The organism is Streptomyces sp. NPDC058620, assembly GCF_042717135.1.
In the GTDB taxonomy this organism is placed as follows: domain Bacteria; phylum Actinomycetota; class Actinomycetes; order Streptomycetales; family Streptomycetaceae; genus Streptomyces.
In genome coordinates this window covers 157670-206727 of the sequence record NZ_JBHXQO010000004.1, presented here as the reverse complement: position 1 = coordinate 206727, position 49058 = coordinate 157670, and the positions used below count along the sequence as shown (strand labels likewise).

General features: G+C 70.4%; 34 protein-coding genes, 1 tRNA gene and 1 pseudogene. 25 read left to right on the top strand and 11 right to left on the bottom strand.

Going from position 1 to position 49058, the window contains the following annotated elements; all coding sequences use genetic code 11:
• The first annotated feature begins 304 nt into the window (after positions 1-304).
• The 10 genes from ACFWSK_RS07250 (at position 305) to cimA (ending at position 11174) form a co-directional block, all read left to right on the top strand.
• Positions 305-1363, top strand: a complete 1059-nt coding sequence (locus tag ACFWSK_RS07250; protein ID WP_383782871.1) for a S1 family peptidase — start codon at positions 305-307, stop codon at positions 1361-1363.
• Between the two features lie 63 nt (positions 1364-1426).
• On the top strand, positions 1427-1966 hold the full coding sequence (locus ACFWSK_RS07245) for a GNAT family N-acetyltransferase (RefSeq protein WP_383782870.1): 540 nt from the start codon (positions 1427-1429) through the stop codon (positions 1964-1966).
• A 351-nt stretch (positions 1967-2317) separates the two neighbouring features.
• Positions 2318-2446, top strand: coding sequence for a hypothetical protein (locus ACFWSK_RS07240; protein WP_328906033.1), 129 nt, complete (start codon positions 2318-2320; stop codon positions 2444-2446).
• An 89-nt stretch (positions 2447-2535) separates the two neighbouring features.
• Positions 2536-3573, top strand: a complete 1038-nt coding sequence (locus tag ACFWSK_RS07235) for a 3-isopropylmalate dehydrogenase (protein WP_383782869.1) — start codon at positions 2536-2538, stop codon at positions 3571-3573.
• 254 nt (positions 3574-3827) lie between these two features.
• The gene (locus ACFWSK_RS07230) at positions 3828-4931 is read left to right on the top strand and encodes a branched-chain amino acid aminotransferase (protein ID WP_383782868.1); all 1104 of its coding nucleotides are present in this window, start codon (positions 3828-3830) and stop codon (positions 4929-4931) included.
• Positions 4932-5126: 195 nt separating this feature from the next.
• A complete protein-coding gene (gene ureA / locus ACFWSK_RS07225; RefSeq protein WP_383782867.1) occupies positions 5127-5813 on the top strand; it encodes an urease subunit gamma in 687 nt (228 codons plus the stop codon).
• Positions 5813-7495 carry an urease subunit alpha gene (locus tag ACFWSK_RS07220; protein WP_383782866.1) on the top strand — a complete coding sequence of 561 codons (1683 nt, stop codon included), beginning with the start codon at positions 5813-5815 and terminating at the stop codon, positions 7493-7495. The genes ureA and ACFWSK_RS07220 overlap by 1 nt, the downstream gene beginning before the upstream one ends.
• Positions 7496-7534: 39 nt before the next feature.
• A complete protein-coding gene (locus ACFWSK_RS07215; RefSeq protein ID WP_383782865.1) occupies positions 7535-8560 on the top strand; it encodes an agmatine/peptidylarginine deiminase in 1026 nt (341 codons plus the stop codon).
• 57 nt (positions 8561-8617) lie between these two features.
• Entirely contained in the window at positions 8618-9235 is a 618-nt protein-coding gene (locus ACFWSK_RS07210) for a TetR/AcrR family transcriptional regulator (RefSeq protein WP_383782864.1), read from the top strand.
• A 331-nt stretch (positions 9236-9566) separates the two neighbouring features.
• Positions 9567-11174, top strand: a complete 1608-nt coding sequence (gene cimA, locus ACFWSK_RS07205; RefSeq protein WP_383782863.1) for a citramalate synthase — start codon at positions 9567-9569, stop codon at positions 11172-11174.
• A gap of 10 nt (positions 11175-11184) precedes the next feature.
• On the opposite strand, the pseudogene ACFWSK_RS07200 reads toward cimA, so the two are convergent.
• Positions 11185-13053: pseudogene (locus tag ACFWSK_RS07200) on the bottom strand (ricin-type beta-trefoil lectin domain protein).
• Positions 13054-13342: 289 nt separating this feature from the next.
• Between ACFWSK_RS07200 and ACFWSK_RS07195 the strand changes: the two are divergent.
• The 5 genes from ACFWSK_RS07195 to ACFWSK_RS07175 all read left to right on the top strand — a co-directional run bounded on the left by ACFWSK_RS07195 (position 13343) and on the right by ACFWSK_RS07175 (position 22870).
• Entirely contained in the window at positions 13343-14317 is a 975-nt protein-coding gene (locus ACFWSK_RS07195; RefSeq protein ID WP_383782862.1) for a LacI family DNA-binding transcriptional regulator, read from the top strand.
• Positions 14318-14432: 115 nt separating this feature from the next.
• A complete protein-coding gene (locus ACFWSK_RS07190; RefSeq protein ID WP_383782861.1) occupies positions 14433-17528 on the top strand; it encodes a glycoside hydrolase family 3 N-terminal domain-containing protein in 3096 nt (1031 codons plus the stop codon).
• 69 nt (positions 17529-17597) lie between these two features.
• Entirely contained in the window at positions 17598-18968 is a 1371-nt protein-coding gene (locus tag ACFWSK_RS07185; RefSeq protein WP_383782860.1) for a hypothetical protein, read from the top strand.
• Positions 18969-19208: 240 nt separating this feature from the next.
• Positions 19209-21812, top strand: a complete 2604-nt coding sequence (locus ACFWSK_RS07180; protein WP_383782934.1) for a SpoIIE family protein phosphatase — start codon at positions 19209-19211, stop codon at positions 21810-21812.
• A gap of 77 nt (positions 21813-21889) precedes the next feature.
• Positions 21890-22870 (top strand): NAD(P)/FAD-dependent oxidoreductase, encoded by a 981-nt coding sequence (locus tag ACFWSK_RS07175; protein ID WP_383782859.1) that lies wholly within the window; start codon positions 21890-21892, stop codon positions 22868-22870.
• Between the two features lie 94 nt (positions 22871-22964).
• Here the strand turns inward: ACFWSK_RS07175 and ACFWSK_RS07170 are convergent, their stop codons facing one another.
• The gene (locus tag ACFWSK_RS07170) at positions 22965-23582 is read right to left on the bottom strand and encodes a YceI family protein (protein WP_383782858.1); all 618 of its coding nucleotides are present in this window, start codon (positions 23580-23582) and stop codon (positions 22965-22967) included.
• Positions 23583-23828: 246 nt separating this feature from the next.
• Between ACFWSK_RS07170 and ACFWSK_RS07165 the strand changes: the two genes are divergently transcribed.
• On the top strand, positions 23829-24350 hold the full coding sequence (locus ACFWSK_RS07165) for a hypothetical protein (protein ID WP_383782857.1): 522 nt from the start codon (positions 23829-23831) through the stop codon (positions 24348-24350).
• 59 nt (positions 24351-24409) lie between these two features.
• Here the strand turns inward: ACFWSK_RS07165 and ACFWSK_RS07160 are convergent, their stop codons facing one another.
• Positions 24410-25636, bottom strand: a complete 1227-nt coding sequence (locus ACFWSK_RS07160; RefSeq protein WP_383782856.1) for a glycoside hydrolase family 64 protein — start codon at positions 25634-25636, stop codon at positions 24410-24412.
• A 351-nt stretch (positions 25637-25987) separates the two neighbouring features.
• On the opposite strand from ACFWSK_RS07160, the gene ACFWSK_RS07155 reads away from it, so the two are divergent.
• The 4 genes from ACFWSK_RS07155 (at position 25988) to ACFWSK_RS07140 (ending at position 34428) form a co-directional block, all read left to right on the top strand.
• Positions 25988-29866: an endo-alpha-N-acetylgalactosaminidase family protein gene (locus ACFWSK_RS07155; RefSeq protein ID WP_383782855.1), complete on the top strand. Its 3879-nt coding sequence runs from the start codon at positions 25988-25990 to the stop codon at positions 29864-29866.
• A gap of 189 nt (positions 29867-30055) precedes the next feature.
• Complete coding sequence (locus ACFWSK_RS07150; protein WP_383782854.1) at positions 30056-32398, top strand: polysaccharide lyase 8 family protein; 2343 nt, start codon at positions 30056-30058, stop codon at positions 32396-32398.
• A 178-nt stretch (positions 32399-32576) separates the two neighbouring features.
• A complete protein-coding gene (locus tag ACFWSK_RS07145) occupies positions 32577-34160 on the top strand; it encodes an acyl-CoA carboxylase subunit beta (RefSeq protein ID WP_383782853.1) in 1584 nt (527 codons plus the stop codon).
• Positions 34161-34224: 64 nt separating this feature from the next.
• Positions 34225-34428 (top strand): acyl-CoA carboxylase subunit epsilon, encoded by a 204-nt coding sequence (locus ACFWSK_RS07140; protein WP_383782852.1) that lies wholly within the window; start codon positions 34225-34227, stop codon positions 34426-34428.
• Between the two features lie 86 nt (positions 34429-34514).
• Here the strand turns inward: ACFWSK_RS07140 and ACFWSK_RS07135 are convergent, their stop codons facing one another.
• The 8 genes from ACFWSK_RS07135 to ACFWSK_RS07100 all read right to left on the bottom strand — a co-directional run bounded on the left by ACFWSK_RS07135 (position 34515) and on the right by ACFWSK_RS07100 (position 44914).
• Positions 34515-35096, bottom strand: coding sequence for an ATP/GTP-binding protein (locus ACFWSK_RS07135; RefSeq protein ID WP_014048542.1), 582 nt, complete (start codon positions 35094-35096; stop codon positions 34515-34517).
• A complete protein-coding gene (locus tag ACFWSK_RS07130) occupies positions 35077-35700 on the bottom strand; it encodes a DUF742 domain-containing protein (RefSeq protein WP_383782851.1) in 624 nt (207 codons plus the stop codon). Before ACFWSK_RS07130 ends, ACFWSK_RS07135 begins: the two co-directional genes overlap by 20 nt.
• Before the next feature lie 90 nt (positions 35701-35790).
• Positions 35791-36204 carry a roadblock/LC7 domain-containing protein gene (locus tag ACFWSK_RS07125; protein WP_185302589.1) on the bottom strand — a complete coding sequence of 138 codons (414 nt, stop codon included), beginning with the start codon at positions 36202-36204 and terminating at the stop codon, positions 35791-35793.
• A 10-nt stretch (positions 36205-36214) separates the two neighbouring features.
• Positions 36215-39364: a nitrate- and nitrite sensing domain-containing protein gene (locus ACFWSK_RS07120; protein WP_383782850.1), complete on the bottom strand. Its 3150-nt coding sequence runs from the start codon at positions 39362-39364 to the stop codon at positions 36215-36217.
• Positions 39365-39715: 351 nt separating this feature from the next.
• Positions 39716-40297, bottom strand: a complete 582-nt coding sequence (locus ACFWSK_RS07115) for an ATP/GTP-binding protein (protein WP_328906053.1) — start codon at positions 40295-40297, stop codon at positions 39716-39718.
• Complete coding sequence (locus ACFWSK_RS07110; RefSeq protein WP_003966010.1) at positions 40278-40685, bottom strand: DUF742 domain-containing protein; 408 nt, start codon at positions 40683-40685, stop codon at positions 40278-40280. The genes ACFWSK_RS07115 and ACFWSK_RS07110 overlap by 20 nt, the downstream gene beginning before the upstream one ends.
• A 134-nt stretch (positions 40686-40819) precedes the next feature.
• Positions 40820-41233, bottom strand: a complete 414-nt coding sequence (locus ACFWSK_RS07105; RefSeq protein ID WP_024495006.1) for a roadblock/LC7 domain-containing protein — start codon at positions 41231-41233, stop codon at positions 40820-40822.
• A 9-nt stretch (positions 41234-41242) separates the two neighbouring features.
• On the bottom strand, positions 41243-44914 hold the full coding sequence (locus tag ACFWSK_RS07100; protein WP_383782849.1) for a nitrate- and nitrite sensing domain-containing protein: 3672 nt from the start codon (positions 44912-44914) through the stop codon (positions 41243-41245).
• A gap of 607 nt (positions 44915-45521) precedes the next feature.
• Here ACFWSK_RS07100 and ACFWSK_RS07095 point away from each other — a divergent pair.
• From ACFWSK_RS07095 to ACFWSK_RS07075, 5 genes are all read left to right on the top strand, one after another.
• Entirely contained in the window at positions 45522-45704 is a 183-nt protein-coding gene (locus tag ACFWSK_RS07095) for a hypothetical protein (protein ID WP_383782848.1), read from the top strand.
• A 135-nt stretch (positions 45705-45839) separates the two neighbouring features.
• Positions 45840-46625, top strand: coding sequence for a fumarylacetoacetate hydrolase family protein (locus ACFWSK_RS07090; RefSeq protein WP_383782847.1), 786 nt, complete (start codon positions 45840-45842; stop codon positions 46623-46625).
• Entirely contained in the window at positions 46618-48090 is a 1473-nt protein-coding gene (gltX, locus tag ACFWSK_RS07085) for a glutamate--tRNA ligase (protein ID WP_383782845.1), read from the top strand. Before ACFWSK_RS07090 ends, gltX begins: the two co-directional genes overlap by 8 nt.
• Before the next feature lie 89 nt (positions 48091-48179).
• Complete coding sequence (locus ACFWSK_RS07080; RefSeq protein ID WP_383782843.1) at positions 48180-48899, top strand: HAD family hydrolase; 720 nt, start codon at positions 48180-48182, stop codon at positions 48897-48899.
• Between the two features lie 87 nt (positions 48900-48986).
• Positions 48987-49058, top strand: a tRNA-Gln gene (locus tag ACFWSK_RS07075).

Here is a 49058-nt window from a genome sequence, read left to right as displayed (position 1 = left end):
GGGGGCGCCCCATACCCCCCGGGGGTGCCCGTTCCCCCCCCCAATAACGTACCCGTGGCCCCCCCCCACCCCCACCCCCACCCCCCACCGGGTCTTACCCCCCGGGGGCGCCCGCCGGGCCCCCCGCCACGAGTCCCGCCCCCCGTCCGGCCCCCCAGCCGGCCGGGGGGCGGTTTCCATGTGTGCCCGGGTCTCCGCGGCCGCCGTTTCCGGCCACGCACTCTTGCGGCATAGGTAATGCGCATGTCAAATTCCTTGCTCGGTACGTACGTCCCCACACGTCATCCGAGAAGGAGTTCCCCCCATGAGACGCACCCTTCGTGCGCGCATCGGCGTTTCCCTGCTCGTCGGCGCGACCCTCGGCCTCGGCGCGACCCCCGCCGGGGCCGAGGCCGTTCCCGCCGCGAGCGCCACCCCCGCCCCGGCCGCCTACGCCCTGGACGCCACGCTCGAACGGCAGCTCGGAGCGGACAGTGCGGGCAGCTACCTCGACGCGAAGACCGGCGGCCTCGTCGTCACGGTCACCAGCGACCGCGCCGCCGGACAGGCCCGTGCCGCGGGGGCCACCGTCCGCCGGGTGACGCGCAGCGCGGCGGACCTCGAAGCCGCGATGGACGCCCTGGAGGCCGGTGCGAAGATCACCGGTACGTCCTGGGGCATCGACCCCCGGACCAACCAGGTCGCCGTGGAGGCCGACGAGTCGGTCTCCGTACGGGAGATGGCACGCATCAGGGCCGTCGCCGGCCGGCTCGACGGAGCCGTCCGCATCGCCAGGGTGCCCGGCGTCTTCCACCGCGAGGTCGCGGGCGGCGGTGCCATCTACGGTGGCGGGAGCCGCTGTTCGGCCGCGTTCAACGTCACCAAGAACAGTGCCCGGTACTTCGTGACGGCCGGCCACTGCACCAACATCTCGGCCAACTGGTCCGCCAGTTCGGGCGGAGCGGTGATCGGCGTCCGGGAGGGCACCAGCTTCCCGACCAACGACTACGGCATCGTCCGGTACACCGACGGTTCCGCCCCCGCCGGAAACGTCGACCTCTACAACGGCAGCTTCCAGGACATCGCCTCGGCCGCCGACGCGGTCGTGGGCCAGGCCCTCAAGAAGAGCGGCTCCACCACCAAGGTGACCAGCGGCACGGTCACCGCGGTCAACGTGACCGTCAACTACGGCGACGGCCCCGTCTACAACATGGTCCGCACCACCGCCTGCTCGGCCGGCGGCGACAGCGGCGGCGCCCACTTCGCCGGCTCCGTCGCCCTCGGCATCCACTCGGGCAGCTCCGGCTGCACCGGCACCAGCGGCTCCGCCATCCACCAGCCGGTCAAGGAGGCCCTGGCCGCGTACGGCGTCACCGTGTACTGACCCGTCAGGCGCCCTCTGTCCGGCGGCCTGCCGGACAGAGGGCGCACCTGGCAGGCTGGGTCCATGACCCGTCCGGCCACGCTGCACACCGCGCACACCCACGAGCTGACCCCGCCCCTTCTCGACGGCATCCGGGCGTTCCTGGACACGGCCTTCGACGGGGACTTCGCCGACGAGGACTGGGATCACACCATGGGCGGGGTCCATGTCCTCGTACGCGGGGACGGCGGCGACCTCCTCGCCCACGGTGCCGTCGTCCCGCGGCGGGTGGTGCATGCGGACCGCTCGTACCGGATCGGATACGTCGAAGGGGTGGCCGTCCGCGCCGACCGGCGGCGCGAAGGGCTCGGCGGCCGGGTGACGGCGGCGCTGGAGGGCGTCATCGACGGGGCGTACGCCTTCGGTGCGCTGTCCGCGTCCGAGGCGGGAGCCGGTCTGTACGCGTCCCGCGGCTGGGAGGTCTGGCGAGGGGGTATCGCCGCCCTGGGGCCCCGGGGACTGCTGCCGCTGCCGGACGAGGAGGGCAGCACGTACGTACGCGGCGGTCCGGAACCCCGCGCGGGGGCGCTGATCTTCGACTGGCGCGACGGCGACATTCTCTGACCGCCCGCCCCGTGAACCATTCTGTACTCCCTCGCCGGTGCGCCCCGGGAGCGAGGCGTACGAGCGGCTGAGGCTGCTCCGGGTGGCCGGCATCCAGGACTTCGGACGACGGGTTTCGACGTGCCCGTCTCAGATAGTAGGAAGTCCGAGTAATTGTGGAGACAGAACGGCCCTCCTGTCCTAGCTTTGTAGAAGCCGAACGACTCGCTCGATCAAGCGACTGGCGGTTGTGAGCGCGTGCCCCCGAGCAGGCAACCCCTGCGGCACGCTCCCCGCCCCTTCCGGCGCCTCGAAATCCCGATCTCGAATCTCGATCTCGAAATCCTCGCGATCTCAAGGAGTCGATCCACCATGGCCGAGACCACTGTCCGCCGCGTCCGTCACGCCCACCGCCCCACCGAGTCCGAGCGCAAGAACGCCGCCGCCGCGCTCCAGCGGGCCCTCGACCGCAGGGACAACGGCGGCTCCACCGGCCACTGAGGGCCGGCCGGGCCGCACCCGCCCCATGCCCGCTGTCCGCATGGCGGACAGCGGATGTCATGGGATGGGACGACCAGTAGGGTGCCGATATGTCTCGCAGCATCAATCTCGCAGTGATCCCCGGTGACGGTATCGGCCAGGAGGTCGTGGCCCAGGGCCTCAAGGTCCTCAACGCTGTACTCCCGCAGGATGTGAAGCTGGAGACCAAGGAGTACGACCTTGGTGCCCAGCGCTGGCACCGCACCGGTGAAACCCTCCCGGACGCGGAGCTGGAAGCGCTCAAGAGCCACGACGCCCTCCTGCTCGGCGCGATCGGTGACCCGTCCGTGCCGTCGGGCGTCCTGGAGCGCGGGCTCCTGCTGAAGCTGCGTTTCGCCTTCGACCACTTCATCAACCTGCGCCCGTCGAAGCTCTTCCCGAACACCGCGACGCCGCTCGCCGGCCGCCCCGACATCGACTTCGTCGTCGTGCGCGAGGGCACCGAGGGTCCGTACACGGGCAACGGCGGTTCGCTGCGTACGGGTACGGAGCACGAGGTCGCCACCGAGGTCAGCATCAACACCGCGTTCGGTGTCGAGCGGGTCGTCCGTGACGCCTTCGAGCGGGCGAACGCCCGCCCGCGCAAGAAGCTGACGCTGGTCCACAAGAACAACGTCCTCGTGTACGCGGGCCACATGTGGAAGAACATCTTCGACAGGGTCGGGACCGAGTATCCCGAGGTCACCACCGACTATCTGCACGTCGACGCCGCGACGATCTTCTTCGTCACCCAGCCGGAGCGCTTCGACGTCATCGTCACCGACAACCTCTTCGGTGACATCCTCACGGACCTCGCCGCCGCCGTGACCGGCGGTATCGGCCTGGCCGCCTCCGGCAACATCAACCCGACGGGCACGTTCCCGTCGATGTTCGAGCCGGTCCACGGTTCTGCCCCCGACATCGCGGGCCAGGGCAAGGCCGACCCGACCGCCACGATTCTCTCCGTCGCCCTTCTGCTGCGGCACCTCGGTTACGAGACCGAGGCCGTGCGCATCGAGGACGCCGTCTCCGCCGATCTCGCGGAGCGCGACGGCACTCGTACCACCGACGAGATCGGCGACGCCCTCGCGGTACGAGTAGCGAGCTGACCCGACGACTCCACTTCGAAGCCGCCGGGTCGCGACGCACCCGGCGGCTTCTCCTATGCGGTCTCCGGGTGCCACCATCGACCCTGGACCGCAATCACGTCATTTCGCGCACGGCCGCCCCCGGGAGATAATCGAACGCGGGGCCGTGGCTCGCGGCATTGCTCGGACGTCCTAGGACCTCTCCGACAGCCGTCGGGCGGCAGAGGGCGTGAGCGCGGTCCATCACACACAAGACCGGTGAAGGACACGCACTCATGACGACGCCCACGATCGAGCTCAAGCCCTCCTCGAACCCGCTGTCCGACGCGGAGCGCGAGGCGATCCTGGTCAGCCCCGGCTTCGGCCGCCACTTCACCGACCACATGGTGACGATCAGGTGGACCGAGGGCAGGGGCTGGCACGACGCCCAGCTCGTCCCGTACGGCCCGCTGTCGATGGACCCGGCCAACATGACGCTCCACTACGCGCAGGAGATCTTCGAGGGCCTCAAGGCGTACCGCCAGCCCGACGGCACCGTGGCCAGTTTCCGTCCCCAGGCCAACGCCGAGCGCTTCCAGCGGTCCGCCGCCCGGCTGGCGATGCCCGAGCTTCCGGTCGAGACGTTCATCGCGGCCTGCGACGCCCTGGTCCAGCAGGACAAGGCGTGGGTTCCGGAGCACGGCGGCGAGGAGTCCCTCTACCTGCGCCCGTTCATGATCGCGGCCGAGGTCGGTCTGGGCGTGCGGCCCGCTAACGAGTACCTCTTCATCGTCATCGCCTCGCCTGCCGGCGCGTACTTCCCCGGTGGCGTGAAGCCCGTCTCCATCTGGCTCTCCGAGAACCGCGTCCGCGCCGTCCCCGGCGGCATGGGCGACGCCAAGACCGGTGGCAACTACGCGGCGTCCCTGCTGGCCCAGGCCGAGGCCGCCGCACAGGGCTGCGACCAGGTCGCCTACCTCGACGCCGTGGAGCACAAGTGGGTCGAGGAGCTCGGCGGCATGAACCTGTACTTCGTGTACGGCGGCAAGGACGGCAAGAAGCGCCTCGTCACCCCCGAGCTGACCGGCTCCCTCCTCGCGGGCGTCACCCGCGACTCGCTGCTCAAGGTCGCCCGTGACCTCGGATACGAGCCCGAGGAGGGCCGCGTCTCCATCGACCAGTGGAAGGCCGACACCGAGAACGGCACGCTGACCGAGGTCTTCGCCTGCGGCACCGCCGCCGTCATCACGCCCGTCGGCACCGTCAAGACCGCCGACACCGAGTGGACCCAGGGCGACGGCACGCCCGGCGAGGTCACGATGAAGCTGCGTGACCGCCTGCTGGACATCCAGCGCGGCATCGCCGAGGACACGCACGGCTGGATGCACCCGCTCGGCTAGGGGCCCTCGCTCAGCACTGCTCACCCGCTCAGGCGCCGTACGGGTTCGTACGGCGCCTGAGTCGTACCGTCCGCGGGCTTTCCTTGTGCTGCAATTTGAGTGCTGCTCAAAGTAGTGAAGCAGTTGCATCTCACAGGGCTTCCAGCATCACCTACTCCCCGTTAGAGTGCTGTTCTAACCAGGAGGTGTGGTGACATGAGACTGACCCCGACCGAGCGCGACCGGCTGCTGCTCTTCGGAGCCGCCGAACTGGCGCGGGCGCGCCGGGCGCGTGGGCTGAGGCTCAATGTCCCCGAGGCGACCGCGCTCATCGCGGACACCGTCTGCGAGGCGGCCCGCGACGGGCGGCGGCTCGCGGAGGCCATCGAGGCCGCGCGTGCCGTGCTGGGGCCCGACGACGTCCTGCCCGGAGTGGCGGACGTGGTCACCGAGGTCCATGTGGAGGCCGTCTTCGACGACGGCTCCCGGCTGGCGGTCGTGTCCTCGCCCATCGGGGGCGGGGGCCTCGGCGAGGAGGCACCCGGCGCCGTACTGCCCGCCGCGCCGCACGCCGAGCCCGAGCCGGCGCTGCGGCTGACCGTGCGCAACACCGCGACCGTCCCGGTCAGCGTGACCTCGCACTTCCACTTCTTCGAGGCCAACCCCCGGCTCGACTTCGACCGGGCCGCGGCCTACGGCATGCGGCTGTGCGTGCCCGCCGGCTCATCGGTCCGCTTCGATCCGGGCGGCGGGGCCGAGGTCGGCCTCGTGCCGATCGGCGGCGCGCGGATCGCGATCGGCTTCGCGGGCCTGGTCGACGGCCCGCTGGACACGCCCGGCGCGAAGGAAGAGGCCCTGCGGCGCGCGGCGGCCTGCGGCTATCTCGGAGCGGAGGACGCCTGATGGACCCCTACGAATACGCCTCGGTGCACGGGCCGCGGGCCGGGGACCGGGTCGTTCTCGGCGACTCCGGCCTGGTGGTGCGTGTCGAATCGGACGCGCAGCGGACCGGCGACGAATTCCTCGCCGGATTCGGCAAGACCGCACGCGACGGGCTGCATCTGAAGGCGGCCGCCGTACGCGACACCTGTGACGTCGTCATCAGCAATGTGCTGGTCATCGACGCCGTCCTGGGGATCAGGAAGGTCTCCATCGGCATCCGCGAGGGCCGCATCAGCGCGATCGGCCGGGCCGGGAACCCGGACACCCTCGACGGCGTCGACGTCGTCGTCGGCACCGGGACCACCATCGTCTCCGGCGAGGGCATGATCGCCACGGCCGGCGCCGTGGACACCCATGTCCACCTCCTGTCGCCGCGCATCATGGAGGCGTCGCTCGCCTCCGGTGTCACCACCGTCATCGGTCAGGAATTCGGCCCGGTGTGGGGGGTCGGCGTCAACTCGCCGTGGGCGCTGCGCCACGCCTTCAACGCCTTCGACGCCTGGCCGGTCAACATCGGCTTCCTGGCCCGTGGTTCGTCCTCCGACGGCGCTCCGCTGGTGGAGGCCCTCGCCGAGGGCGGCGCATCCGGTTTCAAGGTCCACGAGGACATGGGCGCCCACACGCGCGCGCTCGACACCGCCCTGCGCGTGGCGGAGGAGCACGACGTGCAGGTCGCCCTGCACAGCGACGGACTGAACGAATGCCTGTCCGTCGAGGACACCCTGAGCGTCCTGGACGGCCGGACCATCCACGCCTTCCACATCGAGGGCTGCGGCGGCGGTCACGTACCGAACGTCCTCAAGATGGCGGGCGTGCCCAACGTCATCGGCTCCTCCACCAACCCGACCCTGCCCTTCGGCCGGGACGCGGTGGCCGAGCACTACGGGATGATCGTCTCCGTACACGACCTCAAGACCGACCTGCCGGGCGACGCCGCGATGGCGAGGGACCGGATCAGGGCGGGCACGATGGGCGCCGAGGACGTGCTCCACGACCTCGGTGCGATCGGCATCACCTCCTCGGACGCGCAGGGGATGGGGCGGGCGGGCGAGACCGTGCGCCGCACCTTCGCGATGGCCGGGAAGATGAAGGCCGAGCTGGGGCCGCTGGAGGGCGACGGTCCGCACGACGACAACGCCCGTGTCCTGCGCTACCTCGCGAAGCTCACGATCAACCCGGCCCTGGCGCACGGTCTCGCGCACGAGATCGGATCGATCGAGGTGGGCAAGCTCGCCGACATCGTGCTGTGGAAGCCGCAGTTCTTCGGGGCGAAGCCCCAGCTCGTACTGAAGTCGGGCTTCCCGGCGTACGGGGTGACGGGTGACCCGAACGCCGCCACCGACACCTGTGAACCGCTGGTCCTGGGACCGCAGTTCGGGGCCTACGGGACCACCCCGGCGGACATCTCGGTGGCCTTCGTGGCGAAGGCCGCCACCGAGCTGGGCTCCGACCTGATGCCCACGCGGCGCCGCAGGGTCGCCGTGCGCGGCACCCGGGGGATCGGTCCGGCGGACCTGCGCCTCAACTCCCGGATCGGTGCGGTGGGTGTGGACGGGGACAGCGGTCTGGTCACGCTGGACGGAGCTCCCGTGCGTTCCGAACCGGCCGAATCGGTCTCCCTGAACCGGCTCTACTTCCTTTAGGCACACGTCCCTTCAAGCACACGTTCCCTGGAGTACGACATGAGCTACCGTATGCCGCCCGAGTGGGCTCCGCACGAGCGGACCTGGATGGCGTGGCCGGGCCCCAACGTCACCTTCTCCGGTGACGACCTCGCCGAGTCCCGCGAGGCATGGGCCTCGGTCGCCCGGGCCGTACGCCGTTTCGAGCCGGTGACCATGATCGCCGGCCCGGGCCAGGCGCAGGAGGCCCGCGGTCTCCTCGGCCCGGACATCGAGGTGGTCGAGCGCGAGCTGGACGACGCCTGGATGCGCGACATAGGCCCCACCTTCGTCACCGACGGCACCCGGCTGGCGGCCGTCGACTGGGTCTTCAACGGCTGGGGCGCACAGGACTGGGCCACCTGGGAGCACGACGCGAAGATCGCCCGCCATGTGGCGGACCTCGCGGGTGTGCCCGTGCACAGCTCGCCCCTGGTCAACGAGGGCGGCGGCATCCACGTCGACGGCGAGGGCACGGTGCTGCTCACCGAGACGGTGCAGCTGGGTCCGGAGCGCAACCCGGGGTGGACGAAGGCCGGGGCCGAGGCCGAGATCCACGCCAGGCTCGGCACCACGAAGGCGATCTGGCTGAAGCGCGGCCTCACCGGCGACTACCCGCCCCACGGCTACGGCACCCTCGGCCATGTCGACATCGTCGCCGCCTTCGCGGGGCCCGGCGTGGTCGTCGCCCACACCCAGCCCGACCCGTCCCACCCCGACCACGCACTCTGCCGGGAGAACGTGGAGATGCTCAGGTCGCAGACGGACGCGAAGGGCCGCCGCCTGGAGGTCGTCGAGGTCCCGGCGCCGACGGTGGTCCAGGACGAGGACGGCCGGTGGGTCGACTACTCCTACATCAACCACTACCTCTGCAACGGCGGTGTGGTGCTGTGCGCCTTCGACGACCCGCGCGACGAGCACGCCGCGGACATCCTCCGCCGTCTGCACCCCGGCCGTACGGTCGAGCTGGTCGACGCCCGGACGATCTTCGCGGGCGGCGGCGGCATCCACTGCATCACCCAGCAGCAGCCGGCCGTGCACGGCTGAGCCGCGGATCCGGTAGAACGTACGGGTGAACGAGATGCTCTGCGCCCCGGCCGCAGCATGACCACGCCACCCGCCCGCCGGCGCAATATCGCCCCGCCCCGGGAGTCCGTGCTCGCGGCGGCCATGGCCACCATCGCCGAGCGCGGGCTCGACGGGCTGACCATGGCCGGGCTCGGGCGCGAGGTCGGGATGAGCAGCGGGCACCTCCTCTACTACTTCCGGACCAAGGACGAACTGCTCCTCCAGACCCTGGAATGGAGCGAGGGCCGTCTCGGCGCCGAGCGCGGTGCCCTGCTCTCCCGGCAGGCGTCCGTCGCCGAGCGGCTCGACGCGTACGTGGACCTCTACGTACCCGAAGGGCCGCGCGACCCCCACTGGACGCTCTGGCTGGAGGTCTGGAACCGCTCGCAGAACGCCGACGCGGACGCGCGCGGACGGCAGGCGGCGATCGAGGGGGCCTGGCACCGGGACCTGGTGGCGCTCCTCGCCGAGGGGATCTCGCGCGGCGAGTTCCGTTCCGTGGACCCGGACCGCTTCGCCGCCCGGCTGCGGGCCCTGCTCGACGGATTCAGCGTCCATGTCGCCGTCGGCATACCGGGTACGGGGCGCGAGCAGGTCCTCTGCCATGTACGGGAGTTCCTGCGGGACGCGCTGTTCCCCTTTCCCGGCCCCTGAACCCAGGAGTGGGCCTGCGAGCGTCTGCGACGGACGTCACGACCGCATTCTGAGACGGGCCGGGAGACGGGGGCGTCGCTGTGCAAGACTGCCTCCGTGTCCTCGTTCGTCATGATTATTGGCAACAGGCGCGCCGGTCCGCAGTGATCGTCCCGTACCACCACGTACGGCGCGGCCACCGTGCCCCAGACCCGCGCGCAGACCTCTCGCACCCGCGAGAGGTTTTTTCGTTTTCCGGCCCTCACCTCGGCCGGGGCGGCGCACGCGGGATGATGGGGGCAAGTGGAGCCCGATCGTCCGGTATCCACTCATCCGACAGGAGTCAGACAGCATGACCACCAAGGCCACGGCCACCGACGACAGCTTCCATGTCTTCGACACCACACTGCGCGACGGTGCACAGCGTGAAGGCATCAACCTGACGGTCGCGGACAAGCTGACCATTGCCCGCCATCTGGACGACTTCGGCGTCGGCTTCATCGAGGGCGGCTGGCCGGGCGCCAACCCGCGCGACACGGAGTTCTTCGCCCGCGCCGCGCAGGAGATCGACTTCGCCCACGCTCAGTTGGTCGCCTTCGGGGCGACCCGCAGGGCGGGCGGCAGCGCGGCCGACGACCCGCAGGTCAAGGCACTCCTCGACTCCGGTGCGCCGGTGATCACCCTGGTCGCCAAGTCCCACGACCGCCATGTGGAACTGGCCCTGCGCACCACGCTGGAGGAGAACCTGGAGATGGTGCGCGACACCGTCTCCCACCTTCGCGAGCAGGGCCGGCGCGTCTTCGTCGACTGCGAGCACTTCTTCGACGGCTACCGCGCCAACGCCGAGTACGCCAAGGCCGTCGTCAGAGCCGCCTCCGAGGCGGGCGCCGATGTCGTCATCCTGTGCGACACCAACGGCGGCATGCTTCCCGCGCAGATCCAGGCCGTCGTCGCCACCGTCCTCGCGGACACCGGGGCCCGCCTCGGTATCCACGCCCAGGACGACACCGGCTGCGCCGTGGCCAACACCCTCGCCGCCGTCGACGCGGGCGCCACCCACGTCCAGTGCACGGCCAACGGATACGGCGAACGGGTCGGCAACGCCAACCTCTTCCCCGTCGTCGCCGCCCTGGAACTCAAGTACGGCAAGACCGTCCTCCCCGAGGGCGCGCTCGCCGACATGACCCGCATCTCGCACGCCATCGCCGAGGTCGTCAACCTCACGCCCTCCACCCACCAGCCCTACGTCGGGGTCTCCGCCTTCGCCCACAAGGCCGGACTGCACGCCTCCGCGATCAAGGTCGACCCGGACCTGTACCAGCACATCGATCCGGAGCTCGTCGGCAACACCATGCGGATGCTCGTCTCCGACATGGCGGGCCGCGCCTCGATCGAGCTCAAGGGCAAGGAACTCGGCATCGACCTCGGGGGCGACCGCGAGCTCGTCGGGCGGGTCGTGGCCCGGGTCAAGGAGCGCGAGCTCCAGGGCTACACGTACGAGGCGGCCGACGCCTCCTTCGAACTCCTGCTGCGCAGCGAGGTCGAGGGCCGGGCCCGCCGCTACTTCCGTACGGAGTCCTGGCGCGTGATCACCGAGGACCGCCCCGACGGCACGCACGCCAACGAGGCGACCGTGAAGCTCTGGGCCAAGGGCGAGCGGATCGTCGCCACCGCGGAGGGCAATGGACCGGTCAACGCACTGGACCGGGCGCTGCGCGTCGGTCTGGAGCGGATCTACCCGCAGCTGGCCAAGCTGGAGCTGGTGGACTACAAGGTCCGCATCCTGGAGGGCACGACCGGCACAGACTCCACCACCCGGGTACTGATCACCACGGGTGACGGAGCCGGCGACTGGTCGACGGTGGGCGTGGCCGAGAACATCATCGCGGCCTCCTGGCAGGCACTGGAGGACGCGTACACCTACGGCCTGCTGCGGGCGGGCGTCGAGCCCCTCGACTAGCCGGACCGTCTCACTGGAGCCGCCACTTCTGGTTGGCGGCTCCGGTGCACGTCCAGATCTGGGCGCGGGCCCCGTTCGCCGAGGACTGGTCGGTCACGTCGAGGCACTTGTCCGCGGCCGTGTTGACGAGGTCGCCGGTCGCGGGGTCGTACGTCCAGCGCTGGGCCCCCGTCCCGTTGCAGGTGTACAGCTGGACCTTCGCTCCGTTCGCCGTCGACCCCGAGGTCACGTCAAGGCAGGCACCGAGCACCCGGACGGAACCGTCGCCCGGGACCGTCCAGCGCTGGTTGGCCGCGCCGGTGCAGTCCCAGATCTGGACGGGGGTGCCGTCCGCGCCGCTGTTGCCCGTGGCATCGAGGCACTTGCCGCCGATGCCGGTGAGGGCGCCGGTGCTGCCCGCCGGGCCGGACGGGGCGCCCGACCAGGTGAAGGTCGCCGCGGTGCGGCCCGGGAGGGAGTAGGTGAACTTCTGCCCGCCCCAGTTGACGGTGACCGGCTGGGCGGACGTGGAGCCGTTGTAGGCGATCAGCGCCTTGGAGCCGTCCGGGTTGCGCCAGGCGACGTTGGGCACCGTCGAACTGGCGGTGGAGGCGATGCGCGCGGCGCCGGGCCGCACGAACTTCGTCAGGTGACCCATCGTGTAGTACTCGACCGTATAGTCGACCTGCCCGTGCCTGCTGTCCCCGTTGTGCACGGTGATCAGCCCGTCGCAGGTGCCGCAGCCGCCGTTGTGCGGGCCCCGGTTCTGGTCCACGGCCAGCGACCACTTGGTCACCGACTTCGCCCAGTTCCGGGTGTAGTCGATGATGTTGAGCATGTCCTCGCGCTGCTGGTCGGCGATCCACGTGCCGCCCGAGTGCTCGGTCTGGAAGGCGTCCAGCCCGGGGTACTGGTTGTGCACGGAGGTCTGCTTGGCGATGTCGCCGCCGTAACCGTGTCAGGCGATCCCGCCGAAGTTGGGGTGGCTGCGCACGGCCGCGTCGTCCACGGTGGCCGCCGCGTACGCGTCGTAGGTGTCCCAGTTCCAGTCGTGGGCGAGCACCTTGGTTGCCAGGCCCGCCGACCGGAGCTTCGGCAGCAGCTCGCTCTTGGTGAAGTAGGCGAGTCCCGGGCCGTTCCAGCTCATGGACGGATAGCCGGAACAGCAGGTGGGTTCGTTCTGCGCGGTGACGTAGTCGACCGTTATGCCCTGGTCCTTGTACGCCTGGAGGTACTTCACGAAGTAGTTGGCGTACGCGCCGTAGTTCTCGGCCTTCAGCCAGCCGCCGTTCAGCTGCCCGGTGTCCTTCATCCAGGCGGGCGCGGTCCACGGGGACGCGACCGTCGTCAGCGCGGGGTTGAGCTGCTTTGCCTGCTTGGTGAGCGGCAGTACGTCCTGCAGATCGTGTGCGATCGAGAAGTTGGCGAGGTTCGGGTCGGTCTGCCCGGCCGGCATGTCGTCGTACGTGTAGCCGAACCGGGCGAGGTCGGAGCCGCCCATCGGATTGCGTACGAACGAGAGCCCGATGCCCTCGGTGGGGGAGAACAGCTTCCTCATCGTCGCGTCGCGGGTCGACTGGCTGAGCGCGCCGCTGCCCTTCATCAGCCAGGCGGCCGTGTCGGTGAACGAGGCGCCGCCGCCGGTGAAGGTCTGGTAGCGGGTGTTCTCGTCGACCGTGATGTTCGTGCCCGAGCCGCCGTTCCCCGCGCCGAAGCTGATCGGCGCCTGGGTCTGGAGGCCACGGGTGACATGGCGGCCGCCTGAGTCGTCCGTGGTGGTCAGCACGATGTTCACGCTCTCGCCCGCGGCCTGTGCGGTACCGGAGGAGAGCCCGGCCAGACCTGCGGTCGCGAGCGCCGTGGCGAGAAGGACCCTCGCTGCTCTGCTGGTTCGGATCATGGCTGCTGCCTTTCTCGGCAGAGGTGTGGGGTGTGCCGTCGAACGTGGCGTGAGTGAAACGGTCGTTACGTGTCCGCGTCAAGTAGCCCGTGCGTTCACGAATTGAACGGACAAGGCGTCCGGCCAGGTGGGGGAATGGGTACGGACCAATCTCGACGTGAAGTATTGACGGCACCTTTTCCGCGGGGTTAACTCCAGCCGCAACGCCGGTACCGGTTCCGGTAGCGGTTGCGGAACCGGTACCGGAACCGTGGTTCCCGCCCTGCCCCGCCTTGCCCCGGAGGCCTTGATGCGTGTCACCATCGCCGATGTCGCCCGCGCGGCCGGCGTGAGCAAGACAACGGTGTCCCGGGTCGTCAACGCCAAGGCCGACGTGGACGGTTGCACGGCCGACCGTGTTCGGGAAGTGATCGCACGCCTCGGCTATGTGCCCAGCTCGGGTGCCGTCGGACTGGCCCGCGGCAGCAGCCGTACGGTCGGGATGCTGGTGCCCTCGCTGACCTGGCCGTGGATGGGTGAACTCCTTCAGGGAGTCGTCGACACGGTCGAGGCCGCCGACTACGGACTGCTGCTCTTCACCTGCAACCGGGGTGCCGAGTCCGTGCGGCGTTTCACCGGACAGGTGTCGGCACGCGCCTTCGACGGACTCGTCGTCGTCGAACCGGAGAACACCCTCGGCCATCTCACCGCGCTGCACCGGGCGGGCCTGCCCATCGTGCTCATCGACGACCGCGGCCACCATCCCGAATTCCCCTCCGTCGTGACCACCAACCACGAAGGAGGCGCCTCGGCGGCCCGCCACCTGCGTGACTCGGGACGCACCGGTCCGCTGGTCGTGACGGGCCCGCAGACCTTCGGCTGCGTACGCGACCGGATGCGGGGATTCCGCTCGGTCCTGCCCACCGATCTCGTCGTGCGGGGAGATTTCACCGAACACGGCGGCCGGCTCGCCATGGAGCAATTCCTCGCATCCGGCGCGGAGTTCGACTCGGTCTTCGCCCACAACGACATCAGCGCGGTGGGCGTGCTGAGGGCCCTGCGCGCGGCCGGCCGCCGGGTTCCTGACGACGTGGCGGTGGTCGGCTTCGACGACATACCGCTCGCCGAGCACACCGAACCGCCACTGACCACCGTGCGCCAGCCCACCCGGGAGATGGGTGAAACGGCGGCGCGGATGCTGCTCTCGCACCTCGGCGGCGCCGCGGTACCGGACGAACCGGTGGTGCTGCCCACCGAACTGGTGGTGCGTCACTCGGCGCCGTAACGGGCCGGGCCGCCACGGCCGGTCCGCCTCTTCCCCCGGAACCACCCCGGCCTCTCCTGTCCGACTCTTCCCTCCGGACCCTTCCCCGGACCCCGCAGTCCCCACTGGAGCCGCAATGCCACGCACCCCGCACACCCGCGCCCGCCACAGGGCAAGACCGGCCACGGCCGCGCTCGCCGCTGTCACGGTCCTCGCCGGACTCCTGGCCGGAGCCGTCCCCAGCGCGGCAGCCGAAGGCGACGACCCCGCACCGGTCCTCGTCGACCGGTTCGAGGGCGAGGTCCCGCTCGGCAATCCGCCCGCGGACTCCCTCTTCACCTGGGGCGGCGACGCCGACGACCATCCGAAGCTGGAGCTCAAGGAGCGGGCCGACGCCCCCGAGGGCGCCAAGGTCCTGCAGGGCACCTACGACATCAGCGCCTGGGGCGGGCTCAGCCACGAGTTCGCCGTGGACCAGCCGCCGAAGAACTGGACCACCCACAAGGGCGTCCGCTTCTGGTGGTACGGACAGAACACCGCGCCGCTGCCGCCCGGTTCGGGCAAACGGATCAACTTCGAGATCAAGGACGGCGGCGCCAACGGCGGCGCGTCCGAGCTGTGGACGACCTCCTTCACCGACGACTGGGAGGGCTGGCACCAGATCGAGATCCCGTTCGCGGACTTCGTCTACCGGACCGACTACCAGCCCGTCGGCGGCATCGACCAGGTCCTCGGCCTCGACGAGATGTGGGGCTACGCCCTCACGCTGCCGACCGGAGCCCCCGGTGCCTTCGCCATGGACGGCGTCGAGCTGTACGGGAAGCCCGACCCGGCACTGAAGTCGAGCGTCGTCGTCGACTCGGCCGTGCACCCGGTGAAGGAGGGTGCCTCGGCCGGCATCGAGATCTCCGTCGCCACCACCGGCTCCCTCCCCATCGAGGAGCCCGTCACCGTCGCGTACACGACCAAGGGCGGCAGCGCCGCGTCCGGCGCCGACTACACACCGGTCACCGGCACCCACACCTTCCCCGCGGGCACCGCGTCCGGCACCTCGCACACGGTCACCGTGGCCACCGCTAAGGACGGGGACGCGGAGCCGGCGGAGACGGTCCCGGTCGAACTCACCGTCACCGGAGCCAAGCCGCCCAAGGAGAACCCGCAGGTCGTCATCGACGCCCACGGACTCCCGTACCAGGACGCGAAGCTCCCGGTGAAGAAGCGCGTCGCCGACCTGGTGTCGCGGATGTCGCCCGCCGAGAAGGCCGGCCAGATGACCCAGGCCGAGCGGAACGCGCTGAAGTCGCAGGGCGACATCGCCGCGTACGACCTCGGCTCGCTGCTCTCCGGCGGTGGCTCCGTACCCACCCCGAACACGGCAGCGGCCTGGGCGAAGATGGTCGACGCCTACCAGCTGCGCGCCCAGGCGACGCGCTTCCAGATCCCGCTGATCTACGGCGTGGACGCGGTGCACGGCCACAACAACGTGATCGGTTCGACGATCATGCCGCACAACATCGGCATCGGCGCGGGCCGCGACCCGAAGCTCGCCGAGAAGACCGGTGCGGTCACCGCGAGCGAGGTCCGCGCCACGGGCATCCCCTGGGACTTCGCCCCCTGCGTCTGTGTGACCCGCGACGAGCGCTGGGGCCGTTCCTACGAGGCGTACGGCGAGGACCCGGCCCTGGTGGAAGCCATGGAGACGGTCATCAAGGGCATGCAGGGCAGTCCGTCCGGCAAGGACCTGGCCCGCGACGACAAGGTGCTGGCCAGTGCCAAGCACTTCGTCGGCGACGGCGGCACGGAGTTCGGCTCGTCCACCACGGGCGCGTACACGATCGACCAGGGCATCACGAAGGTCACCCGCGAGGAGCTCGAAGCGGTGCACCTCGCCCCGTTCGCCGAGGCCGTCGAGCGGGGTGTCGGCACGGTCATGCCGTCCTACTCCTCGCTCGACATCATCGGCGACGACGCGGGCCCGGTGAAGATGCACGCGCACGCCGAGATGATCAACGGCGTGCTCAAGGACCGGATGGGCTTCAAGGGCTTCGTCATCAGTGACTGGCAGGCCATCGACCAGATCCCCGGCGACTACGCCAGTGACGTCCGTACGTCGGTCAACGCCGGACTCGACATGATCATGGTCCCGACCGCGTACCAGGACTTCACGAGGACGCTCAAGGACGAGGTCGCCGCGGGCCGGATCAGCCAGGCCCGGATCGACGACGCGGTCTCCCGCGTCCTGACGCAGAAGTTCCGTCTCGGGCTGTTCGAGAAGCCGTACGCGGACCCCGCCAACCTGGACGAGGTCGGCTCGGCCGGACACCGTGCCGTGGCCCGCGAGGCGGCGGCCAAGTCCCAGGTCCTGCTCAAGAACGACGGCGCGGTCCTCCCGATCGAGCCGTCCCGGAAGGTGTACGTCGCCGGTTCGAACGCCGACGACCTCGGCAACCAGGCCGGCGGCTGGACCGTCAGCTGGCAAGGCGCGTCCGGCAGGATCACCACCGGTACGACGATCCTGGAAGGCATGAGGAAGGCGGCCGACGACCCGGCCTCCGTCACCTACTCCAAGGACGCCTCCGCCCCCACGGACGGCCATGACGTCGGAGTCGTGATCGTCGGCGAGACCCCGTACGCCGAGGGCATCGGCGACGTCGGCAACGGCCACGACCTGGAGCTCACGGCCGCCGACCGGGCAGCCGTGGACACGGTCTGCGCCGCCATGGAGTGCGCCGTCCTGGTCGTCTCCGGACGCCCGCAGCTCATCGGCGACAGGCTCGGCTCCATCGACGCCCTCGTGGCCTCCTGGCTGCCCGGCACCGAGGGCGACGGCGTGGCCGACGTCCTCTACGGCAAGCGGGCCTTCACCGGACAGCTCCCGGTGACCTGGCCGAAGTCCGAGGCGCAGCTGCCGATCAACGTCGGCGACGCGGCCTACGACCCGCAGTTCCCCTACGGCTGGGGTCTGACCACGCTCAGGAAGGCGCCGACGGGAGGCGAGCTCACCCTCTCCGCCCTCGCCGTCGCCGCGCACGTCGCGGAGAAGGCCGGCCTCGGGAGGACCCCGCAGGGCAAGGCGATCGTGGATCAGGCGAGGCTGCTGGTGCAGGAGAGGACCGAGGGTGAGGTGACCGCGGCGATGTCCAAGCCGTTCGCCGACGCCGACCACCTGCTGCTCTCCGGCGACCTCACGGGGGCGGTGGCGAAGCTCCGCGCGGCCTACCGCGCCGCGTAAACGCGTAACCGCACAAAAAGGACCCGGGTGGGCGGCGCATTTGTCGCCCACCTGGGTTACTTTCGGAGTATGCGGAAGAGGCTGTTCGCGCCCTTGTGGGCCTGCCTGCTGCTGATACTCTCGGCGGCCGTGCTGGCGATGTCACCCGCTGCGCCGTCCGCCCCCGCCACGATCGACGACGCCGCCCGCGCCCTGCGCCAGGGCCCGGTGTACGTCGATCCGGCAGCGGCCGGCCAGCTCTCCTCCTCCCAGGCGGACGCCCTGGAGCGGAAGATCAAGGACGCCGACAAACCGGTGTTCGTCGCCGTCCTGCCGCAGTCCTCGGAGTTCCCCGAAGAGGGGCTCCTCGCCAACCTGCGCAATGACACCGGGATCACCGGTCTCTACGCGGTCCGTCTCGGCGACGGATTCGACGCCGGCGCCGACCGCGGCGTGATGCCGGTGCGCGCCGTCGACAATCTGGTCGCCTCCGTGAAGACGCAGGACGCCGGCGCGGACGCGGCGACGCAGCTCAACGCCTTCGTCGACCGGGCCGTCGAACAGGCCCGGGGCAACGCGCCCGCCTCCTGGTCGGGCGGGGCCGCGGACGACGCCGGGGGGACCGCCGCCACCGGCCTGATCGTGCTCGGCGCGGTGGCCGTCGCGGGCGGCGCGGGCGCGTACACCATCGTCCGGCGCAACCGGCGCCGCAAGGAAGAGGAGGAGTGGGCCGCCCTCGACAAGCTCCGGGTCGTCGTCGACGAGGACATCACCGCGTACGGCGAAACCCTGGAGCGGCTCGACTTCCACCCCGCCGAACCGGGCGCCGACGACACCATGCGCGCCGACTACGAGCGCGCACTCGACTCCTACGAGAGCGCCAAGACGAGGATGGAGCGCGCCCGGCACCCCTCCGAGGTGCGCGGCGTCACCCAGGCCCTGGAGGACGGCCGCTTCTCCCTCGCCGTCCTGGAGGCCCGCAGGGCAGGCGCGGCACTGCCCGCCCGTCGCCCGCCCTGCTTCTTCGACCCCCGCCACGGCCCCTCGGTCGCCGACGTCCTGTGGACGCCGTCCGGCGGCGCCGCCCGTGAGGTCCCGGTCTGCGGGGCCGACGAGATCCGGGTCCGTGAGGGCGAGGACCCGATGAGCCGCACCGTCGACGTCGGGGACGGCCGCCGCCGCCCGTACTGGGAGGCCGGACCGGCGTACGGCCCCTGGGCCGGCGGCTACTTCGGCGGCGGACTGCTGCCCGGCCTGCTGGTGGGCACGATGCTCGGCTCGATGCTGGCGTCCCCCGCGTACGCCGGTGAGTACGGCGGCGGGGACTTCGGCTCCGGATCCGGCGGCGAGTGGGGCGGCGGCGACGTCTCGGGCTCCGACTTCAGCTCGTCGGACTTCGGCGGCTTCGGTGACGGCGGGGGTTTCGGAGGCGGCGGAGGATTCGACGGGGGCGGGTTCTAGCAGGGCGGCCGCACCGTTCGAGAAGGTGCGATCCGTGCTAAACCTGATCGTATGTGGGGTTCCGGTCGATTCCGGGCGTGGTTCCGTCGCCCCGCCCGGCGGCCGCATCGGCACGGCGACGGGGGCCTGGGTCATGCCGGACGGGCGCGGCCCGGCAACGGCGGGGCGAACCGGCCCGCGGCCGGGGGCGCGCGCGCCCTGTTCAGCGTGCACACGGTGGCCGGCCAGGTGTTCTGCCTCATGCTGGGGCTCGTGGTGCTGCTCGTCTCCGCCGCGGCCGTCGCTCTCGTCGTCCAGGGGCGTCGCGACACCATGCAGGAGGCCCGCCTCCACACCATGGGCGTCGCCGAGACCTTCGCCCACGGGCCGGGCATCGTGGCGGCGATCGACGGCGCACACCCGACCGCCGTGCTCCAGCCGCTCGCCGAGCAGGTGCGGGAGAAGGCCGACGTCGACTACGTGGTCGTCTCCGACCACCGGGCCGTCCGGCTCACACATCCGGATCCCGGGCTGATCGGGAAGCGCATCGGCGACCCCCACCGCAAGGCTCTCGCCGGCGAACCGTTCACCCGGACCTTCGAGGGGGCCCGCGGACTCGCGGTCAACTCGGTGGTGCCCGTCCCCAGGCCGGACGGTTCGGTCGCCGGGCTCGTGTCCGTGGGCATCACGGTGGACTCGGTGGAGAGCGTGGCGGACCGGAGCATCCCGTTCAGTGTCGGTGCGGCGGGCGTGGCGCTCGTCCTCGCCGCGGGTGGCGCCGCACTGGTCAGCAGGCGCCTGAGCCGTCAGACCCACGGACTCGGACCGGCCGGCATGACCCGGATGTACGAGCACCACGACGCGGTGCTGCACGCGGTGCGCGAAGGGGTGCTCATCGTCGGGGCCGACGGCCGGATGCTGCTCGCCAACGACGAGGCCCGCAGGCTCCTCGATCTCCCCGCGGACGCCGAGGGGCGGGCCGTGACCGCTCTGGGCCTGGACGCCGGAACCGCCGAACTCCTGGCCTCGGGGCGGCGCGTCACGGACGTGGTGCGGCGGGCCGGAAACCGGCTGCTGGCCATCAACCTCCGCCCCACGGACCCGCACGGCGGCCCTCCCAGCACCGTCGCCACCCTGCGGGACACCACCGAGCTGCGCGCGGTCACCGGCACGGCGGAGCAGGTAAGGGAACGTCTGCTGCTCCTGTACGAGGCCGGGGAGCGGATCGGCACCACCCTCGACGTCACCAGGACGGCCGAGGAGCTGACGGAAGTGGCGACGCCGGGATTCGCCGACTTCGCCTCGGTCGACCTGGCCGACGCGGTCCTGCACGGCGAGGAGCCGCCGCCGCCCACGGGTGACGTACTGGAGATGCGGCGCACCGCCATCGCGGGCGCCGATGCCGGCCACCCCCTCTACCCGCTCGGCCGGGTGGTCGGCTTCATGCCCACCAGCGCCGAAGCCATGGGGACGAGCAGGGGCCACACCTGGATGGAAGCCGATCTCTCGGCGGCGCGGCGCTGGCGGCAGCGGGACCCCGAGCGCGGAGCGAAGGTCCTGGAGTACGGCATCCACTCCCTCATCTCCGTACCGCTGCACGCGCGCGGTGTCATCCTCGGCATGGCCAACTTCTGGCGCGCCGGGAACCCGGACCCCTTCGATGAGGAAGACCTCTCCTTCGCCGAGGAACTGGTGGCGCGGGCGGCGGTCAGCATCGACAACGCCCGCCGCTACACCCGTGAGCACGAGATGGCCGTCACGCTCCAGCGCAGCCTGCTGCCGAGGCGGGTGCCCGACCAGAACGCCCTCGACGTGGCCCACCGCTATCTGCCGGCCCAGGCGGGAGTGGGCGGCGACTGGTTCGACGTGATCCCGCTGTCCGGCGCCCGGGTCGCCCTGGTCGTCGGTGACGTCGTCGGTCAGGGACTGCACGCGGCGGCCACGATGGGGCGGCTGCGCACCACGGTCCACAACTTCTCGACGCTGGACCTGCCGCCCGATGAACTCCTCGGCCACCTCGACGAACTCGTCGCCCGGATGGACCAGGACGGTACCGACGACGGCTCGGACGTGGGGATCGCCGGGGCGACCTGTCTGTACGCGATCTACGACGGGGTCTCCGGGAAGTGCTGCATGGCCAGGGCCGGTCACCCCGGCCCCGCGCTGGTCCTGCCCGACGGGACGGTGGAGTTCCCCGAGACGCCCGCGGGCCCGCCGCTCGGCATCGGCGGCATGCCCTTCGAGTCGGCCGAGTTCACCGTGCCCGAGGGCAGCCGCCTGGTCCTGTACACCGACGGCCTCGTGGAACGCCGCGACCGGGACTTCGACATCGGCCTCGACATGCTGCGCGCCGCCCTCGCGGACGCCGACCGGACGCCGGAGGAGACCTGCGACGATGTGATCGGCGCCCTGCTGCCCGCCCGCCCCACCGACGACGTGGCTCTCCTGGTGGCCCGTGCCCGGCGGCTCGACCCGGGCCGGGTCGCCCAATGGGACGTGGCTCCCGAGCCGTCGGCGGTCGCCGGAGTCCGCAGGGGAGTGGCCCGCTGGCTCGGGGAGCGGGGGCTGGACGAGGAGGCGTTCGTCACCGAGCTCATCCTGAGCGAGCTGGTCACCAACGCCATCCGCTACGGCTCCGGACCGATCGGGGTGCGGCTGCTGTACGACCGCAGCCTGGTCTGCGAGGTCTCCGACACCAGCAGCACCTCGCCGCACCTGCGCTACGCGGCGACGACCGACGAGGGCGGCCGCGGCCTGTTCCTCGTCGCCCAGTTCGCCGAACGCTGGGGCACCAGGTACACCCCCACGGGCAAGGTCATCTGGTCGGAGCAGGCCGTCGGCCCGGCGGCCGGCGACAGGGGCTAGATCCGGCCAGACCGCTCTTTTGCCGTTACGGCAATCAAACTTGTCGTAGTCGCCAGGCCCGGCGCACCATCTCCGCCATGGAGGTGTTTCGTATGGACGACAACGAGCAGCGGTACGACGTGGTGGTGGTGGGCGGCGGAGCGGCCGGCCTGAGCGGAGCGGTGGCCCTGTCCAGGGCGAGGCGTTCGGTGCTGGTGATCGACGCGGGCCTGCCGCGCAACGCGCCCGCGACCCACGTGCACAACTACCTGGGCCGCGAGGGCACCGCCCCCTCGGAGCTCCTGGCCGTCGGGCGCGGGGAGGCGGCCGGGTACGGCGCCGAGATCACCGAGGGAACCGTGGTGTCCGCCGAGAAGCTCGCCGAAGGGGAGGGCTTCCGCGTCGTACGCGAGGACGGGACCGCCGTGGTGGCCCGCCGGCTGCTGGTGACCACCGGCCTGGTCGACGAGCTGCCCCCGGTGCCAGGACTGGCCGAGCGGTGGGGCCGCGAGGTGCTGCACTGTCCGTACTGCCACGGCTGGGAGGTCAGGGACCGCCCGATCGGCATCCTGGGCGTCAGCCCCATGGCCGCGCACCAAGCGCTGATGTGGCGGCAGTGGAGCGAGGACGTCACGCTCTTCCGGCACACAGGACCGGAACCGACCGACGAGGAGTACGAGCAGCTCGCCGCCCGGGGCATCGCCGTGGTGGACGGGGAGGTGGCCGGGCTGGATGTGACCGGTGACCGGCTCACCGGGGTGCGGCTCGCCGGCGGACGGGTGATCGCCCGGGAGGCGGTGGTCGTGCAGACCCGGTTCACCGCACGTTCCGAGGTGCTGCGGACCCTGGGGCTCGCGGCGACCGAGCTGGACATGGCCGGATACGTCGTCGGCACCTACATCGCCGCCGATCCGGCCGGCGCGACGGACGTTCCCGGCGTCTGGGTGGCCGGAAACGTCGCCAACCCGCTGGAGCAGGTCATCGGCGCCGCGAGCGCGGGGCTGAAGGCCGCGGCGGCGATCAACGCGGACCTGACCGCCGAGGACACCCGCAGTGCGGTGGCCGCGCACCGGCGGTGAGGCGAACGGCCGCACACGCCGAGCGCCCGCCTTCCTCCCCGGTGGGGGAGCGAAGGCGGGCGCGCTCGGTCCGTGCGGGGGTGGCCCCGGAGGATCAGCCCTGCGGGGCGGCCTTGATCGCGGAGATGTCGAAGTTCAGCCTGACCTTGTCGCTGACCATCACACCGCCGGTCTCCAGTGCCGCGTTCCAGGTCAGGCCCCAGTCGGAGCGCAGGATGTCCGCGCTGCCCTCGAAGCCCACGCGCTCGTTGCCGTAGACGTCGGTGGCGGAGCCGTTGAACTCCAGGTCGATGGCGAGCGGACGCGTGACGTCCTTGATGGTGAGGTCGCCGGTGACGCGGTACGTGTCGCCACCGAGCTGCTCGGCGCTCGTGGACCGGAAGGACATGACCGGGAACTTCTCGGCGTCGAAGAAGTCGCCGCTGACCAGGTGGCCGTCGCGGTCGGCGATGCCGGTGTCGATGCTGGCGATCTTGACGTCGATCGAGGCGGCGGAGTTCGCGGGGGCGGCGCCGTCAAGCCGCAGGCTGCCCTCGTGCTCACCGAAGGAGCCGCGCACGTTGGTGACCATGGCGTGGCGCACCGTGAAACCGATGCTGCTGTGGGCCGGGTCGATCACGTAGTCGCCGGTCAGGGCGGCCAGTGCGGGGTCCACCGCGAGCGTGGCGGTGGTGGACGCGGCGTTGGTGTTCTTGCGGTTGAACAGAGCCATGGCTCCTCCTCGGGGGACGTGATCGAGCGGCTGTCCAAAGGTCGTTTAACCTTCAACGAGATTGACTGTAGACCAATCTAGTTCAAAGTTCAACATCAAGGGTCCAGGCCGGTCCGGAAGTAGCCCTTCCGCCGGATGGGGGAGGACTCACCCTCTGGCGGACGCGCGTAGAACTCGGGCACTATCTCCCTGCCCATCCAGCGCGACTTGCCTCACTCTGATTGTCATGAGCAGGAGGAATCCCCCGTGTCGTATCGCCCGAAGCTCCGCTCCGTCCTGACCGCCCTCGCCCTTGTGCTCGGCGCCTTGTTCGCCCCCGGCGTCGGTGTCGTCACAGGCGCGACCGACGCCTTCGCCGTCACCAAGATCAGTCACTCCACCGCGACCTCGATGTTCCGCTCCTCCAACATCACCTGGTCGTCGTCCGGCGGCTGTTCCAACCGGAACATCTCCACCTGCACCTCGTTCGACCAGCTCAATCTGGCCAGCGCCCAGGGCGCCCAGACCCTGAAGAGCGCGACGGGCTGCGCGCTGAACATCACCGGCGGCACGGAGACCGGGCACGCCGGCGGCACGTACTCGCACTGGAACGGCTACAAGCTCGACTTCTCCAAGTCCACCTGCCTCAACAACTACGTCCATGGCGTCTTCACCTACATCGGTGTCCGGGGCGACGGCGCTCCCCAGTACCGGTCCGGCTCCGGCAACATCTACGCGGACGAGGGCAACCACTGGGACGTGACGTACTACAACTGCGGCGGCTGCTGAGCCGTACGCAGGAGTGCCCCCGTCCGGCGGGACGGGGGCACTCCTGCGCGCGTCGGGGGTCAGGAGCCGACGCTCACCGTGAAGCGCCCCGGGTTGCCGTCGTGCGCGGCTCCGGACACGTCCGGCTCACCGTCCGGGCGTACGTCGTCGTACGGGAAGGCGTAGCCGATCGGCGAGTTCTCGTGGACGACCCGTGACCAGTGGTTGGTCACCGCGCCCTTGTAGTAGTCCGCCACCGTGGTGCCGTTCGGCTGCTGCGGGTGGCTGAGCATGATCGAACGGTTGAAGCCCGCCGCGATCCTGGCCAGCAGTGCCTTCTTGTCGTCGGAGTCGCCCGGGTTGTTCGTGAACGGCCCGTGGTTGCAGGTGAAGATGTCCTTCGACGTGGGCCGGGCGAAGGTGTGGCCGCCCTCGAACGTCAGCGTGTCACCGCTGACCCGTCCGGTCAGCGTGCCACGGCCGCCCTGGAGGTCGATCCGGAGGCCGGTCGAGCGGTACCTGCCCCAGACCTCGTCGATCTGCGCCGTGAACAGGTCCCGGAACGGCATCTGGTCCGGCCGGTCGAAGAACGGCGCCATCAGGTTCTGCGGCGAGACGACCCGCAGGACCTTGCCGTCCGGCCCTCTCGTGATCAGCTCGTCCCAGGGCTGTCCGTCGGATGCGGCCTGCGCCGTGAGGTCGTCGGCGATCCGCTGTACGGCGCCGTCCGGGAGGGGGGCGACGGTGTGCGTGCTGTCGCCCTGGAGGTTCAGGCCGATCGGCAGCGCGGTCACCAGGTCGACATAGCTGATGTTCGCGTACAGCTGCTGCGGGTTGAACGTGAACTCGCAGAACGACCAGGTCCGCCCGTGGTTCGGGTCGGTGGGTGTCGCGAAGGCCGGCTCGACCAGCGACGGCCCCGGGTTGAGGTAGAAGTCCAGCTTGTCGTCGCGTACGAAGTAGATCCGCGCCCCGTACATCTGGGGCAGCGTCAGGACCACCGGTCCGGCGCCCGCCCCCTTCAGCGGGATGGCGCAGTCGACCGGCAGCGGGGTCTGCGGAGCGCCGGGGGAGTCGGGGCGGTAGACGCCGCCGTCGGCGCGCAGCAGTACCCAGCGGCCGGTTCCCTGCTCGTGGCCGGTGACGTACGCGTTCACCGCGCCCGGCAGCGAGCGGTTCTCCAGGGCCAGTTCGCACGTGGCCGGCGCGGCGGAGGCGCGCGGGCTCAGGCCGCTGCCCCAGAGAGGACAGGTGAGCGCGGTCGCGGAGGCGGCGGCGCCTGACAGGAACAGTCTGCGTGAGATCACGAGGTACTCCCGAGGTGTGGGGGGCCGCAGACGGACAGGGCGGTCCGGGGAGTTGACGCGGTGGGGGCGTCTGCGGTGCGCACCACTTTCACGATGCTCCGGTGGAGCGTCAAGAGTTATGACTGAGAGCGCTCTCAAAAGCCGGACGTCTTCACAACTCATCGCCCGGAAACGGCATTTGGTGACTGGCGGTCCCCAACCGCCTGCGTGTGGTGAACAGGAACCGAACGCGGCTGCGCCCCGCCCCGCTCCCACGCGACTTGGACTAACGCGCGGCGGTTGTTGGACTGGTAAGTCCGTCCGGGCCGTACGCCGTTGACGGTGTCCGGACACGGGGACTACTCAGGCCACATGTCGCGAAGATTCACTTCGGCGGGCGCCGTCGCCGCCGCCTCAGCAGCCGTCCTGGCGCTCGTGGGGACCACCCTCCCCGCCGTAGCCGCCGCACCCCTCCCCGCCGCCGCGGACGCGGCCGACGCCACCGGCTCCACCGTCATCGGATCGGCGCAGCTGTCGGTCGCCGTCGCCGACGACTTCCCGCGCGTCCTGTCGTACACCGACCGGGCCGGCGGCGGGCAGCTGGCCGGCAGCACCCGGCCGGTCACCGAGATCACCCTCAACGGAGCCGCCCGCACGGTGCGGCTCAAGGCGGCTCTCGAGGTCACCGCCACGGCCGCCCGCTACACGCTCGCCTTCCCGGATCTGCCGGGCGTCGAGATCGACGCCGCCATCGAGGTGTCCGGGCGCGCCACCACCTTCAAGGTGACCGCCGTACGCGACACCGAGACCTTCCGCGTCGGCACCATCGACATACCCGGCCACGACCTGGTCTCCGTGGCTTCCACGGACACCGGGGCCGCGACCGCCTTCACCCGCCTCGACCCCGACTCCACGAAGACCGCCGACGTCTTCGCGAAGGTCACCGCGGAGACCGCCGCCGACACCGCACCCGTGGGCGCCTCCTACGCCCTCGTCAACACGGGGACCCTCGCCGCGGCCGTCGAGTCCAACTCCTCGTACGACAAGCCGTCCGGGGCCACCGGCGGCGACGACGCGCGCTTCTGGCACCAGGCGCGCAAGGCGGCGGACGGCAGCGTCCGGGTCGGCGTCCGGTCCGGGCAGTGGACCTACCGGGGGGCCGGCGCGCCCGAGCCCGAGAGCGGCGCGGACCTGCCCTGGGCGAAGGTCGTCGTCACTCCCGACGCCAACGGTGACAGGACCGTCGACTGGCAGGACGGCGCCGTCGCCTTCCGCTCCATCGGCGTCACCGCACCCGGCGGCGACCAGACCGCGAACCGGGTCATCACCCACATCCCGTTCAACTTCGCCAGCCAGGCCACCCACCCCTTCCTCCGCACGCTCGACGACGTCAAGCGGATCTCGATGGCGACCGACGGACTCGGTCAGATGGCCATCCTCAAGGGGTACGGCTCCGAGGGGCACGACTCGGCGCATCCGGACTACGGCGGCAACTACAACAAGCGCGCCGGCGGGCTGAAGGACCTCAACACGCTGCTCAAGCAGGGCAGGAAGTGGGGAGCCGCGTTCGGCGTCCACGTCAACGCCACCGAGTCCTACCCCGAGGCGAACGCGTTCGACGAGCAGCTCGTCGACAAGACCAGGCCCGGCTGGAACTGGCTCAACCAGAGCTACTACATCGACCAGCGCCGCGACATCAACAGCGGCGATCTGGCCCGGCGTTTCCAGCAGTTGCGCGACGAGACCGACAGCAATCTCAGCCTGCTCTACATCGACGTGTACTACTCGCACGGCTGGATCGCCGACAAGACCATGCAGGCCGTGCGGAAGCAGGGCTGGAACGTCGGCACCGAATGGGCCGACAAGTTCGAGCGCTCCTCGCTCTGGTCCCACTGGGCCAACGACCTGAGCTACGGCGGCGCCACCAACAAGGGCCTCAACTCGCAGATCATCCGGTTCATCCGCAACGGCGAGAAGGACGTCTGGAACAACGATCCGGTCCTCGGCCAGACGGCGATCGAGGAGTTCGAGGGCTGGACGGGCGAGACCGACTGGAACTCCTTCTACGACAACATCTGGCAGAAGAACCTGCCCGCCAAGTACCTCCAGCACCAGAAGATCACCCGCTGGGACAAGGCGGCCGGTGACATCACGTTCACCGGCGGCGTCCGGGGCACGGTCGAGAACGGCGAGCGGACGTTCTACGCGGACGGCCGCAAGGTCCTCAGCGGTACGGACTACCTGCTGCCGTGGGACGGCGGCAAGAAGCTGTACCACTACAACAAGTCCGGCGGCACGAGCAGTTGGGCGGTGCCCTCGACGGGCGCGTACACCGTCTACAAGCTCACCGACAACGGCCGGGAGAAGATCGCCACCGTCCGCCCGGTGAACGGGAGGATCACGCTGAAGGCCACGGCCGGGCAGCCGTACGTCCTCTATCCGGACCAGGCGCCGCAGGCCGCGTCCCCGCGGTGGGGCGAGGGCGGTCCGGTCGGCGACCCGGGCTTCAACGCCAGGGGCCTCGGCAGCTGGTCGAAGACCGGCACGGCCGCCCGGCACACGGACAGCCAGGGCCGCAACAGCGCGAAGCTCTCCGGCACCGGCACGGCGGCGCTCTCGCAGAGCATCGACGGCCTGGAGCCCGGCAGGCGCTACACGGCCTCGGCGCTGATCGAGGTCGAACCGGGCGGCACCCGGCTCACCACCCTCTCGGCCGGCGGGAAGTCCGTCGCAGTGAACCGCTCCACCGCCCGGGACCAGGTGGCCGCCTCCGACTGGCACGGCAGCTACTTCCAGCGGGCCAAGGTGAACTTCACCGCCCCGGAGAGCGGGCGCACCACACTCCGGATCGAGGCGGCGAAGGGCAGCGCGACGACGGTACGGGCCGATGACGTGCGGCTCGTCGCCAACGCCCCGGCCACCCGTGCCGATACGGTCGTGTACGAGGACTTCGAGGACGTCGACCAGGGCTGGGGCCCCTTCCTCAAGGGCGACGCGGGCGGCTCCACCGACCCCCGCACCAGCATCTCCCAGCTCCACGCCCCGTACACCCAGGCCGGCTGGAACGGCAAGCTCGTCGATGACGTCCTGGGCGGCAAGGAGTCCCTCAAGGCCCACGAGGAGAACACCGGTCTCGTCTACCGGACCGCTCCCTGGACCGTTCCGATGACCGACGGCCGCCGCTACAGGGTCGAGTACGACTACCAGTCCAGCCACGCCGGGGCCTACGAGTGGGTCGGCGGCTACGACCGGATCGACGCGAGCGGCGACCCCGGCTCCGTCGAGACCCGGACCACCCCCATCGGGCAGCAGCGCACCACGGGCCACTTCAGCGAGACCGTGACGGCGGGCTGCGGAGACACCTGGACCGGACTGCGCAAGCGGGGTGACGCCCCGGACGGCGCCGACTTCGTGCTCGACGGCTTCACCGTGACCGACCTCGGGCCGGCCCCCGCCGGCGAGCGGGCCGCCTGCGGCACGCTCACCGTGGCGGCGCGGGCCGAGACGCTGGAACCCGGCACCGCCAACACGGTCACCGCCACGTTCACCAACTACGAAGCGACGGCGGCGACGGGCGTCGAGGTGGGCCTGACCCTGCCCGAGGGCTGGCGGGCGGAGCCGGCGGGCGCCGTCACCTTCGACTCGGTCGCCCCGGGCGCCGAGGTCACCGGAAGCTGGCAGGTCACCCCGCCGGTCGACGCCGAGTACCGCACGTACACCGTGAGTTCGCAGGCGTCCTACACGGTCGGCGGCGCGAGCCGGAAGCTCGGTGCGCAGACCTCCGTACGGACCCTGCCGCCGCCGCCCACCACGGACAGCTGGGCCAGTGACCTGGACTGGACGGCCTCCGAGAACGGCTGGGGACCCGTCGAGCGCGATCTCTCCAACGGCGAGACAGGGACCGCCGACGGCACCCCGCTCAGGATCGGCGGCGTCACCTACGCCAGGGGCATCGGCACCCACGCCCCGGCGAAGGTCCGCTACTACCTGGGTGGAAGGTGCGCCTCCTTCACCGCGGAGGTAGGCGTGGACGACGCGCAGACCACCCGCGGCACCGTGCAGTTCTCCGTCACGGCCGACGGCACGGAGAAGGTGAAGTCGCCCGTCCTGCGCGCGGCCGACACCGCGTGGACGCTCACGGCCGACGTCACCGGCGCGAAGTACGTCGACCTGGTCGTCGGCGACGGCGGCGACGGCAACGGCAACGACCACGCCGACTGGGGCAGCGCCCGCTTCCACTGCGGTAGCTGACCCGTACAGAGGCACGGGCGTGGGACACGGCTCCCGCGCCCGTGCTGTGGCGTTCCCTGCTCCGGAGCCGGGAACGCACGGGGAGAAAGCGCTTTCGACCAAAGCTCGCGCGCCCATTGAAAGCGTCTCGGATGGCGTGCTAAACCAGCGGACAACAGGTCTACACCACTCGCTCCGGGAGGCCCCCCCGTGCCGCTCCTGCCTGCCGCCTGGTCCCGCCGCGCCTTCCTCGCCACCACCTCCGCCACCGCGCTCGGCGCCGCCTTGGCCGGCCCCGCACGCGCCGCGTCGACCACGGACGCGTACGACGCGCTCAGGGCCCGCTGGGCCGAGCTCTCGCTGGGCACCGGTTTCGACCCGGCCGCCGAACCCTTCGCCTCCCGCCTCCAGGAGACCGGCAGGCTCGCCGCCGGCTTCCGGGCGTCGATGGCCCCGGCCGCCACCTCACTGTGGCCCGGCTACACCTTCGACCCGCCGTCCGGCATCACCCAGAGCTACAGCCGCCTGTGGACCATGACCCAGGCGTACCTCCAGCCGGGCACCGGCCTCACCGCCGACGAAACCCTCCTCGCCGACATCGTGCGGGGCCTCGACCATCTCTCCGCGACGGTCTACAACCCCTCGACGACCCGCTACGGCAACTGGTGGGAGTGGCAGATCGGCAGCCCGCGCCTCCTCATGGACATCCACGCCGGGCTCCACGACGAACTCACCGACACCCGGCGCCAGGCCGCCTGCGCCGCCGTCGACCACTTCATCCCCGATGTCATGCTCACGAGTTACACCGGCACGAGCACCGGCGCCAACCGCGTCGACCTCTGCCGCTCCGTCGCCCTGCGCGGCGTCATCGGCCGCAGCCCGGCCAAGATCGCACTCGCCCGGGACGCCCTCTCACCCGTCTTCCCGTACGTGACGAAGGGTGATGGCCTCTACGCGGACGGCTCGTTCGTCCAGCACACCTGGGTCGCGTACTCCGGTACGTACGGCCAGGTCATGCTCGACGGGCTGGGCCGCCTGTTCACCCTCCTCGCCGGATCGGACTGGGACGTCACCGACCCGGGCCGCCAGATCATCCTGGACTCCGTCGAGAACGCCTACGCGCCGCTGATCCACGACGGCCTGATGATGGACAGCGTCAACGGGCGTGCCATCAGCCGCGGTTACCTCAAGAGCGACGACCGCAAGGTCATGCGCAGCGACCACTTCCACGGACAGGGCCTGATCGCCGCCATCCCGCTGCTCGCGGGCGGGGCCTCCGCGGCCGAGCGGCAGCGCTGGACCGCGATGATTAAGGGGTGGATCGAACGGGACCGTACGACACCTCTGCTCACCGCGCCCCAGTTCAACGTCGCCGACCTGGCCCGGCTGCACACCCTCGCCGCCTCGCCCGTGCCCGCCGCCCCCGAGCCTGTGGCGCACAAGTTGTTCGCCGCCATGGACCGCGCCGTGCACCGGAGGCCCGGCTGGGCCGCCGCCATCTCCATGGCCTCGGAGCGGATCTCGTACTACGAGTGCGGCAACGGAGAGAATCCGCGCGGCTGGCACACCGGCGCCGGAATGCTGTACTGGTGGCCGGGCGAGACGCGTGGGGACCAGTACACCGACTGGTTCTGGCCGACCGTCGACTTCTACCGCCTGCCGGGAACGACCGTGTCCACCAAGAGGCTCGCCGACCGGGCGGGCGGTGAGTGGGGGGCGCCCAAGCCCGCGGTGAAGTGGGTCGGCGGCGCCACGGACGGCGAGTTCGCCGCCGTGGGGCAGCACCTCAAGGGGCTCGGCTCCACCCTCGAAGCCCGCAAGTCGTGGTTCTGCGTCGCCGACACCGTCGTGTGTCTCGGCGCCGGCATCACCAGCACCGACGGAGTACCCGCCGAGACGGTCGTCGACAACCGCATGCTCGGCGAGGCGGGCACGGACGTGTTCACCACCGAGGAGCGCACGGCCCCCCGCTGGGCCCATCTGGTGGGGCACGGCGGCTGGGTCTTCCCCGGCGGGGCGGCCCTGCGCACCCTGCGCGAGGACCGCACCGGTTCCTGGAGCGACATCAACACCACCAGCACCACCGAGCGCCGCACGCGCCGCTACCAGACCCTATGGCTGGACCACGGCACCGATCCGGTGGACGCCCGGTACGCCTACCTGCTGATGCCGGGTGCCTCCCGGCGCACCGTCACCGCCCGCGCGGCCGACGGCGACTGGCTGAGGGTGCTCGCCAACACCTCCGCCGTCCAGGCGGTGGCGATCGGCTCGCTGGGCGTGACGGCGGCCAACTTCTGGCAGGCGGGCACGGCGGGCCCGCTCACCGTCTCGGCTCCGGCGAGCGTGCTCGTCAGGACGGGCCGGCGCTCCACCACGCTCTGCGTGAGCGGTCCCGACCGGACCGGCGCCCCCGTGGACCTGGTCTGGAACCGGCCGGCTCGCGAAGTGGTCGCCGCGGGCCCCGGCATCGAGGTCCGCGCCACCGGCAGGAGCCTGGTCCTGCGCGTCTCGCCCGGCGTCGCCGGGGGCACCCTGCGGTGCGAGGTCCGCTAGCGGCTGTGCCCGGTGACACATCCCGCGCTTTGTCGGCCCCTGACAAAGCGGGAGCGCTGTGAGCTGGTGGATCGGCTGTCCGGCGTTCGGGTTATGTCGAGGCCCACCAGGAAACCGGGCAGGAGACTGTACGGAGTCGACGGCACGATTTGTGCGGTCGGCTTCGTAGGGTCAGTACATGACCGTTGTGGACGTGACCCCGAGCGAGCCGAGCGACACGCGTGGCCGGGTGGCCGAACTGCTGGCCCTGCGTGAGCAGGCGCGGCAGGGACCGAGTGACCGCGCGACCGAGGCGCAGCACGCCAAGGGCAAGCTGACCGCCCGCGAGCGCATCGCGCTGCTGCTCGACGAGGGGTCGTTCAAGGAGGTCGAGCAGCTGCGCCGGCACCGGGCGACCGGGTTCGGCCTGGAGGCGAAGAAGCCCTACACGGACGGCGTCATCACCGGCTGGGGCACCGTCGAGGGCCGCACCGTCTTCGTGTACGCCCACGACTTCCGGATCTTCGGCGGGGCGCTGGGCGAGGCCCACGCCACGAAGATCCACAAGATCATGGACATGGCGATCTCGGCGGGTGCTCCGCTGGTGTCCCTGAACGACGGCGCCGGCGCCCGTATCCAGGAGGGCGTCTCCGCGCTCGCCGGATACGGCGGCATCTTCCAGCGCAACACCCGGGCGTCCGGTGTCATCCCGCAGATCAGCGTGATGCTCGGCCCCTGCGCGGGCGGCGCGGCCTACAGCCCCGCCCTCACCGACTTCGTCTTCATGGTCCGCGAGACCTCGCAGATGTTCATCACCGGACCGGACGTCGTCAAGGCGGTCACCGGCGAGGAGATCACCCAGAACGGACTCGGCGGCGCGGACGTGCACGCCGAGACCTCGGGCGTCGCGCACTTCGCGTACGACGACGAGGAGACCTGCATCGCCGAGGTCCGCTACCTGATCGGGATGCTGCCCTCCAACAACCGCGAGAACCCGCCCACGGTCACGAGCGACGACCCCGCCGACCGGCGCGGCGACACCCTGCTCGACCTGGTCCCGGCCGACGGCAACCGCCCGTACGACATGCACAAGGTCATCGAGGAGCTCGTCGACGACGGCGACTACCTGGAGATCCACGAGCGCTGGGCCCGCAACATCATCTGCGCCCTCGCCCGGCTGGACGGTCAGGTCGTCGGCATCGTCGCCAACCAGCCGCTGGCCATGGCGGGCGTCCTGGACATCGAGGCGTCCGAGAAGGCCGCTCGTTTCGTCCAGATGTGTGATGCGTTCAACATTCCGATCGTCACTCTGTTGGACGTTCCCGGCTTCCTGCCGGGAGTCGATCAGGAGCACGGTGGGATCATCCGGCACGGCGCGAAGCTGCTCTACGCGTACTGCAACGCCACCGTGCCGAGGATCAGCCTGATCCTGCGCAAGGCATACGGAGGTGCGTACATCGTCATGGACTCCCAGTCCATCGGAGCCGACCTCACCTATGCCTGGCCCACCAACGAGATCGCGGTGATGGGCGCCGAGGGCGCGGCCAACGTCATCTTCCGCCGCCAGATCGCGGAGGCCGAGGATTCCGAAGCCATGCGGGCCCGCATGGTCAAGGAGTACAAGGCCGAGCTCATGCACCCGTACTACGCCGCCGAGCGCGGCCTGGTCGACGACGTCATCGACCCCGCCGAGACGCGCGAAGTGCTGATCGCCTCGCTCGCGATGCTCCGCAACAAGCACGCCGACCTGCCGTCCCGTAAGCACGGCAACCCGCCGCAGTAGCGCGGACGGACGCGGGTGACCCCGCCGAAGCCCGCGCCATCCTGCCGAGAAGACGGAGACACCCATGACCACCACTCCCGCCGAGTCCGTGCTGCGCGTCGAGAGGGGTCTCGCCGACCCCGAGGAGCTGGCGGCCATCACCGCCGTCCTGCTCGCCCGCGCGGCGTCCCAGCCCGCCGCGCCCGCCCACCGGGGCCGCAACACCGCCGGATGGCGCCGGCTGGAGCGCACGCCCGGCTTCCGCGCCCCGCACAGCTGGCAGGGCTGAGAACGACCCGGCGCGCCGCACAGGCCCGCGCGAAGGGCCCCGCACTCCTTCCGGAGTGCGGGGCCCTTCGTCGTGTACCGGGACCGTCAGCGCAGGCGGGCCATGAGCGCGTGCTCGACGAGCGTGATGAGGGCGCTCTTGGCGTCCGCGCGGTGGCGGGCGTCCGTCGTCAGGATCGGCGTGTCCGGGCCGATCTGGAGCGCCTCGCGCACCTCGTCCGGCGTGTAGGGCTGGTGTCCGTCGAAGCCGTTGAGGGCGATGACGAAGGGGAGTCCGCTGTTCTCGAAGTAGTCGACCGCGGGGAAGCAGTCGGCGAGGCGGCGGGTGTCGACGAGGACGACGGCGCCGATGGCGCCGCGTACGAGGTCGTCCCACATGAACCAGAAGCGGTCCTGTCCGGGGGTGCCGAAGAGGTACAGGATCAGGTCCTGGTCCAGGGTGATGCGGCCGAAGTCCATGGCCACCGTGGTGGTGGTCTTGTCCCCGGTGTGTGTGAGGTCGTCGATGCCCGCGGACGCGGACGTCATCACGGCTTCGGTGCGCAGCGGATTGATCTCCGAAACGGCACCGACAAACGTGGTCTTACCCACGCCGAAGCCCCCTGCCACCACGATCTTCGCCGAGGTAGTGGAGCGGGCCGCTCCGCCGCTAGAGCTTGCGAAGTCCACTGAGCACCCTTTCGAGCAGTGTCACGTCTGGTTGGCCGCCGGCGGCCTCGTCGCCGCCGGGCTGATGGATAGCGACGAGTCCGGCCTCGGCCAGGTCGGCGACGAGAATCCGGGCAACGCCGAGGGGGATCGAGAGAAGGGCCGAGACCTCGGCCACCGACTTGATCTCCACGCAGAGCCGGCAGATCCGCTGATGCTCGGGCAACTGCCCCTGGAGCCGCGACGGATCGGCCGTGGTGCTCACCAGTGCTTCGATGGCGAGCTGGTAACGCGGCCGGGTCCGGCCACCTGTCATGGCGTACGGACGGACCAGCGGGTTGTGCGCCGCGGGTGCGGGCGCCGCGGCCCGCCGCGGCTGCACCGGCTGGATACGGGGCGCCCGCGGCGGTTCGTACGGCTGCTGGGGCTGCTGGGGCCACGAGCCCTGCTGGGGCCAGTCGGAGCCCTGAGCGCCCTGCGGCTGCTGGTAGGGCTGCTGTGGCTGATAAGGCTGCTGCGCGCCCTGTCTGCTGGGAGCGGAGGGGAAGCTGAAACGGTTGTCGTCGTGCTCACCCGGAACCCGCTGACCACCCTCATATGGGTGTCCGCCTGTGGGTGCTGCCACGTTTCCTCCTCCGAATGCCGGTCGCCGATCCCAGTGGGGCCGCGCCACCGCACCCTATGGCGCGATGGCGAGAAACGCACTGTCTGTCTACTAGTTAAGAAGACTTCCCTGGAGCTCCGCACGGAGATCCGGGGTCAGAACACTGCCGGTACGATCCACCAGAAGTGCCATTTCATACCCAACCAGACCGATATCGGCGTCCGGATGCGAAAGTACGGCAAGAGATGATCCGTCGGAGATGGACATGATGAAGAGGAATCCTCGCTCCATCTCCACAACGGTCTGATTCACGGCGCCGCCCTCGAAGATCCGGGAGGCGCCCGCCGTCAGCGACGTCAGACCGGAGGCGACGGCCGCCAGTTGGTCGGCGCGGTCGCGCGGGAAACCTTCGGACATCGCCAGCAGCAGGCCGTCAGCGGAGACCACCACCGTGTGCGACACCCCGGGGGTGTTGTCCACGAAGTTGGTGATCAACCAGTTCAGATTCTGCGCCGCCTGGCTCATCGGGCTCACACTAACGCTCCTGGTTGTAGGTGTTACTTGCGTCCGACCCCGCATCGCGGCCCCGCTGGACCCCGCGCCGCAGATTGCTCAACCTGCCACGGACGTCCTCGGGTGCGCGGGAGACCTGGGGGCCGCCCTGCTGCGTCTGCTCCGCCGTGCCTTCGACCAGATTGGCCTTGGGGACGCGACGGGGGAGACCGGATGGAGTGATTCCGCCCGCCTTCGGCTCGCGGAGCTTCTCCGCCCGCTCCCAGCGCTCGTCGTTCGTGGAGCGCCAGTCGCCGGGGCCGTCGCCGTTCGCCGGGGCGGACGGCTGCTGCCGCGTGTCCTGCGCCGGGGCCTCGGTCGCGTGGCCGGCGGGCTGCCGGTGCTGCGCACCGCCCCGGCGCGGCAGACCGGCTTCGGTCAGTTCCTGCGCGGCGTTCGGGACGGGGCCCGAACGGTCGAAGCCTACGCGCTCCTGAGCCTCTGCGGGGGTACTCGGAGCAGATTCCGCTTCGGCCTGCGGCGCGGTCTCGTAGGCGCCCTGATAGCCGCCCTGATCCGGCCAGTCATCCTGGTGGGACGGGGCCACGGCGGAGTTGAACGGATCGCCGTACTGGGCCTGCTGGGCTTCCGGAGCGCCATACGCCGCTTCCGGATAACCGCCCTGCTGGGCCTGCTGGGGGTAGCCGCCCTCGGTGCCGTACGGCTCGTAGGGGGCCTCGTACGAAGCCTGCTCGTACCCCTGCTGCGCGGGCTGCGGCTCCTGGGCGTACTGCTCCTGGCCGTACTGCTCCTGCGCGTACTGCTGAGTCTCGGCCTGGAACGCCGGACGCTCGCCGCCGGCCTGGGCCTCCAGCGCCGCCCGTCGCTCCTCACGCAGGAGCGAGCGGCCGACCGGGTCCAGCTGCGCCGCGTCCGCGTCCGGTATCTCGTAGCGGGAGTCGTCGAAGCCGAGTTCCGCCGCCGTGCGCATCGTGGTCTGGTGCGGCATCGGGTCGAACACCGGCTGCTGCTGTTCCGGAATGATCGAGGAGACCGTGAAGTCGTCCTGCGCGGCGGCTTCGCCACCGCCACCGTGGGTGATCGCGTCCGGAAGCATGACCAGCGAGGTGGTACCGGCCTGCTCGCCCGAGGGGCGCAGCTGGACCCGGATGCCGTGCCGGTCGGCGAGGCGGCCGACCACGAAGAGGCCCATGCGCTGCGAGACGGCGGCGTCCACGGTCGGCGGGTTGGCCAGCTTGTGGTTGATGTCCGCGAAGTCCTCGGCGGTGAGGCCGATGCCCTTGTCGTGGATCTCGACCATCACGCGGCCGTCGGGCAGCCGGGTCGCGGTGACCCGGACCTTGGTCTGCGGCGACGAGAACGTGGTGGCGTTCTCCAGGAGCTCGGCCAGCAGGTGGACGAGGTCGGTCACGGCCTGCCCGTGGATCTCGCTCTCCGGTACGCCGGTGAGCTCGATGCGCTCGTACGACTCCACCTCGGAGGAGGCGGCCCGCAGGACGTCGACCAGCGGCACGGGCTGGTTCCAGCGGCGGCCCGGCTCTTCGCCCGCGAGGACGAGGAGGTTCTCGCCGTTGCGGCGCATACGCGTGGCCAGGTGGTCCAGCCGGAAGAGGCTCTCCAGCTGGTCCGGGTCGGCCTCGTTGTTCTCCAGGTCGGTGATGAGGGTCAGCTGGCCCTCGATGAGCGACTGGTTGCGGCGCGAGAGGTTGGTGAAGATCGCGTTGACGTTGCCCCGGAGCATGGCCTGCTCGGCGGCGAGCCGGACGGCCTCGCGGTGCACCTGGTCGAAGGCGCGGGCGACCTCGCCGATCTCGTCCTGGGTGTTGATCGGGATGGGCTGGACCCGTGTGTCGACCCGGCCCGGGTCGGTCCGCGACAGCTGGTCGACCAGCATCGGCAGCCGCTGCTCGGCGATGCCGAAGGCGGCGGTACGCAGCTGGCGCATCGAGCGGCTCATCTGGCGGGCCATGAGCCCGGCGATGATGAAGGCCGCGAGCAGCGCGATGATCACGATCGCCGCGTTGACGATGGCGTCGGTCTTGGCGTCGGAGGAGATCTCGGCGGCCTCGGTCACGGCCTTGTCGACGAGCTCGTCGCCGACCGTGGAGTAACCGTCGAACTTGGCGGTGGCGGCGGCCATCCAGGTCTGGGGGGTGATCCCCTTCGCCTTCAGCTCGGCCTGCGTCTGCCCCTGGCCGATCTGCTGGGCCATGCCGTCGAAGACCGAACCGTCGATGCTCGGCGGCGGCACGAACGGCTTGCCGGCGGCCTGGGCCTGCTCTGCGGCCGTCTTAAGCTGCTTGGCGCCCTCGGCCGCCTTGCCGGCCATCACGGTCTTGAGGCGGGTCGCGTCGGCCTCGGTGCCACCGGAGACGAACTCCGCGAGCGCGATCTGCTCCAGGTAGTTGTACGAGCCGAACGCCTTGACCTGCGCCTGGAACTTGTCGCGCTCCTGGCTGGGACGGACCAGCAGGTGCATACCGATGGAGCGCTGAAGCGATACTGCGGCCTTGGAGAGCTCGATCGCGTAGACGGTGCGGCCGTAGCTGGTGATGTTGCCGGTGCCGAGACCCATCTCGTTGGAGAACTCCATCAGGGAGTGCTGGACCTTGGTGTAGCCCTCCTCGGTCTTCACCGGGTCCATGGCCTCGGCGTAGGCCGCCTTGCGCAGCTCGGGAAGCTGGGGCTCCTCCACCTTGAACAGCTTGAGGCGGCGGTCCAGGCCCTGCTTCGAGGGCATGTCCTGCACCGCGGTGTCGAACTTCGCCCTGGCCTCGTCCGTGGTGGCACGGGCCTGCTCGACGACCTCGGAGGTGCGCTTGTTGGACAGGAGCGGCTGAGCGGTGAGGTCACGCTCGTTGAGCAGCGCCTGCCCGTACTCCGAGGCCGCGCGCACGATCAGCGCGGTCTTCTCGGCGTCCTGGGCCTCGTTCCAGGTGTCGATCGACCCCTTCACCTGGAAGCCGCCCATGATCAGGCCGACCAGCACAGGGATCAGGAGGATCGCGTTCAGCCGCGTGGGCACCCGCCAGTTGCGCGGGGACAGCCGGTTGGTGGAGCCACCGGCCGGTTCGGGCGCGGACATGTCCGCGGACGACGCCCCGGCGCGCGGCGGCGGGGTGAAGTTGCCCCGTTCCGGCTGCGCCGCGGAGCCCTCGTTGCTTCGCCTCACTCGACCAACAACCTCTCGGCGTCGACACCAACGTTGTGCCGAAGTTTTCGTTCAGGGGGCCGTACTACTCGGTAGTTCATCGAATTCCAGCACGGGGACCGGTCGCGTTCCAAACAGTCGGAATGAGTGATTCCGAGTGGTCTACACCGCAGATAAAACGGGCATAAAGAGCGAGCCCCGCCAAAAGGCGGGGCCCGCATGAGCAGAGTGGTACCAATCGAACGCATCGTGTGTTGATGCGAAGGTAATTCTCTGTCGAAACGTTATGAACACGGGGGCGGATCGTGTCATAGGACACAGTCCGCACCCGTGTGACTACAACAACTTCCGTATGCCCATAACGACTTGCGTCTACTTGAGACGTGCCATCAGGGCATGCTCCACCAAAGTGATCAAACCGCTCTTGGCGTCCGCGCGGTGGCGGGCGTCCGTGGTGATGATCGGAGCGTCGGGGCCGATCTGGAGCGCCTCGCGCACTTCTTCGGGGGTGTAGGGCTGGTGTCCGTCGAAGCCGTTGAGGGCGATGACGAAGGGGAGTCCGCTGTTCTCGAAGTAGTCGACCGCGGGGAAGCAGTCGGCGAGGCGGCGGGTGTCGACGAGGACGACGGCGCCGATGGCGCCGCGTACGAGGTCGTCCCACATGAACCAGAAGCGGTCCTGTCCGGGGGTGCCGAAGAGGTACAGGATCAGGTCCTGGTCCAGGGTGATGCGGCCGAAGTCCATGGCCACCGTGGTGGTGGTCTTGTCCCCGGTGTGTGTGAGGTCGTCGATGCCCGCGGACGCGGACGTCATCACGGCTTCGGTGCGCAGCGGATTGATCTCCGAAACGGCACCGACGAACGTGGTCTTACCCACGCCGAAGCCGCCCGCCACCACGATCTTCGCCGAGGTGGTGGCACGGCCCGTCCCGCCGTTAGAGCTTGCGAAGTCCACTGAGCACCCTTTCGAGCAGTGTCACATCCGGCGCGCCGCCGGCCTCTCCGTTGCCCGGCTGGTGGATGGCCACCATGCCGGCTTCCGCCAGGTCCGCCACGAGGATGCGGGCCACGCCGAGGGGCATGGACAGCAGTGCCGAGACCTCGGCCACCGACTTGACCTCACGGCACAGGTGGCAGATCCGCTGGTGCTCGGGGAGCAGGGTCCCCAGGTGTGCGGGGTCGGCCGTGGTGCTGACCAGGGCCTCTATCGCGAGCTGGTAACGCGGCCGGGTCCGGCCGCCGGTCATGGCATAGGGACGGACCAGCGGCTGGTCGCCTTCACCGTCGTACGACGCGTGGTGCAGTGCGCCGTACGGATCAGGTGAGGCGGGTGGCGGGGTCATGAATCCTCCGGGCGTGACAGCGGTGTGTCTACTTGCCGTCTTAAGGGGCCGGTGGGGGGTCTGAGGCGGCCGGACGGGTGAGGGTTGTGGGCAGTACCTGGGGGGATTGTGCCTGGGATCCGCTGCATGGCCGCCTAGTGGAGCAGACTGCCCTGGAGCTCGGCGCGCAGGTCGGGCGTGAGGACCGTGCCCGCACGGTCGACGAGGAGGGCCATCTCGTACCCGACCAGACCGATGTCGGCGTCCGGGTGGGCGAGAACGGCCAGCGAGGAACCGTCCGAGACGGACATCAGGAAAAGGAAGCCTCGCTCCATCTCCACGACCGTCTGGCTCACGGCGCCGCCCTCGAAGATCCGGGAGGCGCCCGCCGTCAGCGACGTCAGACCGGAGGCGACAGCCGCCAGCTGGTCGGCGCGGTCGCGCGGGAAGCCTTCGGACATCGCCAGCAGCAGGCCGTCCGCGGAGACCACGACGGTGTGGGACACACCAGGGGTGTTGTCCACGAAGTTGGTGATCAGCCAGTTCAGATTCTGTGCGGCCTGACTCATGGGGCTCAACTAACGCTCCTGCTGGTGAGTGGGGCCGAGATGGAAACCGCCGGTCGACTGGCCGTTGTTGGCCTGCCGACCCTGCTGGATGCCCCGGCGGAGATTGGTCAGACGTCCGCGTACGTCATCGGGCGCACGCGAAACCTGGGGTCCGGACTGGTGATTCTGCTGCTGGGCGGTGCCCGGTACCAAATTGGCACGGGGAACCCGGCGAGGAAGTCCGGAAGTGGTGATCCCGCCCGCAGCGGGCTTCTTGACCCGCTCGGCCTGCCGTACGAGTTCGTCGTTGGGCGAGGGGCGCCAGGTGCTGGTGGCACCGGTGTCGGTGTCACCACGCCGGGGCATGGGCGGAGCAGGCGTGGCGGACGGGGCCGCCGGCGCCTGGGGCTCGGCGGCCGGCGGCTGCTGGCCGCCCTGCTGCGGGCCGTGGAACCAGTTCGTCTCAAGGGTGTCGTACAGCGGGGTACGACCGTCCCCGGGACCGGCCGGCGGAAGCGCCTCGGGCAGCGCCGGACGGCGCGGCATCTCACCGGCGGCCGGGGCCGCCGGACGCGGAGCACCGAAGTCGGCGTCGTCCCGGCCACGCTGCCGCGGCGCCGGCGCCCCCTGGTTCTGCTGCGGGGTGCCGAAGTCGGGGCGTGCGAACTGGGCGGTACCGGCCGGGTCCTGGGACGCCTGCGGCGCCGAGAAGTCCGGGCGGGCGAACTCCGCCGTGGCGCCGGGGCCCTGGTGCTGACCCGCGCCGTACGGCTGGTTCGGACCGGCAGGCCGGGCGAACTGGCCGGTGGTGTCGGGCTCCTCGTGACCGCGGGGGGCGTCCAGCGGAGACTGGCGCTGCGCACCCCGCTCCTCGACACCCCAGCTCGCGCCCTGCGGACGCTGCGGCTGGGGGTTGCCCCCGGGCAGCTCGGCGCGCGGACCGCCGGGAGGCGGCAGCTGGCGGCCGGGGCCGCCGGGCTGCTGGAAACCGCCCTGGTCGTTCTGGGCGTGCCTGCCCTGCGGCTGCTGCTGTGGCTGCCGGACGGGCGGGCCGCTCTGCTGGCCCTGCTGGCCGAACTGGCCGCCCTGCTGCTGGCCGGGCCGGGTCTGCCCAGAGTGACCGAACAGATTGGGCTGACCCGCGTCCGTACGGCCGGGAGCGTCGCCCTGGCCACCGCGGGCGCCCATCCGGGCACCGCCGCCGAAGGCACCGGCGGGGCCGCCCGCGGGCGGCGCCTGCTGGGGCCGGCCCGCGTTCTGCGGACCGTTGTTCTGCATGCCGTTGCTGCCCTGCACGCCGTTGCTCTGGGAGCCGGCGGTGGGCTGGGGCTGACGCGGGCCGCCGTCGCGCGAGGGCAGTGCGGCACGCGGACCCGAGCCCGCACCGACCTGCCCGCGCTGCGCACCGGCTCCGAGCGCGGCCGAGGAACCGGCCGGGGAGCCGCCGAGACCGGCCCGCGGGGCGCTGCCCGGGGCACCACCGGCGAGAAGCCCGCCGGGAGCGCCCTGCTGCTGACCGGGACCCTGCTTGGACTGGGGCTGCTTGCCTCCGTGGGCGACGTCGACGGGAAGCATGACCAGCGCGGTCGTGCCACCGGAGTCCGAGGGGCGCAGCTGGATGCGGATGCCGTGTCGCAGGGACAGCCGGCCGACCACGAACAGACCCATGCGCCGGGAGACGGAGACGTCCACGGTGGGCGGCGAGGCGAGCCGCTCGTTGATCGCCGCGAGGTCCTCGGGGGAGAGGCCGATACCCGTGTCGTGGATCTCGACGAGCACCCGGCCGTCGGGCAGTGCGTGACCGGTGACCTTGACCTTCGTCTGCGGCGAGGAGAACGATGTGGCGTTCTCCAGCAGCTCGGCGAGCAGGTGCACGAGGTCGTTGACCACGCGGCCCGCGACCTCGGTGGCGGGCACCGCGGCCAGTTCGATGCGCTCGTACTGCTCCACCTCGGAGGCGGCGGCACGGAGCACGTCGACCAGCGGCACGGGGCGGGTCCACCGGCGGCCCGGCTCCTCGCCCGCGAGGACGAGGAGGTTTTCGCCGTTACGGCGCATACGGGTCGCGAGGTGGTCGAGCTTGAAGAGCGAGGACAGCTGGTCCGGGTCGGCCTCGCGCGACTCCAGCTCGGAGATGAGCGAGAGCTGGCGCTGGATGAGGCCCTGCGAACGCCGGGACAGGTTGGTGAACATCGCGTTGACGTTGCCTCGCAGCAGCGCCTGCTCGGCGGCGAGCCGGACGGCCTCGCGGTGCACGTCGTCGAAGGCCGCGGCCACCTGGCCGATCTCGTCCCGGGAGTGCACACCGACGGACTCGACGGAGGTGTCGACGTCCTGCGGGTCCGTCTCCGAGAGCTGCTTGACGAGCTCGGGCAGACGGTCCTGGGCGACCCGGGTCGCGGTGTCCTGGAGCCGTCGCAGCGAGCGGATCATGGACCGGGCCACGACGAACGCGCCCACCAGCGAGACACCGAGGACGAGGAGGATGACCACACCGTTGAGGATGGCCTCGCGCTGGGACTCCTCGCGCAGCTCGCGGGCCTTGCCCTCCATGTCGCTGAGGAGGGTCTCCTCGATGGTCTTCATGGCCTGGATCTTGGTGGAGCTCTGGTCGTACCAGTCCATGTACGAGCGGGACTTCTTGCCCACCATGCCCGTGGGGCTTTCGAGAACCTGCTTCGCGTACATGTCCGCGGCGTTGATCTCGGGGTGGCCGTTGGTCAGCGACGCGGTGAGCTCGTCGGCGCTGTTGCCGGTGTTCTCGTACGTCGACTTGAACGAGGCGAGGGTCTGCGCCTCCTTGCGGAGCGCGTTGCGACCGAACTGCTGGTCGTTCTTGTCGAGGTTCGTCTTCTCGCTGTTGCCGCCGGGCAGCGCGGCCGCGATGACCGCCCGCTGGACCGAGGCGTACTCCTTGGAGGAGGAGAAGGCCGCCAGGGCCCGGGTCCGCTTGATCATCTCCGGGTTGTTGGTCGCCTGCGCCATGTCCTGCGAGAGGCTCAGCAGCGAGGTGATCAACTGGCTGTACCGGTCGATGGTGTTGAGGCTCGGAGTGCCCTTGGCGTACGCGTCCTCACGGATGTCCCGGATCTGACCGAGCTGGGTCGAGATCTGGGCGACGCTCGCGTGGATGCCCTCGAGGGCCTCGTCGTTGTCGGTGTTGCCGATCGCGTTGGTCGCGTCGAAGAAGGCGTCCTTGGAGCGGTCGGTCTTCTTCCGGGGCTCCGTGACCTTGAAGTCGGTGGGCTTGGAACCGTTGGACAGCGGGCCCGCGGACCGGTCGCGCTCCTCCTGGAGCGCCTGGGCGAGCGCGGTCGCCTGCTTGGTCATCTTGGTCAGCAGCTGCATGTGCTCCAGCTGCTGCATGTCGTTCATGGACTCGTTGATACGGAGTCCGCCCAGCGTGGTCGCCGCCACCACGGGAAGGGCGAGGAGCGAGACCAGACGCGTGCTGATGCGCCAGTTACGGAGCGCTATTCGCGAGCCCGTGTTGATCGGGCCGCGCGACTGGAACGCACTGACCGGCTCCGAGCCACTGCTCGTCGTCGTGCCTGAGCGCTGTGCGCGGTCACCACTGTCACCGGCCGCGGCCTGCCCGGGGTTCTGGGCGTGCTGGGGCGAGGAACCGCGGTCGTTCCCGCCGCGCGGCTCCTGATCCGCCGGAGCTTCCCCTCGGCCCTGGCGGGCCTGGGGAGACCCCATGCCATCCCTCTTGAAACGTCCCTGCACTAGCGTCGCAACCTCTGGACCAGGCGTCCCTTCCGCATGCGCGGGTCGGGACGGTGTCGGCGTCGTGGGGCGCTGGACGCGCCCCATGGTGGTCGTGAGTGACCGGCGTTCTTCCCCCTCCCGCCGCCACTCGGCGCTGCGTTGCGCCCTGCGCGCCGGCCTGAAACCCGCGGCGGTGCGTGGAATTCCAGCACAGTGCCGGATCTCCAACAAGGCCCCTGTACCGGCCTGTGACCTGGGTGACACGTTGTGATGAATGTGTAACAAGGTGTGGAGAGTGTTCGTGGTCAAAACGGACGATCGGGGATGAGTCGCTTACGGGTAGGGGGTGCCCCAGTCGCGATGATCAGGAGCGGAATGGCGCATTCAGCTATGCAATGTCCGTTTCATGTCACGCGATCGGCTGACCGTCATGCGGCATTTGTCGGCTACTTCGTGAGCAAACTCACATGATGATCGCCGTCTCCTCGGGGCGCCGGGTGGGAATTGGATGTTTAGCCTGACCCTTTACAGGGATGGCGAATCCGAAAACCCGGCGCCCCTTCGGGTGGCGCCCAGACCGACAGGGCCCAGACGGCAGATGAAGACCACGATGATGTTCCGCAACATTGCCAACCCCCGGCGCACCACGCTGGCGCACCTCAAGGACGCCGAAGCGCTGCGGACGCCGGAGCAGCCGGAGCACTCGGTCGACCTGCCCACCCAGACGGCCAACCCCCGCCGCACCATCCTGATGGAAGCCCCGGTCACCACCGGCGCCTGAGAAGGGCGCCGAAGATCCTGGCCGGGCTCACGCACGGCCTCCCGCGGTCTTCCACCGGCGCTGCTGTCCCCCTCGCCCGCGTTAGCCTGGAGCGTCAGTCTTCAGCCAGCCACAAGTGAGGGGCGACAGCTTCCCGTGCGCATCGCCAGGTTCTCCATCGACGGCAATGTCGCCTTCGGCGCCGTGGAGGGTGAAGGCACCGTTGAATCCGGTGACCTCGTCCTCGACATCATCAGGGGCATCCCGTACACCGACTTCGAGCTCTCCGGCACCAAGGTCCCGCTGAGCAAGGTCCGGCTGCTCCCTCCCGTGCTCCCCAACAAGGTCGTGGCCATCGGCCGCAACTACGCGGAACACGCCGCCGAGCTGGGCAACGAGGTCCCGGAGGTCCCGGTCGCCTTCTTCAAGCCCACCACTTCGGTGATCGGCTCGGGAGACGCCATCGAGTACCCCTCCTTCTCGAACGAACTGCACCACGAGGCCGAACTGGCCGTGGTCATCGGCCGCATGTGCCGCGAAGTCCCGCGTGAGCGCGTCAAGGACGTCATCTTCGGCTACACCTGCGCCAACGACGTGACCGCCCGTGACGCCCAGCAGCGTGAGAAGCAGTGGGCGCGGGCCAAGGGCTTCGACACCTCCTGCCCGCTCGGCCCCTGGGTGGAGACCGACCTCGACCCCCGCGACCTCACCATTCAGGCGACGGTCAACGGCGAGCAGCGCCAGCTCGGCCGTACGAGCGACATGATCCGCTCCATCGAGGACCTGGTCGTTCACATCACGGAAGCCATGACGCTGCTCCCGGGCGACGTGATCCTCACCGGAACCCCCGCAGGGGTCGGACCCCTGCACGTCGGCGACGAGGTCGCCGTCACCATCGAAGGCATCGGCACTCTCACCAACAAGGTGATCAAGCGTGGTTAACGGACCTGTCCGCGTACGTTTCTGTCCCTCCCCGACCGGTAACCCCCACGTGGGCCTGGTCCGTACCGCCCTGTTCAACTGGGCGTTCGCCCGGCACCACAAGGGCACCCTGGTCTTCCGTATCGAGGACACCGACGCGGCCCGTGACTCCGAGGAGTCCTACGACCAGCTGCTCGAGTCGATGCGCTGGCTCGGCTTCGACTGGGACGAGGGCCCCGAGATCGGCGGCCCCCACGCCCCGTACCGCCAGTCGCAGCGCATGGACATCTACCGGGACGTCGCCGGGAAGCTGCTCGCCGCCGGACACGCGTACCCCTGTTACTGCACCACCGAGGAGCTCGACGCCCGCCGCGACGCCGCCCGCGCCGCCGGCAGGCCCTCGGGCTACGACGGCCACTGCCGCGACCTGAGCGCGGAGCGGATCGCCGCGTACGAGGGGGAGGGCCGCAGCTCGATCGTCCGCTTCCGGATGCCCGACGAGGCGATCACCTTCACCGACCTGGTCCGCGGCGAGATCACCGTCCAGCCCGAGAACGTGCCGGACTACGGCATCGTCCGCGCCAACGGTGCTCCGCTCTACACGCTGGTCAACCCGGTCGACGACGCCCTGATGGAGATCACCCACGTCCTGCGCGGCGAGGACCTGCTCTCCTCCACCCCCCGGCAGATCGCCCTCTACAGGGCGCTCATCGAGCTGGGCATCGCCAAGGAGATCCCGCTCTTCGGCCACCTCCCCTATGTCATGGGAGAGGGCAACAAGAAGCTCTCCAAGCGCGACCCGCAGGCATCGCTCAACCTCTACCGCGAGCGCGGCTTCCTCCCCGAGGGCCTGCTCAACTACCTCTCGCTCCTCGGCTGGTCGATCGCCGAGGACCGCGACATCTTCGACATCGACGAGATGGTCGCCGCGTTCGACATCAAGGACGTCAACGCCAACCCGGCCCGCTTCGACCTGAAGAAGGCCGAGCACGTCAACGCCGAGCACGTGCGCAAGCTCGACGTGAAGGCGTTCACCGAGGCGTGCGGCCCCTGGCTGCGGGCCCCGTTCGCGCCCTGGCGCCCCGAGGCGTTCGACGCGGAGCAGTTCGCGACGATCGCCCCGTACGCCCAGACCCGCCTGACCGTCCTCTCCGAGATCACGGCCAACGTCGACTTCCTCTTCCTCGACGAGCCGGTCGAGGACGAGGCGTCCTGGGCCAAGGCGATGAAGGAGGGCTCCGGCGACCTCCTCGTCACGGCCCGCGCCAAGCTGATCGCCGCCGAGTGGAACGCGGAGGCCCTCAAGGCCGCCGTCCTCGCGGCGGGCGAGGAACACGGCCTGAAGCTCGGCAAGGCCCAGGCCCCGGTCCGCGTCGCCGTCACGGGCCGCACGATCGGCCTGCCGCTCTTCGAGTCCCTGGAGATCCTGGGCCGCGAGAAGACCATCGCACGGGTGGACGCGGCGCTGGCGAAGCTCGCCGCGTAGGACCCCGGGCAACCGGCATGGGCCCGGACGAACCGCACCGAGCGGCTCGTCCGGGCCCATCCGCGTACAGCGGCCGCTAGAGTCGGCCCATGGCGATCAGAGCCGTCCTCTGGGACGTTGACGACACCCTCTTCGACTACGGATCAGCGGCTGCCACCGGTCTCAGCAGGCACATGGAGGCTGAAGGGGTGCCCGGCGGCTACCGCTCCGCGCAGGACGCCCTGGATGCCTGGGAGGAGCTCACCCAGCGGCACTGGGAGCGCTTCGCGGCGGGCCGTACCGACTGGGAGGGGCAGCGCCGCGACCGGGCCAGGGACTTCCTCGGCCGCCCGCTCAGCGACGACGAGGCCGACGAGTGGTTCGGCCGGCACATCCGCCACTACGAGGCGGCCTGGTCGCTCTTCCCGGACACCGTGCCCGTGCTGGACGCGCTGGCGACGGCGTACCGCCACGCCGTCCTCTCGAACTCCTCACTGGAACACCAGCACCGCAAGCTGACCGTCCTCGGCGTACGCGACCGGTTCGAGTCCGTGCTCTGCGCGGCGGAGCTGGGCATCTCCAAGCCCGAGGCCGCGGCCTTCCACGCCGCCTGCGAGGCGCTCGCGCTCGCTCCGCACGAGGTGGCGTACGTGGGCAATGAACCCGACATCGACGCTGGTGGGGCCGTGGCCGCAGGTCTGACGGGGATCTGGCTGGACCGGGAGGACCGGGGCGGCAGACCCGATCTTGTGCGGATCACCGGACTCGATCAGCTGCCCGGGCTGCTGGCGGGCAATACCCGTTTTGGAGCGCCGGACACCTTCGGGTAGTGTTCTTCCTGCGCCACCCGAGCGGGACGAAAGATCCGGCAGGGAAGCGCAGACAGAAATGAAACCCCCCAAGGGGTTGCGTTTCAGTGGGCTATGGTGTAATTGGCAACACTACGGTTTCTGGTACCGTCATTCTAGGTTCGAGTCCTGGTAGCCCAG

Coding starts and splice junctions, on each gene's coding strand:
- ACFWSK_RS07250 (WP_383782871.1), top strand. CDS start 305: ATGAGACGCACCCTTCGTGCGCGCATCGGCGTTTCCCTGCTCGTCGGC.
- ACFWSK_RS07245 (WP_383782870.1), top strand. CDS start 1,427: ATGACCCGTCCGGCCACGCTGCACACCGCGCACACCCACGAGCTGACC.
- ACFWSK_RS07240 (WP_328906033.1), top strand. CDS start 2,318: ATGGCCGAGACCACTGTCCGCCGCGTCCGTCACGCCCACCGCCCCACC.
- ACFWSK_RS07235 (WP_383782869.1), top strand. CDS start 2,536: ATGTCTCGCAGCATCAATCTCGCAGTGATCCCCGGTGACGGTATCGGC.
- ACFWSK_RS07230 (WP_383782868.1), top strand. CDS start 3,828: ATGACGACGCCCACGATCGAGCTCAAGCCCTCCTCGAACCCGCTGTCC.
- ureA (WP_383782867.1), top strand. CDS start 5,127: ATGAGACTGACCCCGACCGAGCGCGACCGGCTGCTGCTCTTCGGAGCC.
- ACFWSK_RS07220 (WP_383782866.1), top strand. CDS start 5,813: ATGGACCCCTACGAATACGCCTCGGTGCACGGGCCGCGGGCCGGGGAC.
- ACFWSK_RS07215 (WP_383782865.1), top strand. CDS start 7,535: ATGAGCTACCGTATGCCGCCCGAGTGGGCTCCGCACGAGCGGACCTGG.
- ACFWSK_RS07210 (WP_383782864.1), top strand. CDS start 8,618: ATGACCACGCCACCCGCCCGCCGGCGCAATATCGCCCCGCCCCGGGAG.
- cimA (WP_383782863.1), top strand. CDS start 9,567: ATGACCACCAAGGCCACGGCCACCGACGACAGCTTCCATGTCTTCGAC.
- ACFWSK_RS07195 (WP_383782862.1), top strand. CDS start 13,343: ATGCGTGTCACCATCGCCGATGTCGCCCGCGCGGCCGGCGTGAGCAAG.
- ACFWSK_RS07190 (WP_383782861.1), top strand. CDS start 14,433: ATGCCACGCACCCCGCACACCCGCGCCCGCCACAGGGCAAGACCGGCC.
- ACFWSK_RS07185 (WP_383782860.1), top strand. CDS start 17,598: ATGCGGAAGAGGCTGTTCGCGCCCTTGTGGGCCTGCCTGCTGCTGATA.
- ACFWSK_RS07180 (WP_383782934.1), top strand. CDS start 19,209: ATGCTGGGGCTCGTGGTGCTGCTCGTCTCCGCCGCGGCCGTCGCTCTC.
- ACFWSK_RS07175 (WP_383782859.1), top strand. CDS start 21,890: ATGGAGGTGTTTCGTATGGACGACAACGAGCAGCGGTACGACGTGGTG.
- ACFWSK_RS07170 (WP_383782858.1), bottom strand. CDS start 23,582: ATGGCTCTGTTCAACCGCAAGAACACCAACGCCGCGTCCACCACCGCC.
- ACFWSK_RS07155 (WP_383782855.1), top strand. CDS start 25,988: ATGTCGCGAAGATTCACTTCGGCGGGCGCCGTCGCCGCCGCCTCAGCA.
- ACFWSK_RS07145 (WP_383782853.1), top strand. CDS start 32,577: ATGACCGTTGTGGACGTGACCCCGAGCGAGCCGAGCGACACGCGTGGC.
- ACFWSK_RS07140 (WP_383782852.1), top strand. CDS start 34,225: ATGACCACCACTCCCGCCGAGTCCGTGCTGCGCGTCGAGAGGGGTCTC.
- ACFWSK_RS07125 (WP_185302589.1), bottom strand. CDS start 36,204: ATGAGCCAGGCGGCGCAGAATCTGAACTGGTTGATCACCAACTTCGTG.
- ACFWSK_RS07110 (WP_003966010.1), bottom strand. CDS start 40,685: ATGACCCCGCCACCCGCCTCACCTGATCCGTACGGCGCACTGCACCAC.
- ACFWSK_RS07105 (WP_024495006.1), bottom strand. CDS start 41,233: ATGAGTCAGGCCGCACAGAATCTGAACTGGCTGATCACCAACTTCGTG.
- ACFWSK_RS07100 (WP_383782849.1), bottom strand. CDS start 44,914: ATGGGGTCTCCCCAGGCCCGCCAGGGCCGAGGGGAAGCTCCGGCGGAT.
- ACFWSK_RS07095 (WP_383782848.1), top strand. CDS start 45,522: ATGAAGACCACGATGATGTTCCGCAACATTGCCAACCCCCGGCGCACC.
- ACFWSK_RS07080 (WP_383782843.1), top strand. CDS start 48,180: ATGGCGATCAGAGCCGTCCTCTGGGACGTTGACGACACCCTCTTCGAC.